General features: G+C 59.3%; 35 protein-coding genes and 3 pseudogenes. 22 read left to right on the forward strand and 16 right to left on the reverse strand.

The genetic code is table 11. From position 1 onward, the window contains the following. Positions 1 to 174: 174 nt before the first annotated feature. On the forward strand, positions 175 to 375 hold the full coding sequence (locus AC1DH9_RS08850) for a hypothetical protein (RefSeq protein ID WP_019692194.1): 201 nt from the start codon (positions 175 to 177) through the stop codon (positions 373 to 375). Positions 376 to 751: 376 nt separating this feature from the next. Then, positions 752 to 2,227: an inorganic phosphate transporter gene (locus tag AC1DH9_RS08855; protein ID WP_427536853.1), complete on the forward strand. Its 1,476-nt coding sequence runs from the start codon at positions 752 to 754 to the stop codon at positions 2,225 to 2,227. Positions 2,228 to 2,891: 664 nt separating this feature from the next. On the opposite strand, the gene ccoM is transcribed toward AC1DH9_RS08855, so the two are convergent. The 3 genes from ccoM to AC1DH9_RS08870 form a co-directional block, all read right to left on the reverse strand. After that, positions 2,892 to 3,008, reverse strand: a complete 117-nt coding sequence (gene ccoM, locus AC1DH9_RS08860; protein ID WP_007926603.1) for a cytochrome c oxidase subunit CcoM — start codon at positions 3,006 to 3,008, stop codon at positions 2,892 to 2,894. Between the two features lie 145 nt (positions 3,009 to 3,153). Further along, on the reverse strand, positions 3,154 to 3,315 hold the full coding sequence (locus AC1DH9_RS08865) for a hypothetical protein (RefSeq protein WP_007906621.1): 162 nt from the start codon (positions 3,313 to 3,315) through the stop codon (positions 3,154 to 3,156). 146 nt (positions 3,316 to 3,461) lie between these two features. Beyond that, positions 3,462 to 3,803, reverse strand: a complete 342-nt coding sequence (locus tag AC1DH9_RS08870; RefSeq protein ID WP_427536856.1) for an aspartate-semialdehyde dehydrogenase — start codon at positions 3,801 to 3,803, stop codon at positions 3,462 to 3,464. A 245-nt stretch (positions 3,804 to 4,048) separates the two neighbouring features. On the opposite strand from AC1DH9_RS08870, the gene rapA reads away from it, so the two are divergent. Next, positions 4,049 to 6,895 (forward strand): RNA polymerase-associated protein RapA, encoded by a 2,847-nt coding sequence (gene rapA / locus AC1DH9_RS08875; RefSeq protein WP_019692190.1) that lies wholly within the window; start codon positions 4,049 to 4,051, stop codon positions 6,893 to 6,895. 203 nt (positions 6,896 to 7,098) lie between these two features. Here the strand turns inward: rapA and AC1DH9_RS08880 are convergent, their stop codons facing one another. Further along, a complete protein-coding gene (locus AC1DH9_RS08880) occupies positions 7,099 to 8,448 on the reverse strand; it encodes a spinster family MFS transporter (RefSeq protein ID WP_427536858.1) in 1,350 nt (449 codons plus the stop codon). A 295-nt stretch (positions 8,449 to 8,743) separates the two neighbouring features. Here AC1DH9_RS08880 and AC1DH9_RS08885 point away from each other — a divergent pair, with 295 nt between their 5' ends. Next, a complete protein-coding gene (locus AC1DH9_RS08885) occupies positions 8,744 to 11,029 on the forward strand; it encodes a putative bifunctional diguanylate cyclase/phosphodiesterase (protein ID WP_427536860.1) in 2,286 nt (761 codons plus the stop codon). Here AC1DH9_RS08885 and AC1DH9_RS08890 read toward each other — a convergent pair. Further along, positions 10,920 to 11,604 (reverse strand): annotated as a pseudogene (locus AC1DH9_RS08890) (NAD(P)-dependent oxidoreductase). The gene AC1DH9_RS08885 and the pseudogene AC1DH9_RS08890 sit on opposite strands and share 110 nt — an antisense overlap. A gap of 195 nt (positions 11,605 to 11,799) precedes the next feature. Here AC1DH9_RS08890 and AC1DH9_RS08895 point away from each other — a divergent pair. Then, entirely contained in the window at positions 11,800 to 13,977 is a 2,178-nt protein-coding gene (locus tag AC1DH9_RS08895; protein ID WP_427530159.1) for a hypothetical protein, read from the forward strand. Positions 13,978 to 14,270: 293 nt separating this feature from the next. On the opposite strand, the gene AC1DH9_RS08900 is transcribed toward AC1DH9_RS08895, so the two are convergent. Continuing rightward, the gene (locus AC1DH9_RS08900) at positions 14,271 to 14,576 is read right to left on the reverse strand and encodes a DUF2288 domain-containing protein (protein ID WP_427536864.1); all 306 of its coding nucleotides are present in this window, start codon (positions 14,574 to 14,576) and stop codon (positions 14,271 to 14,273) included. A 347-nt stretch (positions 14,577 to 14,923) separates the two neighbouring features. Here AC1DH9_RS08900 and AC1DH9_RS08905 point away from each other — a divergent pair. The 9 genes and pseudogenes from AC1DH9_RS08905 to AC1DH9_RS08945 form a co-directional block, all read left to right on the forward strand. Beyond that, positions 14,924 to 15,775, forward strand: a pseudogene (locus tag AC1DH9_RS08905) (high-affinity branched-chain amino acid ABC transporter substrate-binding protein); the annotation flags it as partial. Positions 15,776 to 16,058: 283 nt separating this feature from the next. Continuing rightward, positions 16,059 to 16,982 (forward strand): high-affinity branched-chain amino acid ABC transporter permease LivH, encoded by a 924-nt coding sequence (gene livH / locus AC1DH9_RS08910; RefSeq protein ID WP_427533551.1) that lies wholly within the window; start codon positions 16,059 to 16,061, stop codon positions 16,980 to 16,982. Further along, entirely contained in the window at positions 16,979 to 18,010 is a 1,032-nt protein-coding gene (gene livM / locus AC1DH9_RS08915) for a high-affinity branched-chain amino acid ABC transporter permease LivM (RefSeq protein ID WP_477808058.1), read from the forward strand. Before livH ends, livM begins: the two co-directional genes overlap by 4 nt. Continuing rightward, on the forward strand, positions 18,007 to 18,774 hold the full coding sequence (gene livG / locus AC1DH9_RS08920; RefSeq protein ID WP_054596017.1) for a high-affinity branched-chain amino acid ABC transporter ATP-binding protein LivG: 768 nt from the start codon (positions 18,007 to 18,009) through the stop codon (positions 18,772 to 18,774). Before livM ends, livG begins: the two co-directional genes overlap by 4 nt. Beyond that, positions 18,775 to 19,476 carry an ABC transporter ATP-binding protein gene (locus AC1DH9_RS08925; protein ID WP_477808059.1) on the forward strand — a complete coding sequence of 234 codons (702 nt, stop codon included), beginning with the start codon at positions 18,775 to 18,777 and terminating at the stop codon, positions 19,474 to 19,476. A gap of 235 nt (positions 19,477 to 19,711) precedes the next feature. Beyond that, on the forward strand, positions 19,712 to 20,020 hold the full coding sequence (locus tag AC1DH9_RS08930) for a BufA1 family periplasmic bufferin-type metallophore (RefSeq protein ID WP_427536868.1): 309 nt from the start codon (positions 19,712 to 19,714) through the stop codon (positions 20,018 to 20,020). 22 nt (positions 20,021 to 20,042) lie between these two features. Beyond that, a complete protein-coding gene (gene bufB, locus AC1DH9_RS08935; RefSeq protein WP_477808060.1) occupies positions 20,043 to 20,936 on the forward strand; it encodes an MNIO family bufferin maturase in 894 nt (297 codons plus the stop codon). Further along, positions 20,933 to 21,706 carry an HvfC/BufC family peptide modification chaperone gene (locus tag AC1DH9_RS08940; RefSeq protein WP_427536872.1) on the forward strand — a complete coding sequence of 258 codons (774 nt, stop codon included), beginning with the start codon at positions 20,933 to 20,935 and terminating at the stop codon, positions 21,704 to 21,706. The genes bufB and AC1DH9_RS08940 overlap by 4 nt, the downstream gene beginning before the upstream one ends. Beyond that, the gene (locus tag AC1DH9_RS08945) at positions 21,703 to 22,200 is read left to right on the forward strand and encodes a DoxX family protein (protein ID WP_427536874.1); all 498 of its coding nucleotides are present in this window, start codon (positions 21,703 to 21,705) and stop codon (positions 22,198 to 22,200) included. The genes AC1DH9_RS08940 and AC1DH9_RS08945 overlap by 4 nt, the downstream gene beginning before the upstream one ends. A gap of 16 nt (positions 22,201 to 22,216) precedes the next feature. Here AC1DH9_RS08945 and AC1DH9_RS08950 read toward each other — a convergent pair whose 3' ends face one another. Next, complete coding sequence (locus tag AC1DH9_RS08950; protein WP_427536876.1) at positions 22,217 to 23,125, reverse strand: LysR family transcriptional regulator; 909 nt, start codon at positions 23,123 to 23,125, stop codon at positions 22,217 to 22,219. 104 nt (positions 23,126 to 23,229) lie between these two features. On the opposite strand from AC1DH9_RS08950, the gene AC1DH9_RS08955 reads away from it, so the two are divergent. The 3 genes from AC1DH9_RS08955 (at position 23,230) to AC1DH9_RS08965 (ending at position 26,323) form a co-directional block, all read left to right on the forward strand. Then, complete coding sequence (locus tag AC1DH9_RS08955; RefSeq protein WP_427536878.1) at positions 23,230 to 23,829, forward strand: short chain dehydrogenase; 600 nt, start codon at positions 23,230 to 23,232, stop codon at positions 23,827 to 23,829. A 94-nt stretch (positions 23,830 to 23,923) separates the two neighbouring features. Further along, a complete protein-coding gene (locus AC1DH9_RS08960) occupies positions 23,924 to 24,598 on the forward strand; it encodes a COG3650 family protein (protein WP_427533540.1) in 675 nt (224 codons plus the stop codon). Between the two features lie 111 nt (positions 24,599 to 24,709). Next, complete coding sequence (locus tag AC1DH9_RS08965) at positions 24,710 to 26,323, forward strand: NAD(P)/FAD-dependent oxidoreductase (protein ID WP_477808061.1); 1,614 nt, start codon at positions 24,710 to 24,712, stop codon at positions 26,321 to 26,323. A 131-nt stretch (positions 26,324 to 26,454) separates the two neighbouring features. On the opposite strand, the gene AC1DH9_RS08970 is transcribed toward AC1DH9_RS08965, so the two are convergent. Then, positions 26,455 to 27,549 carry a PLP-dependent cysteine synthase family protein gene (locus tag AC1DH9_RS08970; protein ID WP_427536882.1) on the reverse strand — a complete coding sequence of 365 codons (1,095 nt, stop codon included), beginning with the start codon at positions 27,547 to 27,549 and terminating at the stop codon, positions 26,455 to 26,457. A gap of 283 nt (positions 27,550 to 27,832) precedes the next feature. Between AC1DH9_RS08970 and AC1DH9_RS08975 the strand changes: the two are divergent. Further along, positions 27,833 to 28,740: pseudogene (locus tag AC1DH9_RS08975) on the forward strand (Na+/H+ antiporter NhaA). 126 nt (positions 28,741 to 28,866) lie between these two features. Here the strand turns inward: AC1DH9_RS08975 and AC1DH9_RS08980 are convergent. Next, on the reverse strand, positions 28,867 to 29,331 hold the full coding sequence (locus AC1DH9_RS08980) for an outer membrane lipoprotein (RefSeq protein ID WP_427533534.1): 465 nt from the start codon (positions 29,329 to 29,331) through the stop codon (positions 28,867 to 28,869). Positions 29,332 to 29,499: 168 nt separating this feature from the next. Between AC1DH9_RS08980 and AC1DH9_RS08985 the strand changes: the two genes are divergently transcribed. Beyond that, positions 29,500 to 29,736, forward strand: coding sequence for a hypothetical protein (locus AC1DH9_RS08985; protein WP_427536886.1), 237 nt, complete (start codon positions 29,500 to 29,502; stop codon positions 29,734 to 29,736). 5 nt (positions 29,737 to 29,741) lie between these two features. Here the strand turns inward: AC1DH9_RS08985 and pdxH are convergent, their stop codons facing one another. The 5 genes from pdxH to dinG all read right to left on the reverse strand — a co-directional run bounded on the left by pdxH (position 29,742) and on the right by dinG (position 37,519). Next, positions 29,742 to 30,389, reverse strand: a complete 648-nt coding sequence (gene pdxH, locus AC1DH9_RS08990) for a pyridoxamine 5'-phosphate oxidase (RefSeq protein ID WP_427536888.1) — start codon at positions 30,387 to 30,389, stop codon at positions 29,742 to 29,744. A gap of 39 nt (positions 30,390 to 30,428) precedes the next feature. Next, positions 30,429 to 31,463, reverse strand: coding sequence for an OmpA family protein (locus AC1DH9_RS08995; protein WP_427536890.1), 1,035 nt, complete (start codon positions 31,461 to 31,463; stop codon positions 30,429 to 30,431). 143 nt (positions 31,464 to 31,606) lie between these two features. Continuing rightward, the gene (locus AC1DH9_RS09000) at positions 31,607 to 32,752 is read right to left on the reverse strand and encodes a serine hydrolase domain-containing protein (protein ID WP_429539816.1); all 1,146 of its coding nucleotides are present in this window, start codon (positions 32,750 to 32,752) and stop codon (positions 31,607 to 31,609) included. A gap of 139 nt (positions 32,753 to 32,891) precedes the next feature. After that, positions 32,892 to 35,279 (reverse strand): beta-galactosidase, encoded by a 2,388-nt coding sequence (locus AC1DH9_RS09005; RefSeq protein WP_427536892.1) that lies wholly within the window; start codon positions 35,277 to 35,279, stop codon positions 32,892 to 32,894. 95 nt (positions 35,280 to 35,374) lie between these two features. Continuing rightward, complete coding sequence (gene dinG / locus AC1DH9_RS09010) at positions 35,375 to 37,519, reverse strand: ATP-dependent DNA helicase DinG (protein ID WP_477808062.1); 2,145 nt, start codon at positions 37,517 to 37,519, stop codon at positions 35,375 to 35,377. A gap of 99 nt (positions 37,520 to 37,618) precedes the next feature. Here dinG and AC1DH9_RS09015 point away from each other — a divergent pair, with 99 nt between their 5' ends. Further along, positions 37,619 to 38,083, forward strand: a complete 465-nt coding sequence (locus tag AC1DH9_RS09015) for a CopD family protein (RefSeq protein WP_477808063.1) — start codon at positions 37,619 to 37,621, stop codon at positions 38,081 to 38,083. A gap of 186 nt (positions 38,084 to 38,269) precedes the next feature. Here the strand turns inward: AC1DH9_RS09015 and AC1DH9_RS09020 are convergent, their stop codons facing one another. Both AC1DH9_RS09020 and AC1DH9_RS09025 read right to left on the reverse strand, forming a co-directional pair. Continuing rightward, on the reverse strand, positions 38,270 to 39,028 hold the full coding sequence (locus tag AC1DH9_RS09020; protein ID WP_427536898.1) for a collagen-like protein: 759 nt from the start codon (positions 39,026 to 39,028) through the stop codon (positions 38,270 to 38,272). After that, positions 39,021 to 39,299, reverse strand: a complete 279-nt coding sequence (locus AC1DH9_RS09025) for a DUF1145 domain-containing protein (protein ID WP_427533524.1) — start codon at positions 39,297 to 39,299, stop codon at positions 39,021 to 39,023. The genes AC1DH9_RS09020 and AC1DH9_RS09025 overlap by 8 nt, the downstream gene beginning before the upstream one ends. A gap of 253 nt (positions 39,300 to 39,552) precedes the next feature. Here AC1DH9_RS09025 and AC1DH9_RS09030 point away from each other — a divergent pair, with 253 nt between their 5' ends. Both AC1DH9_RS09030 and AC1DH9_RS09035 read left to right on the forward strand, forming a co-directional pair. Next, complete coding sequence (locus tag AC1DH9_RS09030) at positions 39,553 to 40,050, forward strand: DUF6231 family protein (protein ID WP_427533522.1); 498 nt, start codon at positions 39,553 to 39,555, stop codon at positions 40,048 to 40,050. A gap of 4 nt (positions 40,051 to 40,054) precedes the next feature. Further along, a complete protein-coding gene (locus tag AC1DH9_RS09035) occupies positions 40,055 to 40,531 on the forward strand; it encodes a YchJ family protein (protein WP_054595996.1) in 477 nt (158 codons plus the stop codon). Positions 40,532 to 40,624: the final 93 nt, after the last annotated feature.

Genomic DNA, 40,624 nt, shown 5'->3' on the forward strand with positions numbered 1-40,624 from the left:
TGCTACGTCAGTGGTTCTACTCTGGTGCCGTGGCCGCCTGCACGAAGGACGCTGTCAAGCACAACGCTGTCGCAATGGGTGTCTTCCCGGACACTCTGCACGGACTGCGTGTGACCGACACAACGAATGCAGTGCGTATCACCAGAATTTATCTCAACTCAATTAGGTAACACTGTGACGAAAGAAGAACTGCGCGCGGAACTTGAGCGCCAGGAACAACGTTACAAGGAAGTTTACGGCGGGGAAGTCACCACCTACGCCGCTCAGCCCGACCCGGAACGCAAACCTTGGCGTAAACGCGCCAGCATCCTCGATCAGGCCTTTACCCAGGAACTGCAGAAGATGGAAAAGGAACTCAAAGCCGAAGAGCCATAATCGCGAAGGTTTGAGTTTTCAGGGCCTGCGTCGCGTTCAGCCACACGCTGAATGAATTGGCGTCCCATATCGCGCCTGCTAAAAGCCGGCGATTGCCACCTCACTCCTACCGGATGAGGTTATTGGCGCTTGGCTGGCCCTCCTTATAGATATTTCACACACCCCGTTCAGCCTCCCATCGAAGTCGCTGAAATGCCGGCGCGCGCCACAACACCCAATGAAATCAAAGGTTTGAAAAACCTACGGCAACGCTGGGATTTAGGGCCTTGTTACACACTAAATCGTTGAAGAATGTAACCGATGAGCAGCAAGTGCATTGATTAGCAGGGTTTTCTGGCATAATCGCGCCCCCTTACGACCGGGTCAGAAAACCTTCATGATCGATTTATTCAGCGGACTGGATGCTTGGGTGCTTGTGAGCCTCTTGCTCGCCCTGGCCTTTGTCCTCGCCTTCGAGTTCATCAACGGCTTTCATGACACCGCTAACGCGGTTGCCACTGTTATCTACACCAAAGCCATGCCGCCTCATCTGGCAGTGTTCTTTTCCGGTGTGTTCAATTTCCTCGGCGTGTTGCTGGGCGGCGTTGGCGTGGCGTATGCCATTGTCCACCTGCTGCCGGTAGAGCTGCTGATCAATGTGAATACCGGCCACGGGCTGGCGATGGTGTTCTCGTTGCTCGCTGCGGCCATCGCCTGGAACCTGGGAACCTGGTACTTCGGTATCCCGGCCTCCAGCTCCCATACCCTGATCGGTTCGATCCTCGGTGTGGGTCTGGCGAACGCCCTGATCAACGACATTCCATTGGCTGACGGTGTCAACTGGCAGAAAGCGATCGATATCGGCGCCTCGCTGGTGTTCTCGCCATTAGCCGGCTTCCTGGTAGCCGCGCTGGTGCTGATTGGCCTGAAATGGTGGCGCCCCCTGTCCAAGATGCACAAGACACCGGACCAACGCCGCAAGCTTGATGACAAGAAACACCCGCCGTTCTGGAACCGTCTGGTTCTGGTGATCTCGGCAATGGCTGTCAGCTTTGTTCACGGCTCCAACGATGGCCAGAAAGGCATCGGCCTGATCATGCTGGTATTGATCGGTATCGTGCCGGCACAGTTCGTACTCGACCTGAGCAGCACCACCTATCAGATCGAACGGACTCGCGATGCGACCCTGCACCTGAGCCAGTTCTATAAGCGCAATGCCGATACTTTGGGTGAGTTCCTGGCCTTGGGCAAAAGCCTGGATGGCGATTTGCCGGAGAAATTCCGTTGCAACCCGCAACAGACCGAGCCGACCATCACCGCCCTGCTCGGCACCCTCAAGGGTGTAGCGGACTATCACTCGCTGTCGCAAGAAAGCCGTATTGAAGTGCGTCGCTACCTGCTCTGCCTGGACGATACGGCGAAAAAGGTCGGCAAATTGCCTGGCCTCGATGCCCGCGAAAAGGCTGACCTGGACAAACTGCGCAAAGACCTGACCACCACCACCGAATATGCCCCGTTCTGGGTAATTCTGGCGGTCGCCCTGGCACTCGGCCTGGGTACGATGGTTGGCTGGAAACGCGTGGTACTGACCATTGGCGAGAAAATCGGCAAGCAAGGCATGACTTATGCTCAAGGCATGTCGGCACAAATCACCACGGCGGGCATGATCGGTCTGGCGAACATCTTCAGCCTCCCGGTATCGACCACCCACGTGCTGTCTTCGGGCGTGGCCGGGACCATGATCGCCAACAAAAGCGGCCTGCAAGGCGGCACCGTGAAAAACATCCTGCTGGCCTGGGTCCTGACCCTGCCGGCGACGATGGCCCTGTCGGCCGGCCTGTTCTGGCTGGCCTCGAAGGCACTCGGCAGCTGATTCACACGCTGTACAAAAAAAGCGCGTCCTCCCGGAGGTCGCGCTTTTTTTATGCCTGCAGGATTTGCAAGGATTTGATGATCGTTTCCATGTCCGTGAAGGGACGCGGAGCATCCCGGGCGGCATTCCTTTGCTGCGCGTGGGAACGAGATCTAAGCCGTACGCGCTCTTACCACTCAGGCCGGCCGGCAGATCGCCGTGCTGTTGCTGTTGATCTTGATCCACCCGCCCCTATCGGGAGGCCGAGTGGAGGTGTTCATCAGGGGGTGGGCGCGCAGCGCCGTACGGCGCAGCCGGACACATCGAGAGGAGGTCGTCGCGAAGCAGACCGTAGGCGATGCCCCCTGATGGACACCGGAGCGAGCAACTGTGTTTATCGTCAAGCCGATTTCAGCTCAAATGGCTTTTGATCCCTGAGCATCGCGTTCAGAATTGTCAGCAGCTTTCTCATGCAGGCCGCCATCGCGAGCAGGCTCGCTCCCACATTGGATTGGTGTACATCTGCGGGAGATGGGTCGGCTGTCCGGCCGCCTTCGCGATCAAGCCCGCGCCCACAGTGGATCGAGTACACCTGCAAACGCTGACCCGACAAGAAACCGCAGGCAAAAAAAAGGGCGACCGAAGTCGCCCAAAATGCCTTGCGTGCTCATGCTTCCAGAAAGACCTAAGGCTTTTTACGCTTATGTGCGTCTTTCCAGATAAAAAATCCAAACCCGGCAAAAAACAGAACCATGAGGCCGACAGTCAGCACTCCGGCAATCACTACATTATCGAAAAACATGACTGGCCTCCTGCACTTGCCCTGTTGCGATGGGGCTAAGTTACCCAATCGGGCGCAGAAGAAAATTGACCGGGATCAATGCCGCCCAAGACCGGGCGTAAAAGGAAGGGAAATAACTGACCTGCATCAATGGAAACAGGGAGGATCAACGCTTTTTCGGTTTGTTTTTCGGCTTTTTCTTCGCTTTACCCAACGGCATGGCCTGCTCGAAAGCCTGGCGTACTTCGTTCAGGCGCTTTTCATTGAGGTCATGCACGCGCTTGGCACGCTCGGTGTTGAGGTCGATCAGCTTGTCGTCTTGGCTCATGGCGGGATTACATCTTCAAGGTCAATACAGGCGTAGCAAAGTGACTACTGTCACCCTGCCCGCTCAAGGTTTGCCAATAATGCGGCCAATGGCCGGCGCTGACCAGTCGCCAGCAGCATCACAGCGCAACAAAAAGTGTGCGAGCGTCAAACCTCGATATCGACCCACAACCCCTGGCGCGGCTGATCGTCAATCAGCGGAACCACGGGCACCGTGTTGTCGGCGTTCAACTCGTCACCCGGCACGGCCAGGTGCTCTTCAGGATCATTTTCGGCTTCGCGGCGTCGCTTGTCGCGTTCTTGCCGACGCCGCTGCTCTTCGCGCAACAACTGCGCCGACTCTTCGGCATGGCGCTTGTGCAGGTCGATCGTACTTTCACTGGAGCTCGCCTCCACCGGCACCACCGGCGGAATATCCGGCCGCTGGCGGACCGGATCCTGCTGGGAAGTAATCGGCACGGCACTCAAGGGGAGCATCGGTGGCAGCATGGTTATTAGTCTCCTGACGGCAGGCTGTCGGCTGCTGGGGCGGCGACTTGAGCCACTGGTCGCAAACTTGCGAGCCAACGCACACATAGGCGCTACCCAAGGCTGCGATCTTTTCAGGCCTCGAAGATCAAAAGATCGTCCGAACGCGGCCCGGACCTTCGCCAGCTCCTGCGTGAGTAATCCTTTGGCCCCGAAGGTTCATTCCGTTAAGATAGCCCGCTTTTTCAAGGTGGGAGTCAGGCAGCATGGCGCAGCAGTATCAACCGGGGCAACGCTGGATTAGTGACAGCGAAGCCGAGCTAGGTTTAGGCACCGTTCTGGCACAGGACGGTCGCTTGCTGACCGTGCTCTATCCGGCCACTGGCGACACTCGCCAGTACGCGCTACGGAATGCGCCCCTCACTCGCGTGAGATTTTCGCCGGGTGACATGATCACTCACTTCGAAGGCTGGAAAATGACCGTGCGCGAAGTCGACGACGTCGACGGCCTGCTGGTCTACCACGGGCTCAACGCGCAGAACGAAGTGGTAACCCTGCCTGAGACCCAGCTGTCGAACTTCATCCAGTTCCGTCTGGCCAGCGACCGTTTGTTCGCCGGGCAGATCGACCCACTGGCCTGGTTCTCCCTGCGTTACCACACCCTGGAACACACCAGCCGCCAGTTGCAATCCTCGCTCTGGGGCCTGGGTGGCGTGCGTGCGCAGCCAATTGCCCACCAATTGCACATCGCCCGTGAAGTCGCTGACCGTATCGCGCCGCGGGTTTTGTTGGCGGACGAAGTAGGTCTGGGTAAAACCATTGAGGCCGGTCTGGTGATCCATCGCCAGCTGCTCTCGGGCCGCGCCAACCGCGTGCTGATCCTGGTGCCGGAAAACCTCCAGCACCAATGGCTGGTGGAAATGCGCCGTCGTTTCAACCTGCAAGTCGCACTGTTCGACGAAGAACGCTTCATCGAAAGCGATGCCGGCAACCCGTTCGAAGACACCCAGCTCGCACTGGTCGCTCTGGAATGGCTGGTGGACGACGAAAAGGCCCAGGACGCATTGTTCGCTGCCGGCTGGGACCTGCTGGTGGTCGACGAAGCGCACCATCTGGTGTGGCACGAAGATCAGGTCAGCCCTGAGTACTCGCTGGTCGAGCAACTCGCGGAAACCATTCCCGGTGTGCTGCTGCTGACCGCGACCCCGGAGCAACTGGGTCAGGACAGCCACTTCGCACGCCTGCGCCTACTGGATCCAAACCGTTTCCACGACCTGAAAGCCTTCCGCGCCGAGAGTGAAAACTATCGCCCGGTGGCCGAAGCCGTTCAGGAGTTGATGGACCAGGGGCGCTTGTCCCCGGCCGCACACAAAACCATCCAGGGTTTCCTCGGTGATGAAGGCGAAGCGCTGCTGACTGCCGTCAACGCTGGCGACGCCGAGGCCAGCGCCCGTCTGGTCCGCGAATTGCTGGACCGCCACGGCACCGGCCGCGTGCTGTTCCGTAACACCCGCGCTGCGGTGCAAGGCTTCCCGGAACGCAAACTGCACCCGTACCCGCTGCCGTGCCCGGACGAATACCTCGAACTGCCGCTGGGCGAACACGCCGAGCTGTACCCGGAAGTCAGCTTCCAGGCGCAACCGGATATCGATGAAGAACAACGCTGGTGGCGTTTCGACCCAAGGGTCGAGTGGCTGATCGACCAGTTGAAAATGCTCAAGCGCACCAAAGTGCTGGTGATCTGTGCCCACGCCGAAACCGCGATGGACCTGGAAGACGCCCTGCGCGTACGTTCCGGCATTCCGGCCACGGTGTTCCACGAAGGCATGAACATCCTCGAGCGTGACCGCGCGGCGGCTTACTTCGCCGACGAAGAATTCGGTGCCCAGGTGCTGATCTGTTCGGAAATCGGCAGTGAAGGTCGCAACTTCCAGTTCTCCCACCACCTGGTGCTGTTCGACCTGCCATCGCACCCTGACCTGCTGGAACAGCGGATCGGGCGTCTCGACCGGATCGGTCAGAAGCACGTTATCGAACTGCACGTGCCGTACCTGGAAACCAGCCCGCAAGAGCGCCTGTTCCAGTGGTATCACGAAGCGTTGAACGCGTTCCTCAACACCTGCCCGACCGGTAACGCCTTACAGCATCAGTTCGGCCCACGCCTGCTGCCGCTGCTGGAAAACGCCGATGACGGCGAGTGGCAAGCGCTGATYGACGAAGCCCGTACCACCCGTGAAAACCTCGAAGCCGAGTTGCACAGCGGCCGTGACCGTCTGCTGGAGCTCAACTCCGGCGGCGCTGGCGAAGGTGACGCGCTGGTTGAAGCGATCCTTGAGCAAGACGATCAGTTCGCCCTGCCGATCTACATGGAAACCCTGTTTGACGCGTTCGGTATCGACAGCGAAGACCATTCGGAAAACGCGCTGATCCTCAAACCGAGCGAAAAAATGCTCGACGCCAGCTTCCCGCTGGGCGACGACGAAGGCGTGACCATCACCTACGACCGCAACCAGGCGCTGTCTCGCGAAGACATGCAATTCATCACCTGGGAGCACCCGATGGTTCAGGGCGGCATGGACCTGGTGCTGTCCGGTTCGATGGGCAACACCGCCGTGGCACTGATCAAGAACAAGGCACTCAAGCCTGGCACCGTGTTGCTGGAACTGCTCTATGTCAGCGAAGTGGTTGCCCCGCGCTCGCTGCAACTGGGCCGTTACCTGCCGCCGGCCGCGCTGCGCTGCCTGCTCGATGCCAACGGCAACGACCTGTCGAGCCGCGTCTCGTTCGAAACCCTCAACGACCAGCTCGAAAGCGTGCCACGCGCCAGCGCCAACAAGTTCGTCCAGGCCCAGCGTGATCAGCTGACACCGCGCATCAATGCCGGTGAAGAGAAGATCACCCCGCGCCACGCCGAACGTGTAGCCGAAGCACAACGCCGCCTGGCCGCCGACACCGAAGAAGAACTGGCGCGCCTGACCGCCCTGCAAGCGGTCAACCCGACGGTACGCGACAGCGAACTGGTTGCCCTGCGCCAGCAGCGCGAGCAAGGCCTGGCCATGCTCGACAAAGCGGCATTGCGACTGGAAGCGATCCGGGTGCTGGTGGCGGGTTAAGCCCTCCTCTACCCCGCTAAAATAAAGAAGGCCCGCAGCGATGCGGGCCTTTTTTTGTCTGTTTGATTGCTGCGGTGTTGCTGATGACCTCATCGCGAGCAGGCTCGCTCCCACATTTGATTGGTAGTGTTCACAAATGTCGTGTTCACAGGTGATCCCGGGTGGGAGCGAGCCGGCTCCGGGCGGCGATCCGACGATGGCGATCATGCAGTCGCCGCAGAAACACCAGGCTCAACCACCGCTACCAAGCCCTCCTTCATCCGCTTCGCATCCCGTACGAAACACCGCGAAGCCAGGAACAGAAACACCATGGTCGAAAACAACGCCACCGGAATCAGGTACATCGCGTCATGCAACCCTGCCGCCTTGAAGGCCTCGCTCATTTGCTCGGCCCCGGCCGCCAGCATTGCACTATGGGCAAAGTGATCAGACAAAGCGCCAACCACCACCGGCCCCAAGCCACCGCCCAACAGGTAGAGTCCGGCGAAAAACAACGCCATCGCTGTGGCGCGCAAACGCGGTTCGACCACATCCTGAATCGCCGTGTAAACGCAGGTATAGAAGTTATAGGCAAACAACCAGCCGGCGCTGAACACGGCGACGAACACGCCGATTTCAATCCGTCCGGCGTGCAGTGCCCACGCGGTGCACAGGGTCGAGACGATCAGGCTGAACGCGGCAAACAGCAGCCGACCGTTGGCCACCCGCTGGTGAATCTTGTCGGCCACCCAGCCGCCCAGCGTCAGGCCGAACAAGCCGGTCACACCAACGATCACCCCGGTCGCCACCGCCGCTTGCTGCAATGGCATCTGAAAGTAGCGCTGCAGCATCGGCACCAGAAACGAATTACACGCATAGGTGGCAAAGTTGAAACACAGCCCCGCCATCACCAGCCAGAGGAACGTTGGAATCGCCAGCACCCGGCGAATCGGCCGATCCACCCGCTCCTGGGACACGCGCACGGTTTCCGCCGCGCCGCGCTGGGGTTCCTTGATGAAGAACATGAAGATCGCCAGGATCAAACCCGGGATCGCCGCGATAAAAAACGGTGCACGCCAGCTGTCGAACGCCTTGACCATCGCACCGATGGTGAAGAACGCCAGCAACAGGCCCAGCGGCAAACCGAGCATGAAGATCCCCATGGCCCGTGCCCGACGGTGTGCCGGGAACAAATCACCGATCAGCGAATTGGCGGCCGGCGCATAACTGGCTTCACCGATGCCAATGCCCATGCGCACGATCAGGAAACTCCAGAAACTCCCCACCAGGCCGTTGACTGCGGTCAACCCGCTCCAGACCGCCAAGCCCCAGCCCATCAGCCTGCTGCGCGAACCGGTGTCAGCCAGCCGCCCTAACGGCAGACCGGCAATGGCATAAACGATCGTGAATGCAGTACCGATGATCCCCAGTTGAAAGTCGCTGAGGTGCCATTCCATGCGGATTGGCTCGATGATGATCGCCGGGATCGTACGATCGAAGAAGTTGAACAGATTGGCCAGAAACAGCAGGAACAGAATGCGCCAGGCATTCGCCGCTTGGGTCGAGTTCTGCATGGGTCCGTCTCTTTTATTGTTATGAGGGCTTCACTGCCGACAACACTCCAGCCCGGTACCCGCAATCTAGTCAGCGCCATGGATGCTGTCTGTCATTATTCGTCAGGCTGATACCCGCTCATGACAACCAAAGCCGCGCGCGTGACAATTTATGTCTAAGCGCTCCCCGGCTTATTGCAAAATCATTAGTGCCAATGTGCCACTATTTCTTGCGCTCTGTGCACGGTCTCTATACTCCAGGCATTCGCCAGCGTTCATGGCGCCGGCAGAGAATGACTCAAAGACGGGGCATGCTATGGAGTGGCCTGGTTTGCATTTTATTACCGAGCTGCCAGAGAGCAGCGGGCAAGTCGTCCTCAATTGCACTCATAACCCCTTTCTGGTGCTACTGGCCTATCTGGTTGCCTGTGCAGCCAGCTTCGCCACGCTGGACATGGCCGAACGCGTCGGTCACGCAGAGAATCCTGCGTCTCAACGGCTCTGGCGCTGGGTCGGTGCCTGCTGCCTGTCGGGCGGCATCTGGGCCATGCACTTCATCAGCATGCTGGCGTTCCAGGCCCCCATCGACATCCATTACGACTTGCCGGCCACCCTGCTTTCCCTGCTGATCGCCTTTATCGCAGCCTTTGTGGCGATGAATACCCTGAGCAATGCTCATCTGAACGTGCGGCAATATGTGCAAACCTCGATCTGCATCGGACTGGGCATCGCCACCATGCATTACGTGGGCATGACAGCCATGCGTTCGAACGCTGTGGCCCACTACCAGCCAATCGTGTTCGGCCTGTCGATCCTGATCGCCATCGGTGCCAGCGCCATTGCCTTGCTGCTGTCGCATGGCCTGCGCAACGGCGGCGGCATCGCTCATCAGGTACTTAAATACACGGCCAGCCTGGTACTCGGCGCCGGCATCGTGAGCATGCACTTCACCGGCATGCAGTCCATGAGCCTGGTGTTGCCGACCGGCGTCCCCATGCAACTGTCGGTCGACAACGACCACCTGCAACTGGCGCTGACGATTGCGCTGATCGCGCTGCTGGTCATCGGCAGCAGCATCAGCGCCGCCCTGGCCGACAAAAAACTGCAGCACAAGGACCATGACCTGCGCCGGGTCAACGCGCTGCTCAGTCAACTGGATCAGGCGCGCATGTCACTGCAACAAGTGGCGCACTACGACCCCCTGACCAACTTGATCAACCGCCGCGGCTTCAATCAGATCTTCGCCGAAAAGCTCATCGAGAAAAGCACCCATGGCGGCATGCTGGCGGTGATGTTTCTGGACATCGATCACTTCAAGCGGATCAACGACAGCCTCGGTCATGACGCCGGTGACGAGCTGTTGAAAGTGCTCGCCAGCCACATCAAAAGCTCGACCCGCAGTCACGACGATGTGGTCGCGCGGTTTGGCGGCGATGAATTCTGCATTCTGATCAACCTGCGTGAGCGCGACGAAGCACGGCACATGGCCCAGCGCATCATGCAAAAGATGAAAGAGCCGATCGAGTTGGCCGGCAGGCGCATGGTCATGACCACCAGCATCGGTATCAGTGTGTTCCCTGACGACGGCGAAACCTGCGAGGAACTGCTGAAACACGCCGACCTGGCGCTGTACCAATCCAAGGGCAACGGCCGAAACGGCCTGCACTTCTTCAGCTCCAACCTGAAAACCAAAGCGACAATGGCGCTGCAGCTCGAAGAAGAACTGCGTAATGCCTTACGCGACGAAGACGGGTTGATGCTCTATTACCAGCCGATCTATGACCTCAAAAGCGGCCAGGTCACCAAACTGGAAGCGCTGATTCGCTGGCAGCACCCGGTGCACGGCTTGCTCGCACCTGACCGTTTCATCGCGATTGCCGAAGCCAATGGCTTGATCGCGCAACTCGACAACTGGGTGCTGCGCAGAGCCTGCGAAGACCTGAGTGAGCTGTCCAGGCATGGCTGTGAGTCGTTGAAAATTACCGTGAACTGCTCACCGCTCAACCTGATGCGTGAAGAGCTTGCCGAAGAAATCGAATGTGCGCTGCGCTCGGCCGGCATAGCGCCACAAAGACTGGAGCTGGAGGTCACGGAAAACGCACTGATGGGCAACCTTGCCAATACGCTGGTGCTACTGCGCAAGATTCGGGCGCTCGGTGTTTCGCTGTCGATCGACGACTTCGGCACCGGCTATTCGTCGCTGGCCTACCTCAAGCGTCTGCCGCTGAACACCCTGAAAATCGACCGGTCGTTTATCCAGGACATCCCCAAGGCCACTCAGGACATGGAGATCGTCCAGGCCATTATCGTCATGGCCCACACCCTGCATTTGCAGGTGGTCACCGAAGGGGTCGAAACTTTGGAGCAGTACCAGTTTCTCGAATGTTTCGGTTGCGACTTTGTTCAAGGTTATCTGTTGAGCCGCCCGGTGCCGCTGGCTGAATTACGTCCGGTACTGAACGAAATCAACCAGCGCAAGCACGCACACGCCATCAATCCTTTGAGTCTGGCTCGCGGTACAGATGGATTAGTGTCGCGGGATCTTTTTCCAGATAGCCCTGACCACCATGCAGGCGCATCAATTGTGCGGCCAGTCCACTGATCGGTGTCGCCGAGCCCTGCTCGCGGGAAAATTTCACGGCGCCATCCAGGTCCTTGAGCAGCGTTCGAACATGCCACTTTATGGGTTCGAAACGGCTCTCGGCCATTTGCGGGGCAAGTATCTGCAAGGGTTTAGAGTCGGCAAACCCGCCGCTCAACGCTTCGGCCAGCAGACTCGCATCCACGCCCGAACGTTCGGCCAACGCCACCACTTCAGCGATCACCAACGCATTGCAGGCAACAATCATCTGATTGCAGGCCTTGGTCACTTGCCCTGCGCCAACCGCGCCCATGTGCGTGACCCGTTGGCCAAGACTCGACAACACCGGGCGCACGCGTTCGACATCGGCTGGCTCGCCACCGACCATGATCGCCAGGCTAGCGGCCTCGGCCCCCGCCACACCACCGGACAGGCGTGGCCACTTGTCGCGCTCCGGCCTCGACCAAAGGCGCGCACTTGCCGGGATTGCGGTTCCAGACGGTCAGTGGATAGCCCGCAGCCAACAAGCGTCGGCACATCGGTAAACCCATCAAGCCAATACCGGCAAACGCCAAAGAAGGTAACGCTGCCATCAAATTGCCTCCGCTCGATTAAAGATCGCCAAATATTGGCCGATTCATCATGACTCAGGAAGGGATTCCCCCTGGCGATACTCAGGTAAAGCCCTATCGCTGGGGACAATATCGCGCTGTAAAGTCGCGAGCTCCTTATTCGTGATGGCTTGATGACATCTCGCCGCCGAACCAACCAGTCCAGGCACATGGCGCACAATGACTTCTAAAAATAATCCTGCCCCTGCGGTATCCGAACTGACGCTCACCGCCGCCACGGATAAACCCTCAGTCCCGAAGCCATTGACCAACTCGCGCCCGCTTGCGACCCAGCAGTACCTGTACTTTACCGAGACCAACACCGATCGCATTCTCGACAACCTCGACGGCCTGCGCGATCTGGTGTTCCCCAAGCCGCCGCACCTGGAAGACACCCACGAACTGCATCAGCAGGAGTTTCCCTCGGTATGCCTGATCGGTCTGGGTCGCTGCGGTTCGAACATTGCGCTGGACGTCGCAGAGCTGGTGTACAACGCTCGCAAGTTCTACCTCAACGAGTTCAACAACGAAGACAAGCCCTATGCTGAAAAGGGCTACAGCCCTGCGCAATGGATTCGTAACAACCTGAAACTGGGTGTCGGCAAGGCCACCAAACCGGTGTTTCTGGTCGAGCCTCTGGTGATGCTCGGCGACCTCGACAAAGACATCGCCGGACGTATCCGCTTCTCGCGCAAGGGCGAAAAAAGCGGCTTCCTGCGCGATTACAGCAAAATGAAGATCATGGACCTCTCGGAAGTCCACGCCGGTGGCGCCGGTAACGCGCCGATCCTCGGCCAGTACCTGGCGAAGATCATCCTGAACAAAGACACCCAGCGTTTCTCCAGCCCTGACTGGAAGATGATCCACTCGTACCTGATCGACAGCTGCGGCATCAAGGCCAACCAGTCGCGCCTGTATTTCTCGATCTTCAGCGCCGGTGGCGGTACCGGTTCGGGCATGGCCTCGGAGTTCGGGCTGGCCCAGCAACACTCGTACATGAACAAGACATTCGACACCAAACCGGTGGACGAACACGACAGCAAGAGCGGCCACTCCTTCGTCTTCGAGCCGATCTTCACCAGCGGCATTTGCGTACTGCCGAACATTTCCGATCACCGCAGTGAAATGTCTGAAGCGCTGCACATCAACGCCGGCCGCCTGTTGTGCAAGTACCTGTCGGAAGAATGGGATTTCTCGTACAACTTCGCCAACGAAGACAGCAGTGAAGCCAGCGTCATGGGCCGTATCCGTCCATGGAACGCGATGATGCTGATCTCCAACGACATCATGCGTTACGCCGAAGAGAACGATGACGGCAATATCCAGAACATTGATGTCAATGCCATGGAAAAGCACGCCAACCAGTACATCTCGCAGCAGATCTTCAACATTCTGACGGCCCAGGCGGTCACCACTGACTACGACCAGAACTACTTCCGTCGGGCCGGTATCGATATCGGCGAAACCATTCGCCTGGACGCCAACGACCTGTTCATGAGTCTGGCCGGGCCAGTGGCGATTGCCTACGCCGAGTCTGTGGTGCCAGAACAACCGGCGCCGAGCAGCGACAAGTTCAAGGTGTTCGACAAAGAGCCACAGCGCCTGAACATCGACGACCTGTTCTTCCGCTCCATCGACTTGCCGCACTTCAACAAAGTGACCCAGGCCATCGAAGGCATCAGTCTGTTGCCGATCGAGTCCAAGCGCTATCGTGCGTCGCTGGAGCAATACAAGAACTCGGGTTACGACGCTGCCGCGCTGCATGACCTGCACTTCTTCAAGAATTGCTCGTCGGTGGTGTCGATCGTGTCGCTGCCCAAGGATTACAAGTTGTCCTACATGGACCTGAACCGGTTGAAGACCCACCTCAACAGCCTGTTCCCCAACACCACGCTCAAGCGTTATGCGCTGGTGATCGGCGCCTCGGCCAACCTTTCGCTGACCACCCTGATCGCCAAGAGCCCGTGCCTGTCAGACGATTTCCTGACCTTGATCGTGGCGTTCATCAAGCGCTGCTTTGCGCGCAATCCGTACCGTTTCGATGAAACCCTGGACAACTCGATCCTTGACTTCATCATTCATGAAGACTTCGACGAGGCCAAAATCGACGAGCTGCTCAACGAATTCGAAAACCCGGCGAAGATCCTCGACACCAACTGGTACGCGATCAAGCCGATGTACGAGAAGAAGTACCGCGAGCTGATCAACGACAAAGACAAGTTTGTCTCGATTAACGACATCCGCCTGTCGCGCGATTGCGTGAAAAAGGCCATCAAGTACCTGCGCGAGATCTACCGTCACCGCATCGGCAAGACCAAGGTGATCTCGCTGAATAACCATACGGGCAAGACGGCCTGACCGCGTCACGGCCAATCGCGAGCAGGCTCGCTCCCACATTTGACCGCATTCTTTTGAAGAACTCTGTCACCTGTGGGAGCGAGCCTGCTCGCGATGGCGTCCTCACATCCAGCAAACCTCCAACATCCAGAAACAATTAAGCAGCCATTCGGCTGCTTATTAAACTGTTCCCRTTACGTTTACGTAACCTTCCCCCCGCCTGCCTGTGGCGTTTCTCTACGGCAACCTGCCATCACGCTACTCGGCTACACACTTTTACCCGAACGCCACCAGCACCAAATCAGTGCGCAATTTCAAGACTGCGCCCTTTCCTGGATCAGAATCCACGGTGAAACGACCACTGCCCACAACTCCGGATCACGCTCGAAAAGATCCAGCGCCCGCGTTTCAGAGAGCTTGGCGAGTTTGTCGGCGGCCAGCCAGGCAGCCACTTTCTCGCCTTCGTCCTGGGCAACTGCCTCGGCGGCAGCGATCAAATCCAGGTCGGGATCGACCCACAATAGGGCACCCTTGGCGAAGAACGGTTCGAGTTCCTTCCAGGTAATAGATGCGGTTTCACCAAGCAGCTTGGCATAGAGGGTGCTAGGTTCTTGAGTCATGGGCCCTGTCCGGAATTGAAATCGGCGCAATCATAACGTCGGCGCTCTGGCAGAAAAACCCGGATGCAATAGAGTCATTGATCGRGAACTGCAGGAAAGCAAGGATAGCCGCTGAATCGGGTTACTACGCAGCCAAAATCCCGCCGCAATTCTGTCTTTTTCTTTCAAAAATGCGACACCCTCAGGAATTGCCCCTGAGCGCCAGCTTTCCAAGCGAACAACCGGCGCTCTACACTGTACCGGTACAGTTGCCGGGGGCATTTCCGGGGGATATCCAAGATATCGATCCGGTTCTGTGGCTCAGGCTGCCAGGACTATAAAAAATACAACAGTAAGAGTGGAGCACTATGAATAAGGCTACTAAGCAGATTTCCAAACTGTTTGCCGCTATGGTTCTGGCCGGGGTTGCCAGCCATTCGTTCGCAGCTGACACCATCAAGATCGGCATCGCCGGCCCTAAAACCGGTCCAGTGACCCAGTACGGTGACATGCAGTTCATCGGCGCTAAAATGGCCATCGAGCAGATCAACGCCAAGGGCGGTGTCGACGGCAAGATGCTCGAAGCCAAGGAATACGATGATGCCTGCGACCCTAAACAGGCCGTTGCCGTTGCCAACAAAGTGGTCAACGACGGCGTCAAGTTCGTGGTCGGTCACCTCTGCTCCAGCTCCACTCAGCCAGCGTCCGACATCTATGAAGACGAAGGCGTGATCATGATCACCCCGGCCGCCACCAGCCCGGACATCACTAACCGTGGCTACAAAATGGTGTTCCGCACCATCGGCCTGGACAGCGCCCAGGGCCCTGCCGCCGGTAACTACATCGCCGATCACGTAAAGCCGAAAATCGTTGCCGTTCTGCACGACAAACAGCAATACGGTGAAGGCATCGCCACCGCCGTGAAGAAAACCCTCGAAGGCAAAGGCGTCAAGGTTGCCGTGTTCGAAGGCCTGAACGCCGGCGACAAGGATTTCTCCTCGATCATCCAGAAACTCAAGCAAGCCAACGTCGACTTCGTCTACTACGGCGGCTACCACCCGGAACTGGGCCTGATCCTGCGTCAAGCCAAGGAAAAAGGCCTGAACGCCAAGTTCATGGGGCCAGAAGGCGTCGGCAACGAATCCATCTCGCAGATCGCCCAGGACGCTTCCGAAGGCCTGCTGGTAACCCTGCCGAAGTCTTTCGACCAGGACCCGGCTGGTTTACCAGTGGCACTTTGGCAAACCTAAAACCGAAGTTTCGCCTCAGTAAGGCGTTGCCTGACTGACTGCCAATAAAGCCCACGGCGTGCCGTGGGCTTTGTTTTACGAGGTAATGGGCCGTGCCTCCGTGATCCGGAAGCCTCCCCACCTGAAAATCTCAAAACCGTCATCAGCGGTTCGCTGGCAAACCTCATGTTCGAAGTGGATGCAGATCCACGGGACCTGAGCGGGAAAATGACTCCACCAGTGAAATGCGTATCAGGTTTTTAGGAGCGCAGTAATGCCTGAGATCTATCACTTTTTCCAACAGCTGGTTAATGGTCTGACCATTGGCAGCACGTATGCCCTGATCGCCATCGGCTATACGATGGTTTACGGCATCATTGGAATGATCAACTTCGCCCACGGCGAGGTCTACATGATCGGTTCCTACGTGGCCTTCATCGTCCTTGCCGGACTGGCCATGCTGGGTATCCACTCTCTACCGTTGTTGATGACCGCCGCATTCCTGGCGACCATCGTTGTCACCAGTGCCTACGGCTACAGTATCGAACGGATCGCCTACCGCCCTCTGCGGGGCAGTAACCGCCTGATCCCGCTGATCTCGGCCATCGGCATGTCGATCTTCCTGCAAAACACCGTACTGCTCTCGCAGGACTCCAAGGACAAATCAATTCCCAACCTGATTCCGGGCAGCTTCAGCTTCGGTCCAGGCGGGGCACAGGAAGTGCTGATCTCCTACATGCAGATCCTGGTATTCGTAGTGACCCTGGTGGTGATGCTCTGCCTGACCACGTTCATTTCGCGTTCACGTCTGGGACGTGCCTGCCGGGCCTGTGCCGAAGACATCAGGATGGCCAACCTGCTGGGCATCAACACCAACAACATCATCGCCCTGACCTTCGTCATCGGTGCTGCCCTGGCAGCCGTGGCGGCTGTACTGCTGAGCATGCAGTACGGCGTGATCAACCCGAACGCCGGATTCCTGGTGGGCCTCAAGGCCTTTACCGCGGCAGTTCTGGGCGGCATCGGCAGCATCCCGGGCGCCATGCTCGGTGGCCTGGTGCTGGGGGTGGCCGAAGCATTCGGCGCCGATGTATTCGGTGACCAGTACAAGGACGTGGTGGCTTTCGGCCTTCTGGTTCTGGTGTTGTTATTCCGGCCAACCGGCCTGTTGGGCCGTCCGGAGGTTGAGAAAGTATGATCAGGAATCTTAAACAGGCGCTTTTCAGCGCGCTATTGGTTTGGGCCGTGGCGTACCCGGTACTCGGCCTGAAACTGTCCATCGCCGGCATCAACCTCGAAGTACAGGGTGCCACGACCTCCACGCTGCTTATCATCGCTACCTGCTCGGTGCTGATGTTCCTGCGCGTGCTGTTCGACCGCGAATACACGGCGGCCATGCGCTCCGTGCCCAAAGGTAAATTGATCCCGGCCAGTGCAAGCAATTTCCTGACCCTGCCCAGCACCCAGCGCTGGGTCATCATGGGGTTGATCGTCATCGCGCTGGTCTGGCCGTTCTTCGGCTCGCGCGGTGCGGTGGATATCGCCACGCTGATTCTGATCTATGTGCTACTAGGCCTGGGCCTGAACATCGTGGTTGGTCTGGCGGGTCTGCTCGACCTGGGCTGTGGACCGAACGGTATCAGCAACATTCCCAAACCGTCGCTGTTCGGCCTGAGCTTCGAGAGAACGGCCGCCGAAGGCATGCAGACCTTCCACGAGTTCTTCGGCCTGACGTACAACCCGGTCAGCAAGGTGGTTTTCCTCTACCTGGTCGCGCTGCTGCTGGCGCTGTTCGCGCTGTTCGTGATCAACCGTCTGCTGCGCATGCCGATCGGCCGTGCCTGGGAAGCGTTGCGTGAAGACGAAATCGCCTGCCGTGCCCTGGGCCTGAACCCGACCGTGATCAAGCTGTCGGCCTTCACCCTGGGTGCCTGCTTCGCCGGTTTTGCCGGTAGCTTCTTTGCCGCGCGCCAGGGTCTGGTCACGCCGGAGTCGTTCACCTTCATCGAGTCGGCCACCATCCTCGCCATCGTGGTGCTGGGCGGCATGGGCTCGCAACTGGGCGTGGTCCTCGCGGCTGTCGTGATGATCCTGTTGCCCGAGCTGATGCGTGACTTCAGCGAATACCGCATGTTGATGTTCGGCGCCTTGATGGTRCTGATGATGATCTGGCGTCCTCAAGGTCTGCTGCCCATGCAACGTCCTCACATGGAGCTGCGTAAATGAGCAGAGAGATCCTGAAAGTAGAAGGCCTGAGCATGCGCTTTGGCGGCTTGCTCGCGGTCAATAGCGTTGCCCTGAGCGTGAAAGAGAAACAGGTGGTGTCGATGATCGGCCCTAACGGCGCCGGCAAGACCACCGTGTTCAACTGCCTGACCGGTTTCTACAAGCCCACCGCTGGCACTATCCAGCTCAACGGTGAAGCGATCGAAGGCCTGCCCGGCCACAAGATCGCCGGTAAAGGCGTGGTGCGGACGTTCCAGAACGTGCGGTTGTTCAAGGAAATGACCGCCGTGGAAAACCTGCTGATTGCTCAGCACCGGCACCTGAATACCAACTTCCTGGCGGGTCTGTTCAAGACGCCGGCGTTTCGCCGCAGCGAACGCGAGGCCATGGAATACGCCGAGTTCTGGCTCGACAAGGTCAACCTCAAGGAGTTTGCCAACCGTCCGGCCGGCACCCTGGCCTATGGTCAACAGCGCCGCCTGGAAATCGCCCGTTGCATGATGACCCGTCCAAGCATCCTGATGCTCGACGAACCGGCTGCCGGCCTCAACCCGCGGGAAACCGACGACCTCAAGGCGCTGATTGGCACCCTGCGTGAAGAGCATAACGTCACCGTGCTGCTGATCGAACACGACATGAAACTGGTCATGAGCATCTCCGACCATATCTTCGTGATCAACCAGGGCACGCCTCTGGCCAACGGTACGCCGGAACAGATCCGCGACAATCCTGAAGTGATCAAAGCCTACCTGGGGGAAGCGTAAATGCTGCAGTTCGAAAACGTTTCCACCTTCTACGGCAAGATCCAGGCCCTGCACAGCGTCAACGTCGAAGTCCGTCAGGGCGAGATCGTCACGCTGATCGGGGCCAACGGCGCCGGCAAATCCACCCTGCTGATGACCCTGTGCGGTTCGCCGCAAGCCCATAGCGGCAGCATTCGCTACATGGGCGAAGAACTGGTCGGCCAGGACTCCTCGCAAATCATGCGTAAAAGCATCGCCGTGGTCCCGGAAGGTCGTCGGGTGTTTGCCCGTCTGACCGTGGAAGAAAACCTCGCCATGGGTGGCTTCTTCACCGAGAAGGGCGATTACCAGGAGCAAATGGACAAGGTCCTGGGGTTGTTCCCGCGACTCAAGGAACGCTTCAACCAGCGCGGCGGCACCATGTCGGGTGGCGAGCAGCAGATGCTTGCCATCGGCCGGGCGCTGATGAGCAAACCCAAGCTGCTGCTKCTCGACGAGCCGTCGCTGGGGTTGGCGCCGATCATCATCCAGCAGATCTTCGACATCATCGAACAGCTGCGCAAGGATGGTGTGACGGTGTTCCTGGTTGAACAGAATGCTAACCAGGCGTTGAAGGTTGCCGACCGTGCCTATGTGCTGGAAAACGGCCGGGTGGTGATGCAAGGCACCGGTGCAGYCCTGCTGAGCGACCCTAAAGTGCGCGACGCCTACCTGGGCGGCTAAGCACTGCTGCAACAAAAAACGGCCCGTGTGGGAGCGAGCTTGCTCGCGATGTGGGGCTGACAGTCAACGTTGATGTTGCCTGACAGTCCGCTATCGCGAGCAGGCTCGCTCCCACATTTTTTTGTGTGAACCGATTTTTTTTTGTCGCGCTGTAACGAACTCGAATGACCTTTCTCTAGAGGGGTAAGCAAGCACCAACGCTTACTTGAACCCACCCCTTGTTTGGAGAAACACCATGACTGCTACCACTCGCACCCTGTCCGCTGCCGCCCTCGCCCTGGCCTTGGGTTCCGCCCTGAGCATCGCGGCTCTGCCAACCACTGCCCACGCCGCCGCCACTGACATGGAAAAATGCTTTGGCGTCGCCATGAAAGGCAAGAACGATTGCGCCGCAGGTGCAGGTACTACCTGCGCGGGCACCTCGAAAGTCGACTACGAGAGCAACCACTTCAAACTGGTGCCAAAAGGCACTTGCGAGAAGACTGCCAGCCCGACCTCACCGACCGGCTTCGGTCAAATGGCCGCCTACAAAACCAAGTCGTAATCCCTCCTCCGCCTGAGTGTTGATGATGACCACTTCAGCGCTGCACACCGTACATCCTCACACTCAGGCGTTGGCGTCCGAGCTCCCGCCCCGCGCGGGGCTGGGGCTCAAGACCGAGCACTTTGGCGCAGTACTCGATACTCGCCCGGACATCGGCTTCTTCGAAGTCCACGCCGAAAACTACATGGTGGCCGGCGGCCCGTTTCAGCATTTCCTGGGTTTGATTCGCGAGCAGTATCCGCTGTCGCTGCATGGCGTCGGTCTGTCGATCGGCGGCGAAGGACCGCTGAACACCGAGCACCTTGCCCGACTCGCCGATCTGATCGAACGCTATCAACCCCAGTCCTTTTCCGAACACCTGGCCTGGTCGAGCCACGGCCCGGTGTTTCTCAATGACCTGCTTCCATTGGTCTATAACAAGTCAACACTGCTGCGTGTCTGCGAGCATATCGACCAGGTCCAGCAGCATCTGAAACGCCCCATGCTGCTGGAAAACCCGGCGACTTATGTGCAGTTCCAGCACTCCAGCATGGAAGAAGCCTGCTTCATCACTGACGTCATTCGCCGCACCGGCTGTGGTTTGCTGCTGGATGTGAATAACGTCTATGTGTCTTRCATCAATCATCAGCGCGATCCGCTGGAGTACCTCGACGCATTGCCGTTGCATGCCGTGGGCGAGATCCATCTGGCCGGATTTGCCGAAGACACTGACAGCCTCGGCGATCGCCTGCTGATCGACGATCACGGCGCCCCCATCGATAACGCCGTGTGGGCGCTGTACACACGTGTTCTTGAGCGCGTCGGGCCGGTGGCCACGCTGATTGAGCGCGACAATCAGGTGCCGGCATTTTCCGTGCTGCAGGCCGAAGCCCGTCAAGCCGATGAATTGCTGGGTTACACCGGGGTTCGCCGATGAGCACTCAAGCCGATTTCGCCGCCGCCCTGCTTGATCCTCGACGGCCCTGCCCTGACGGTTTGTTCAGCGCTAACGGCGCGGACCCGGTTAGCCGCTTCACGGTGTACCGCAACAACGTGCAGAGCTCGTTGATCAACGCCTTGGCCGACAGTTATCCGGTGGTTTCGCAGTTGGTCGGAGAAGAGTTTTTTCGGGCCATGGCCCAATTCTATGTACGGGATTTCCCACCGAGCAGTGCGCTGATCAATGACTACGGCTGTGACTTCGCCAGTTTCATCGAGCACTTTGCACCGGCCACTTCAGTGCCGTATCTCGCGGACGTCGCACGCCTGGAACGCTTGCGGGTGATGGCCTATCACGCGGCAGATGCCAACGCCGTCGAGCCTGCGCAGATTGCTGCGGCATTGGCGGCTCCCGAAGCGCTCGCCCAGCTACACATTCATCTGCATCCCTCAACGTTCACGCTGAGTTCGCCGTACGCCACCGTTGCGCTATGGGCCGCCCACCAAGCTGACACACCGCCCCGGGACCTTGAGCCGTATCGCCCGCAAAGCGCGCTGGTGCTGCGCAATGGCCTGGAGGTTGAGGTCTTTGCGATTGACGTCGGCACTGCAACCTTCATCCACAGCCTGCAAAACAACCGCCCTTTGGGGCAAGCGGTAGCCGACGCCCTGGACGCCACCCCGGCGTTTGACCTGAGCCAGTGCCTGGCGCTGCTGATCGGCCATAACGCCATCATCCACCTGCAACACGACAAGGTATCGCCATGACCACCCGCACCGAACACCCGAACGCCATCACCCACCTGATCGAACGGATCATCGAACTGTTCGAGAGGATCCCCCACAGCCTGATCGCCTTCGTTGCACGCTTCTCCATTGCCGCGGTGTTCTGGAAGTCTGGTCAGACCAAGGTCGAGGGACTGGCCATCGATCTGTTCGACGGCACCTTCCAGCTCGGTATTCCGCGCCTCGCGGACTCGACCATTCCGTTGTTCCAAAGCGAATACCACGTGCCGCTGCTGTCCCCGGAACTGGCGGCGCACATGGCGGCCTTCGCCGAGCATTTCTTCCCGATCCTGATTCTCGTCGGCTTCGCTACACGCTTCTCGGCCCTGGCGTTACTGGGCATGACGCTGACCATTCAGACTTTTGTCTACCCGGACGCCTACCCGACTCACGGCACCTGGGCGGCGATTCTGCTGTACCTGATGGCCAGAGGTCCGGGCGTGCTGTCGATCGATCACCTGATCGCCAAACGCTAAGCCCTTGTAGCAGCTGCTACAGCCGATCCAGTGCTTCGCCGCTGCGCTTGAACCACCTCATCAGGTAATCGGCCAATACCTGCGTGCGCTTGGGCAAGCCGCCCTGATACGGGTGCACCAGATACATCGGCATGCTGCGGGTCTGATAGTCGCGCAGCAGCCAGCGCAAACGGCCATCGGCCAGTTCAGCCTGCAACAAGTAAGAAGGCAGGCGCGCAATCCCCGCATGGGCAAGCGCAGCCTTCTTCAACAGGTTGTAGTGGTTGCTGGCGAACGGCCCCGAGACCCGCACCCGCAACAGTTCATGTTGCTGGTGATACAGCCACTCTTCCCGGCCGCTGTAATGGCTATTGAGCAAGCAACGATGATCGACCAGCTCCGCCGGCGTCTGCGGCTCACCAAACTGCTCAAGATAAGCCGGGCTGGCGCAGGTCATCTCGTGCCAGGCCAGCAGCGGTTTGGCGACCATTCGCTCGTCGTTGGCCACCTCTGAACGAATCGCCAGATCGAACCCGTCTCGTGACAAGTCGCGGTAACTGTTGTTCAGTTCAAGTTCGATCTGTACGTCGGGGTACTCTCGGGAAAACTCCAGCAGCAACCCATCGAAAAAGGTCTCCCCCAGCGACACCGGGACCGTCATCCGAATCGGCCCTGCCATATCGTCCTTCAACCGTGCCAGGGCCTGTCGCGCCCGCTCTACCTGAATCACCAGTGCCTGCGCTTGCGGCAACAACGCCGCACCGGCCGCCGTCAGGCTCAAACGCCGTGTGGTTCGCTGCAACAGCACTACGCTGAAACGTGCCTCCAACTGACTGATGCGCTTGGACAACTGCCCCTTGCTACACCCCAGTTGCTGCGCTGCCAGCGTGAAACTGCCGGCCTCGATCAACACGGCAAACGCCGCCAGATCATCCATTTCGCTCATGGATTGTTTCCATTTGAAAACCAAAGGTTGCCCATTAGCACGCTTATCAATAAAAAAAACCACACTAAACTGAAACCACATTCACCCACTTGAGGATTCGCACGATGAAAATTCTTCTGATTGGAGCCTCCGGCACTGTCGGCTCGGCCATTGAYCGGGAACTGTCCCAGCGCCACAAAATCATTCGTATCGGTCGCAAGAGTGGTGACTTCCAGGTCGATATCAGTGACAGCGCCTCGATCCACAAGCTGTTCGAACAGACCGGCAAATTCGATGCGCTGATCTGCGCCGCCGGCAGCGTCAACTTCGTGCCGCTGGCAAACATGACCGAAAAAGACTTCGAACTGGGCTTGCGAGACAAGCTGATGGGCCAGGTCAATCTGCTGTTGATCGGCCGGGATTTTGCCAATGACGGTGCGTCGTTCACCTTCACCACCGGCATTCTCAGCCACGATCCGATTCGTACCGGCAGCTCGGCATCCATGGTCAACGGCGCCCTGGACAGTTTCGTTAAAGCGGCGGCTATCGAATTGCCACGCGGTCTGCGGATAAACGCGGTCAGCCCTAACGTATTGGTTGAAGCCATGGGCAGCTACGCACCGTACTTCCGCGGATTCAAACCGGTCCCAGCCGCCGATGTGGCGCTGGCCTACGCGAAAAGTGTGGAAGGCCTGCAGACTGGCCAGATCTACAACGTCGGCTGAGAGCAAGGCGTTTTACAGGAGGGCAGGTGCACTGCAGGGTTGTGATGAGCGGTCAGCCTGAGTAACGTGGCGGCACTTGTCTGGAGACCCAACGATGCGTGCTGCCCGTTCCCTGATGTTTGTCGCCCTGCTTCCTGTATTCGCCGGTTGCCAGTTGCTGCAGAGCCAGCCTGAGAAACCGTCCATGGCGGGCCTGACCCGCATGCAGGGCGAACTCAGCATGAACAATGGCAAGCTGATGTTTCAGCCGTGCCAGGAAAACAAGCTGTATGTCGTCAATGACGCCGGCAGCACCAGCATCCTGCAGGAAGCCGCAACACTGGCAGGCCCGCAGCACAAGGTTTTCGCTGACGTGCGCGGCCGGGTTGCCACCGGCAAATCAGCGGATGCGGGCGCCCAGTTCGACGTGCAGCAGCTATACCGCGTCGAGCGCTCGAGCGCGGCCTGTGAAGACCCCAACTTCCAGCGACTGATCCTGCGTGCCAGCGGCAACACGCCCGACTGGAACGTCAAGGTCAACACCAAGGGCATGGTGGTCGAGCGCGCCGGCCAGCCAGCGTTGGCCTTGCCGTTTCTGGAAGAACAACTCGGTGACGGGCGTTTCAGCCTCAGTAGCGAAGCCAATGACCAACACGTTGAACTCTGGATCGCACCACAACGCTGCGTCGACAGCACCCGTGGCAGCGTTCAATTCATGAGCGCCGAGTTGCGGGTCAACGGCCAGGTACAACGTGGCTGCGCGTATTTCGGCGGCTCGCGTAACGACTGATTCGACAGGATGCTGTTTTAGCCTCACCGGAACGGGCCGTTGAGGCTTATAATCGCCGGTTTGTGAAACGCCTTTGGCGCAGTTGTGCGCCCCCGCGAACCGGACCCCGTCATGTTACGAATCACCGAACTCAAGTTGCCGATCGACCATCCCGAAGAAGACCTGCGGCCTGCCATCGTGCAACGCCTGGGCATCGCCAGTGATGACCTGCTCGATTTCACCTTGTTCAAGCGCAGCTACGACGCGCGCAAAAAATCTTCCGAATTGTGCTTCATCTACACCATCGACCTTAGCGTGCGCGATGAGGCGAAGTTGCTGCACAAGTTCGCCGATGACCGTAACGTCAATGCGGCGCCGGATGTCAGCTACAAGGTCGTTGGCCAGGCTCCGCAGGATCTGAGCCAACGGCCGGTCGTGGTCGGTTTCGGCCCGTGCGGGATTTTCGCCGGGCTGCTGCTGGCGCAGATGGGCTTCAAGCCGATCATTCTCGAGCGCGGCACGGAAGTGCGTCAGCGCACCAAGGACACTTGGGGTCTGTGGCGCAAAAGCGTGCTGAATCCTGAGTCCAACGTGCAATTCGGTGAAGGCGGCGCGGGGACATTCTCTGACGGCAAGCTGTACAGCCAGATCAAGGATCCCAAGCATCACGGCCGCAAAGTCCTGCACGAATTCGTCAAGGCCGGCGCGCCGGAAGAGATCCTCTACGTCAGCAAACCGCACATCGGTACGTTCCGTCTGACGGGCGTCGTCGAAAACATGCGTGAGCAGATTCGCGCGCTGGGCGGTGAAGTACGCTTCCAGCAAAAAGTCACTGACGTGCTGATCGAAGACGGCCAGTTGACCGGTATCGAGCTTGCCAGCGGCGAACAGATCCACTCGAAACACGTGATTCTTGCCCTCGGCCACAGCGCCCGCGACACCTTCCGCATGCTCCACGGCCGTGGCGTGTTCATGGAAGCCAAGCCGTTTTCGGTAGGTTTCCGTATCGAACACCCGCAATCGCTGATCGACAGCGCGCGCCTGGGCAAATACGCCGGTCACCCGAAACTCGGTGCCGCCGACTACAAACTGGTGCACCACGCCAAGAACGGACGCTCGGTCTACAGCTTCTGCATGTGCCCGGGCGGTACTGTGGTGGCGGCGACTTCCGAACCGAACCGTGTGGTAACCAACGGCATGAGCCAGTATTCGCGTAACGAACGTAACGCGAACTCCGGGATTGTTGTGGGCATCACCCCGGAAGTCGACTATCCGGGCGGCCCATTGGCCGGGATCGAGTTGCAGGAGCGTCTGGAGTCCCACGCCTTTGTGCTGGGTGGCAGCAACTACGAAGCACCGGCGCAACTGGTCGGCGATTTCATCGCAGGCAAGCCGTCGACGGCGCTGGGCAGCGTCGAACCCTCCTACAAACCCGGGGTTGCACTGGGCGATCTGGCGCTGGCCTTGCCGGCGTTTGCCATCGACGCCATTCGTGAAGCCTTACCGGCCTTCGAGAAGCAGATTCGCGGCTACTCGCTGCACGACGCGGTGCTGACCGGGATCGAAACCCGCACCTCTTCGCCGCTGCGGATTACCCGTAACGAGTCGATGCAGAGCCTGAACGTCAAAGGCCTGTTCCCGGCCGGTGAAGGCGCCGGTTATGCCGGTGGGATCCTGTCGGCGGGTGTCGACGGGATTCGCATTGCCGAAGCGGTAGCGCGGGATATTCTCGRTATCGAAGCCTGACACACAACACAAAACCCTGTGGGAGCGAGCCTGCTCGCGATAGCGGCGGATCAGTCAACATCTCTGTTGAATGTTAATCCGTCATCGCGAGCAGGCTCGCTCCCACAGGAATGTTCAGCGTCTGAGCGATCTCAGATGTTTGCGCGCAACACACTGCTCGGCAGCGGCTCACCGCGCTCGGCACTGGCCGCAACGGCCGCGATCAGGCTACTCAACTCATAACCCTGGGCCTTCAGCCAGTCCTGATTGTAATAGGTGGTCGCGTAACGTTCGCCGCTATCACACAGAATCGCCACGATCGAGCCACTCTCCCCCGCTGCCACCATCTGCTGCGCCGCCATCAAGGCGCCGATCAGGTTGGTCCCGCTCGAGCCCCCCACATGCCGGCCCAGACGCTGCGCCAAATAATGCATGGCCGCCAGCGACAACGCATCCGGCACCTTGACCATCGCATCGATGACCTTCGGCAAGAACGACGCCTCGACCCGCGGCCGGCCAATGCCTTCGATCCGCGAACCACAATCCAGGCGCAAGCTCGCGTCGCCGGTCTGGTAGTACTCGAAGAACACCGAACGCTCGGCATCGGCGCACAACACGCGGGTGCAATGCTGGCGATAACGCACGTAGCGCCCCAAGGTCGCGGTGGTGCCGCCCGTTCCAGGGCTGGAAATCAGCCAGCTCGGTTCAGGATGACGTTCGAAACGCATTTGCTGAAAAATCGACTCGGCAATGTTGTTGTTGGCTCGCCAGTCGGTGGCGCGTTCGGCATAGGTGAACTGGTCGATGAAATGGCCATCGTGCTCCCGGGCCAGACGCTCGGACTCGGCGTAGATCTGTGTCGGGTCCTGCACCAGATGGCTTTTGCCGCCATAAAAGGCGATCTGCGCGATCTTTTCCTGAGACGTGGTGGCCGGCATCACGGCAATGAACGGCAAACCGAGCAAGCGCGCGAAATACGCCTCGGAGATCGCCGTCGAACCGCTGGACGCCTCGATCACCGGTGCTCCCGGCTTGAGCCAGCCATTACACAGCGCATAAAGGAACAGTGAGCGCGCCAACCGATGTTTGAGGCTACCGGTGGGGTGACTGGATTCATCCTTGAAGTACAACTCGATACCCGGCAATCCCGGCAGTGGCAAAGGGATCAGGTGCGTATCGGCGCTGCGCTGGAAGTCGGCTTCGATGATCCGGATGGCTTCGCGAGCCCACTGACGGTTGTCGCTCATGGTCTTTTTCTCATTGAATCGAATAGGCGTAGGAAAACCTGGCGGTGACAACAGGCAATGGATTGACCTTGTCGAAAGGCTCAATCAACAAGCTTAGGAAAAAACCTGCATAACGCACAGGTACAGCTGAGGCCCAATACGCCAGCCAACTGCTAGGCTCAGGCCGGGTCCGGGAGTCCTCGTTGTAACGGTATATAACAAAAAAGAATATAACTTTTGTTTTAACAACTAACCGTACGGGTTAGGGTGGTCCACCTTTTGAATCGATAGATGGAGAGCGACCTTGCCTCTGCGTAGCACTTTCACGCGTTTCTTTCAGTTGGAAGCTGCCAGCGGTCTGTTATTGATTGCCGCCGCCGCCCTTGCCCTGATCATCAACAACTCACCGCTGTCCTGGCTCTACAACGRCCTGCTGGACACTCCCGTGGTCGCCCAGATCGGCGCCCTGAAAATCGCCAAACCGCTGTTGTTATGGATCAACGACGGCCTGATGGCGATGTTCTTCCTGTTGATCGGCCTTGAGGTCAAACGCGAAATCCTTGAAGGCCACCTGTCCAAACCGTCGCAGATCGTCCTGCTCTGGTGGCGTTGGTGGCGATGAATCGGCTAGGCGTGGTCAAGCTCGGTCCCTACATGATCATTGGCCTGATTCTATGGGTGTGCGTACTCAAGAGCGGCGTCCACGCCACGCTGGCCGGTGTGACCCTGGCGTTCTGCATTCCGCTACGCACGAAAAACGCCGAGCCTTCTCCATTGCTAAGCCTGGAGCACGCGCTGCACCCTTGGGTGGCCTTTGGCATCCTGCCGTTGTTCGCTTTCGCCAATGCCGGCGTTTCACTGGCTGGCGTTAACCTTGAGAGCTTCACCCACCACGTACCGATGGGCATTGCTGCCGGTTTGCTGCTGGGCAAAACCGTTGGCGTCTTCGGCCTGACCTGGCTCGCCGTGAAGATAGGCATTGCAGCCCTCCCCGCTGGCGCCAATTGGGGCCAGGTACTCGGCGTGGCAATCCTTTGCGGTATCGGTTTCACCATGAGTCTGTTTGTCGGCTCCCTGGCCTTTGTGCCGGGCAGCAGCGAATACGCCGGCATGGACCGCATGGGCATTCTCACTGGCTCGATCCTCGCCGCATTGATCGGTTACGTAGTAACCGCAGCGGCCAGTCGCAAGAGCATCAATAGTGCGCCCTGAATAGCCGGATTTATTACTGAGTTCACACAGCCAAGGTGTGCTGTAGTGGTCTAACAAAACAATCAGCCAAAAACACAAAACCCCGACCAGTTACCTGATCGGGGTTTTGTTTTAACCGCGTAAAACTTAGTGCGAAACGCGGCTGGTGCCACCGACGGTGGAAATGCGCACACGCTCGCCAACACGGAATACTTCGTTTGGCTGAACTTCCTGAACGTAGGCGCGCATGCTGCCGTCGTCTTCGCGAACGGTGATTTCCACGCCTTGGGTACGGGTCACGCCTTCTTCGATGGCAGAACCTGCCAGGCCGCCGGCCACTGCACCGATCACTGCTGCGACGATACTGCCTTTGCCGCCACCCACGGAGCTGCCGGCAACGCCGCCAACGGCCGCACCAGCTACACCGCCGATCGGGGTTTTGGTGCCTTCGATTTTCACCGGACGCAGGGATTCGATGGTACCCATACGGATCGTCTGCACCCGACGTGCTTCGTCACGGGAGTAGGAGTCACCGGTCAGGTTCGATTGGCAACCGGTGAGCAACATCGCCATCGTAGAAAAAGAAGCAACCAGCAAAACAGACTTACGCATAGCATCAACTCCAAAGGACAGGTATTCATTAAACTCCGCAGCTTGACGCCTGTCACGGCACCGCCCGGATAAAATTGGTTTCATTCAGGTGCAGTACAGTCGCACTTGAGAACTCATCACACAGTAGCGCCAAATTCCAGAATCTGCGCCATTGCATCAAGGATTTCCATGGATTACTTCATCATTGTCGCCACCACCGTTGCCGGGCTGTACTTCCATTGGTGGCTGTACGTGAGGATCAAACGCTGGATGGACCGTGATCTGGCGCTGGCACTTGCCGGCAATGACGAGCGGAAAAAGGCGTTCATGCTGCAACAATTGGCCATTGCCCGGCAGCAGAATATCAAACGTCAGGACCTGCCACAGTGGCTGGAGGCGGCGGCTGCCACCTACCCCACTGTGTAGCCGGTTTACGGTGCCAGGCGCTCGCGAGTCCAGTCCGCGCCTTGCAGACGATAGTTCAGACGGTCATGCAAACGACTCGCCCGACCTTGCCAGAACTCGATGCGTTCTGGCAACAAACGATAGCCGCCCCAATGTTCCGGGCAATGCGGCTGGCTATCGCTGAAGCGCGCTTCAGTGACTTTGAGCAGCCCTTCCAACTCGGCACGATCGGCAATCACCTGACTCTGCGGAGACGCCCAGGCCCCCAGGCGACTGCCCAGCGGCCGTACCTGGAAATAGGCATCGGATTCCTGCGGCGTGACCTTCACCACCCGACCCTCGATTCGCACCTGGCGCTCAAGGGTCGGCCAGAAGAAGGTCATGGCAGCAAACGGATTGCCCGCCAGCTGCTGACCCTTGGCACTGTCGTAGTTGGTGAAGAAGGTAAAACCCTGATCATCAAGCCCCTTGAGCAACAGGATCCGGCAATGCGGGCGACCGTCCTGATCAACCGTGGCCAGGGTCATGGCATTCGCCTCGACCGGAGGTTGTTCGGTATTCACCGCCTCGGCAAACCACTGATGAAACAGCGCGAATGGCTCGGCCGGGGCCTGAGCCTCGGTCAAACCATCGCGAGTGTAGTCACGACGCATATCAGCCAGAGTCCGGGGCATAGCGTTTTCCTTGTGCTTGATCAGTCAGTTGCTGGCCGATTACTGGCCGCTGGTGCTTTTTTCTGCAGTGTCCGCTTTGGCTGCAGCTGGCTTCTTGGCTGGCTGTTTTTTGGCCGGAGCTTTCTTCGCCGGAGCCTTTTTCGAGACAGCGCCTTTCTTCTTCGACGTTGCTTTTTTCGCGGCCACAGCTGGTGCTGCGGGCTTGGCGGGCTGCGCTGCAACCATTTCCACCGGTGGTGGGGTCGGCTGGCTGTACTTGTTCAGCAATGCCAGCATGGTGGTGCGCTGGGTCAGCATGATTTCCACGCGACGGTTCAAGGCACGGCCCTGGGCGCTGTCATTGGCGGCGCGCGGCATCAAGCTGCCCATGCCACGCAACATCAGACGATCACGCTTCAAACCACTGAGGCTGAAGATCGACGCAACGGAAGTCGCACGGTCCTTGCTCAGTTGTTGAGCGTCGGAAGTTGTGCCCACAGCGTCGCCGTGGCCAAGTACCAGGACGGCAGCCTGGTTGTCGGGCTCGACCAGCTTGGCGATCTTGGTGAACTGCCCAAGGGACGATGGCAGCAGCATGGCTGGACGTTTCGGGTTAAAAGAGTCATCCACTGGCACTACGACCACCAGCACGTTCTCACGACGTTCAACCTGCATGTGGCCGTCCTGGACCGCAGACCGCAAGCGTGGCTCGTAGCTGTCCAGCCAGGCCTGGGTGATTTTCGGATCAGGCATTGGCACATCTTTGATGTCGGCCTTGGTGATAGCCTTTGGCTGGTCGCCGAACGGCCACCACCATTTGCTTTCGCTATCGGCTTTGGCTGCTGCGGCAGCTGAAGAACCTGGAACTGTAGCCGGGGTGGTTGGCGCAGCAGCACTTGCGGTCGATTTGGCCTTCGCGGCTGCAGCGTCTTCAGCGGCCTTCGCGTCCGGTTTGGCAGCGGCTTTGTCCGTAACCTTGTCCGAACCGGAACCGAATGACCACCAGTGGCCCCCGTCTGCATCATTTTGTGGGGTTTGCGCGCAACCGGTAATGCTGAGACACAGTGCCAAGGCTAGAGATTTGTTCAGTGACATGGGGATATCCACAAAATGAGATAAGAAGCTGTGGGCCGCTACGACCCGTATAAAACAGACGCTTTGAAACTATAGAAGCCACAGGGTTCCGTCCTGCGACCATTGGGCAAGTTTTTTTCAAAAAAATGCCTTGAAGCTACCCTTTACAGACAGGCGGCCAAAACCCGCACAAGCTTCTGCGCGCGTGGATCCATCAACACGTAGGGTCCAAGGGTGTTGGTCACAAAACCGAAGGCCACATCACGTTCCGGGTCAGCGAAACCGACGGAGCCACCAGCACCCGGATGACCAAACGCTCGAGGGCCGAGGCCAAAGGTCGCGTTGGGTACATCCGGTTGATCGAGCATACAACCCAGACCGAAACGGGTCCGGGTCAGTAAAGTTTTGTCTTCGCCCAGGCTGTGCTCGCGAGTCAGTTCCTGGAGCATCTCGCTTTCCAGCAGGCTGCCATCGAGCAGACCGCTATAGAACCCGGCCAGGCTGCGGGCATTGCCGTGGCCATTCGCTGCCGGTTGTTGCATACGACGCCATTCCGGCTTGTTGGTACTGGTCATGATCGATGGCGGGTTGGTAAACGCCAGAGTGGTCATGGCCTTCGGCTCACGCATCGTCACTTGCAGCAAGCGCTGGGCCGCCGCATCGCCGACATTGCCCTTGCCACGTGCGATGTGCGCCACGCGATGGAACTCTTCATCTGCGAGGCCGACATGGAAATCCAGCCCCAATGGTCGTGCAACACGTGCCACGATCGACTCGCCCGGACTACGGCCATCGGCGCGGCGCAGCAATTCCCCGACCAGCCAGCCATAAGTGATCGCCGCATAACCATGGCCTTCACCAGGCGTCCACCAAGGGGCTTCGGCGGCCAGCGCGTCGACCATGGTTTGCCAGTTGTAGAGTGCCTCTGGTGGAAGCAATTCGCGCAAGGCCGGCAGGCCGGCCTGATGGCAGAGCAACTGACGCAAGGTGATCGCTTCCTTGCCGGCAGCGGCGAACTCCGGCCAATACCTGGCGACCGGGGCATCGAGCTGCAACTTGCCTTCGGCGACCAGTTGCAGGGCGGTCACCGCGGTAAAGGTCTTGGTGCAGGAGAACAGGTTGGCAATGGTGTCGCTGTGCCAAGCCTCGTGACCGTCCTTGTCGGCAGTACCGGCCCAGAGGTCGACGACGGTTTCACCGCCAATTTGAATGCACAGTGCCGCGCCACGTTCCTGGGGATCGTCGAAGAGTGCTGCGAAAGCTTCACGCACCGCTTCAAATTTAAGCTCGTAATGACCTTGAATCAGCACCCGTAACTCTCCGAAAAAACGTTTCGACACAATGACCTGCATTGTTCCAGCCCTTGAGCGATTTGGGAACAGGGGCGGGCTGGGTGGTTGCTGTTATCGTTGATCGGTCAACGATCAAAAGCTCAAAAGATCGCTGGCTTTAATGACCATTGGCCGAATGCCCACCTGCATGGCCTGCCCCCTGCCCTGCGCCCTTGCTGTCGCGACCTTTTTTCCCACCTGCGTCGTCATGACTGGCACTGTCGGCTTTATCCGCCGCAGCCTTGGCCTTCTCGGCTTCTTTGCCGAGCTGATCGACAGCCTGCAAGTTGGCCTTGCGTACACTCTCGACAAAGCCCTGGAACGGCAGGTCAGTGATTCCGACCAGACCGAAATGGCCGTTTTCACCGTCCAGCAGACGACCGCTCACCGGCTGATCGAGGTACTGGAACCAATGCACACCGACAATCGACGGTTCACTCACCGCGTGCTTGACGAAATTGGCGTAGGCCGGCCCACGGTCTTCTTCCTTCGCCAGCTCCGTCACACCGCCCCAGAACGGACCGCGATCACGCGAGCCGAAGTTGAATTCGGTGATCAGCACCGGTTTGTCCAGCGCCTGTAGCTTGGCGAAGTCATAACCGTCCTGAGGTTTGAGCGTGTACATGTTGAAGCTCAGGACGTCGCAGTACTGCGCGCAAGACTCGACAGCCTCAGGTGTGCTGATGGCAAACCGACCACCGAGCAGCAGGTGGTTGGGTGCGTGCCATTTCAGCGAATCGGCGATGGTCTTGAAGTAAGTGTCGGCGAAGACTTTCTGGAAATATTTGAAGTCGGCTTCGATTTCCGGGTGCTCTGCACTTGGCAGCGGCGGCACGAAACCCGGGTCTTCCATCAATTCCCAAGCTGGCAGATCAATGCCCCAGGCTTTCGACAGGCCCGCCTGGTTACGGTATTTGTCCCGCAGTTGCTTGAGGAACGCCCGTTTGGCCGGCACGTCGGTAGTCATTTTCAATGTCCCGTACGCCAAGGCATAACGGGCCTTCGGGTCATCGCCGGGACCGGCCCAGGCCAGTTCGTTATCGGCGAAGTAACCGATCAGCCATGGGTCGTCGCGGTGATCGCGTGCAGCAATGGCCACAGCGCGCTCGGTGGCCATGGCGAAACGCGGGTCGAACGGATCGGGCATGCCGCCCCACCAGTCGGTGCCGGTGCTGATACTGGCGTAATCGCCGACGATGGACAGCGGCAAGGTGTACGGCACACGGTCATTCAAGCCCAGCGCCGGAGCGCTCCAGTCGCCGATGGTGTTGAAACCCCAGGCTTGCAGGCGGTCAAGCGTATGGTGGGCCCAGCGCTTTTCGTCGAACGAGTGGGGAGCGCACGGGGTTGTGGCGGCGTCGGCCTTGGCTTCTTCGGCCTTGGTTTCACCCGCAACCGCACACGGCTGGCCATAAGTGCGCTGCAGGTTGGCACCGTAGAAGTCATACCAGCGACCGGCATTGAACCCACGCCCCTGATCGGAACCATTGCCAGTGCGATTGTCGCCTTCACCGTAATGGCCGGCCAATGGCTCGTCGTTAGCGGGCAACGACTCGAACATGGCTTCGCGCCCGGCGACGTAGGTCTGGCTGGTATCGGCGGCGACCGTATTGACCCCCAGGGAATAGAACGGGTGACCTTCCGGGGTCACCAGATACCAGCGACCATCACGCTTTTCCGTACGAAAGAAGCCGCTGGCCTTGAACGCCGGGCCTTTGCTCCAGCCGCCGAACGTGTCCAGGGACGAACGCTCACGCTCGGCCAGCCAGGTTTTCAGTTGCTGCTGTTCTTTGTTTGCCGCCGCTTTGAGCTGCTCGTCGCTGGTGACTTTTTCCGGCCATTTCGCTCGCGTGGACTGACCATAAGCATCCACTAACGAACCGTAGGCCGCTTTGACCACCGCCTCGCCGTCCTGCACGCCAAAGCGCTCAAGCATGATGCTCTGGGCGACTTTTGGCTGATCCATCGACAGCGTCACCGACACCACCTGGCTGCGATCCAGTTCACCCGTGCTGCTGGCCAGCAACACCCGCTGGCCTTCGACAGTGATCGGCATTGGCGGCCCGGCTTTCAGGCCCCGGCTCAACGGCGAACTCGGTGTCAGCGGCACCAGCAGGGTTTGCGCAGGTCCGGCCGGCAAATCGATGCGGCTGACCAGGGTCTTGCCGTCGTTACTCTGGATTTTCACGTAGAGCGTTACAGGCCAGTTCATTGCACTCTGGATACGCAAGCTCATGACGCCAGACTGTGACCAGTCCCAAGCGCCGCTTTGCGGAGTCAGGCGCAGGTTCGGTTGAGCCGCCGGATTGAAAGTCACCCTGCGCAGCACTTCACCTTCGGCCGTTTGCTCCGCATTGGACTGCGGCAGGCTGGCGTCCTGGGTCGCCACCTGGACCACATCGGCGGGCCGGACAAAATTGAACAGCGTCTGTTGTCCGGCTGGAGCCGCCAGCAGTGGCGCAGCGAACATCAGGGCAAAAACAGCGGGTAACGAACGGCGAATCATATGAACCAGGTTCTCCCTAACGACCAGTGAACGGCCTGTGTGGAATCGGTAGTGGGGGGATAGACAACGAAGTGGGCGATTTCGCCCACCGTGTCTCAAGATATTTCGCGGCGAAACGGCGGCAGCGCGTTGAGGATAGCTTTGCCGTAGCGTTGCGTGACCAGACGCCGGTCAAGCAAAGTGATGGTGCCACGGTCTTCTTCGGTGCGCAGCAGGCGCCCGCAAGCCTGAACCAGCTTGAGCGAGGCGTCGGGCACCGAGATTTCCATGAACGGATTACCACCTCGGGCTTCAATCCATTCGGCCAGCGCGGCTTCGACCGGATCGTCCGGGACCGAGAACGGGATCTTGGCGATCACCACGTGCTCACAGTAAGCACCCGGCAAGTCGACACCCTCGGCGAAACTCGCCAGGCCGAACAGCACACTGGAGTCACCGCCATCGACCCGCGCCTTGTGCTTGTTCAGGGTTTCCTGCTTCGACAGGTTGCCTTGAATGAACACTTGCTTGCGCCAGTCGCGGTCCAGGCCGTCGAACACGTCCTGCATCTGTTTGCGCGAAGAGAACAGCACCAGCGTGCCGCGCGAGCCTTCGACCAGTTCCGGCAGGTCACGAATGATCGCCGCAGTGTGGGCCGCCGCGTCCCGTGGGTCGGCGCGCAGGTCCGGCACCCGCAGCACGCCTRCATCAGCATGATGGAACGGGCTCGGCACCACCGCCGTCACGGCTTTTTTCGGCAGACCGGCACGCATGCGGAAACGGTCGAAGGTGCCCAGTGCGGTCAAGGTGGCCGAGGTCACCAGCGCACCATAAGCCACATTCCACAGGTTGCGTCGGAGCATTTCCGCCGCCAGGATCGGGCTGGCGTTGACCTCGATATCGAACAGCGAACCGCTTTCGGCCAGGGTTAGCCAGCGCGCCATCGGAGGATTGTCTTCCGGGTCTTCGGCGGTGAATGCGGTCCACAGCTCCCAGTTGCCCTGGGAACGGGACAGCAGGCTGCCAAACAGCGGATACCACTCTTCCGCCTGATTGCTGGCGATACCGATGTTGACCTCGCCATCCATACCTTCCTTGAGCAGCTCGGTAAGCCGGGTAAAGACATCGGTCAGGCGTGCGAAGCCTTTCTTCAGCTCGATGCCCATCTCGCGCATATGCTCGGGAATCACCCCGCCGACGAAACGATGACGCGGCCGTTCACGGCCCTCGACGTCTTCGCCGGGCTTGAATTCGGCAACCTGTTCGCAGGCGGTGAACATGAACTGCTGTTGGGTCTTGATCTCTCGCGCCAGCTCCGGCACTTGTTCGATCAGTTTGCCCAGATCGCCCGGCAGTGGATGCTGGGCCAGCAACTTGGTGAGGTTCTTGGCGGTCGTTTCCAGCCAGTCGGCGGTGGATCGCAAACGCGTGTAATGGGCGAAGTGGCCGATCGCCTTGTCTGGCAGGTGATGGCCTTCGTCGAACACATAGATGGTGTCGCGCGGGTCGGGCAGGACGGCACCGCCGCCCAAGGCCAGGTCGGCGAGGACCATGTCGTGGTTGGTGACGATCACGTCCACCTTGCCCATGCCTTCGCGCGCCTTGTAGAAGGCGCACTGACCGAAGTTGGGGCAATGACGGTTGGTGCACTGGCTGTGATCGGTGGTCAGRCGCGCCCAATCCGCATCTTCAAGGGCGGTGGACCAACTGTCGCGATCGCCGTCCCATTTATTGCCGGCAAGCTTTTCGATCATGCTGGTGAACAGCTTCTGACTGGCTTCATCGACCTCGATCTTGAAGCCTTCTTCTTCGAACAGCTGCGCGGTAGCGGTTTGCGCGTGGCCTTCCTGCAACAACATGTCGAGCTTGGACAGGCACATGTAGCGGCCACGGCCCTTGGCCAGCGCAAAGCTGAAGTTCAGCCCGCTGTTGCGCATCAGGTCCGGCAGGTCCTTGTAGACGATCTGTTCTTGCAGGGCGACGGTCGCCGTAGCGATCACCAGGCGTTTGCCAGCGGCCTTGGCAGTCGGAATCGCCGCCAGGCTGTAGGCCACGGTTTTCCCGGTACCGGTGCCGGCTTCCACCGCGACAATCGCGGGGTCGCCACTGCGCCGGCCTTCGTCGTCGGTGTCGATGTCACCGAGGACCTTGGCTATTTCGGCGATCATCAGGCGCTGGCCGTAACGCGGCTTGAGGCTCTTGGCTTCGAGAAAACGCGAGTAGGCGCCCTGGATCGTGGTTTTGAGTTCTGTGCTGATCATGGATTGTCGGGCGCAAAAAACGCTGGATAAATTTTCAGTGGTTCGGATCGGCGGCTATCATACCCCGCTAATTAATCCCGCGCAGAACGGAGTACCCCAATGACACCTTTCGCCCTCATTTATACCCTGCATGTACTGGCGGCCCTGGTCTGGGTCGGCGGCATGTTTTTCGCCTGGATGGTCCTGCGCCCCGCCGCCATGAAGGCACTTGACGGGCCTGCGCGACTGAAGCTGTGGGTAGAAGTGTTTCAACGTTTTTTTGTCTGGGTCTGGGTCGCGGTGGTGATCTTGCCGATCAGTGGTGTCGGGCTGATTCATCTGCGCTTCAGTGGCTTTGAAACCRCGCCGCGTTACGTGCAGATCATGATGGGGCTGTACCTGGTGATGACCGCGCTGTTTATCCGCATTCAGGCGCTGAATCTGCCGGAGTTGCGCAAAGCCGTGCTGGCTGAGGATTGGCCGGCGGGTGCGGCGATGCTGGGCAAGATTCGGCGTCTGGTGGGGATCAATCTGTCGCTGGGGTTGCTGCTGGTAGCGGTGGCTTCGGCTCGGCCGATGTTCTAGGAATTCCCCCCCGTAGCAGCTGGCGAAGCCTGCGTTCGGCTACGCAGTGGCCGTAAATCCTGTCTCCACGGTTAACCTGAAAAAACGTGGCGGCTGATTTTACGACTGCTTCGCCCGAACGCGGACCGAGCCGAACGCAGGCTTCGCCAGCTGTTACGGATCGTGTCGCGCCCCCCTTGCCAATCGTTACAACCGCTGTACCGTCACGGCACCTGCCGCGCCGGCAGGACCTGGCTGACCTGGCGCACCTGCGCGACCGCTTTTGCCGCCGTCGGCACGGTAGACGAAACACCCCTTGGCCTTTCCGCCTGCGCCTGGCTTGCCACCGGCACCGGCCACGCCGCCGGCGCCACCGTCGACCAGCACCTTGATCTGCTGGGCCGGGTAATCACGCGGCAATTCCACCCGGACCTGCGCGCCCGGCGCCCCGGCATGACCATCGCCACCATTATCGCCATCCGCCCCATGCCCGGCCTGGCCCCACGTGCAGCCCGGCTCCTGGCCGTTGCCGCCATCGAGCCCCACGTAACCCGGCGCACCGGCGCCGCCACGGGCATCCACCGACAACTCGGGCGCGTTCAGCGAGACAATCCGCAGATTCAGGTTGCGCCCGGCGCGGGCGGCTTTGAGGTAGGTGCCCGGTGCGCCTCGCGAGGTGATCTGGCTGCCACTGGCAAGCTGCGCACGACTGATATTGAGTTGCAGAGGCTGTTCGCTGGGGACAATCGCAATCCGTGCCTCACGACCCAGACGCAACTCGCCAACGCTCAATTCGGTTACGTTGGAGGGGATCAGCAGCGTGCCATTATCGGCGACTTCCAGGCGTTCCAGCTGCAAAGTGCTGGTGGTATTGGGCAAACGCAGCAGCGAGTTGGTCTCGACCGTGACCACTTGAGCCATCGCCATCGGGCTGATCAAGGCGGCGAGCAGGCAGAGCTTACGCATGACGAACCTCCCCGGCGGCAGGGGCTGCAAGTGTTTGCACATGGAAAATACCGACAATGAGGATCTGCAAGCGATCACGCCACGGATGAGCCCGCTCTTTAAGGTTGCGGTTAAAGAGCACCAGCTCCACAACATGAGTCATCAGCAACAGACAGCCGATCAGATTGATCATCAGATGAAACGGACCGATCAACGGGCTGATCAGATTGACCAGCGCTACCAGCCAGAACAACAGGGTCAAACCCTTCCCCAAGCCCCAAAGCACCTTCATGTACGCCCCCCGCAGATCATTATTCTTTGCACGCACAGTACCGACTTCCGCAACGGATAAGCCAGAGGCCAACGAAAATTCTTCTGAACGGGCGGTTTAGAGCGTCGCAACTGTCGATCAGCGGTCCATGACCCGTTCGACTCTACGGCTTTTCGCCGCGTATTTACGGCAGGCCTCGCCATTGTCTGCAAACCGCCTCTAGGCCCGCACGTTCGGGCAGGCTAGTCTTCGCACATCTGATTGAGGATCTTCGATGACCGCAGGTATTTCTTCGCGCACGCCCCAGCAGGCACTCGCCGCCTTGCTCGACCGCTATGCGCCACAACGTCTGTTGCTGATTGGCGCCAGCGACTTCCCCGCGCTTGAAGCTTTCAAGCTCGCACACCCGGATGCCTGCGTCGCACAAGTCGCGCCCGGCCCTTTGCCACCTGAGCTTGCCGCACAACGCTTCGACCTGGCGCTGGCACTCGACTGCCTTGAGCATCTACCCAAACGCGATGGCCTGAACCTGCTCGGCGGGATTCGCAATCTCAACGCCAGCCGCATCGCGGTGCTGGCGGACCTGAAAGCCTGCGGTTGGCAAGAAACCGACTTTTTTTCCCTGGCACTGCAGGCCAGCGAACGCTTCCAGCGTGACGAACAGGTCCTGACACTCTTTACCTACGATTTGCTTGACTACAAACAAGTGCCTGACTGGCTCAATTCACGGTTCTGGGCCAATCCGGAAAACTTCGGAAAATATTGGTGGTAACACGATGAGTACGTCCATTTGCCCGTGCGGCAGTGGCACCCTGCTGGATGCCTGCTGCGGCCACTACCACGCCGGCCACCCCGCGCCGTGCGCCGAAGCCTTGATGCGTTCGCGCTACAGCGCCTATGTGCTGGGCCTGATCGACTATCTGGTGGCCACCACCCTGCCCGCCCAACAGGCAGGCCTGGATCGTCAGTCGATCAGCGAATGGAGCGCGCAAAGCACCTGGCTTGGCCTTGAGGTGGAAAGCTCCGAGGTCTTCGGCGGCCAGCCTGAACATGCATTCGTCACCTTCACCGCACGCTGGCACGACAGCACCGGCGAGCACAGCCACCGCGAACGCTCATCCTTTGTGCAAAATGCCGGGCGCTGGTACTTCATCGACCCGACTGTACAGCTCAAGGCCGGGCGCAATGATGCATGCCCCTGCGCCAGCGGGCAGAAATTCAAGAAGTGTTGTGCGAGTTATTTCACCGTTTGAGGCGATCTTTTGGGGCTAGACTGGGGTTCAAGGAGAAATACCGCCATGACCCATCAGCAACGCGCCTTACGAATTGTCACCCTGTTCATGTTC

This window comes from Pseudomonas sp. 05T35 (assembly GCF_056396605.1).

Excerpts from the sequence above, each read along its gene's own strand:
- livG (WP_054596017.1), top strand. The coding sequence starts at position 18,007 with ATGAGCAGAGAGATCCTGAAAGTAGAAGGCCTGAGCATGCGCTTTGGC.
- AC1DH9_RS08870 (WP_427536856.1), bottom strand. The coding sequence starts at position 3,803 with ATGCTGCCACCGATGCTCCCCTTGAGTGCCGTGCCGATTACTTCCCAG.
- pdxH (WP_427536888.1), bottom strand. The coding sequence starts at position 30,389 with ATGCCCCGGACTCTGGCTGATATGCGTCGTGACTACACTCGCGATGGT.
- ccoM (WP_007926603.1), bottom strand. The coding sequence starts at position 3,008 with ATGTTTTTCGATAATGTAGTGATTGCCGGAGTGCTGACTGTCGGCCTC.
- AC1DH9_RS08970 (WP_427536882.1), bottom strand. The coding sequence starts at position 27,549 with ATGAGCGACAACCGTCAGTGGGCTCGCGAAGCCATCCGGATCATCGAA.
- AC1DH9_RS08995 (WP_427536890.1), bottom strand. The coding sequence starts at position 31,463 with ATGTCACTGAACAAATCTCTAGCCTTGGCACTGTGTCTCAGCATTACC.
- AC1DH9_RS09030 (WP_427533522.1), top strand. The coding sequence starts at position 39,553 with ATGACCGCAGGTATTTCTTCGCGCACGCCCCAGCAGGCACTCGCCGCC.
- AC1DH9_RS08930 (WP_427536868.1), top strand. The coding sequence starts at position 19,712 with ATGACTGCTACCACTCGCACCCTGTCCGCTGCCGCCCTCGCCCTGGCC.
- AC1DH9_RS09005 (WP_427536892.1), bottom strand. The coding sequence starts at position 35,279 with ATGATTCGCCGTTCGTTACCCGCTGTTTTTGCCCTGATGTTCGCTGCG.
- AC1DH9_RS08885 (WP_427536860.1), top strand. The coding sequence starts at position 8,744 with ATGGAGTGGCCTGGTTTGCATTTTATTACCGAGCTGCCAGAGAGCAGC.
- AC1DH9_RS08900 (WP_427536864.1), bottom strand. The coding sequence starts at position 14,576 with ATGACTCAAGAACCTAGCACCCTCTATGCCAAGCTGCTTGGTGAAACC.
- AC1DH9_RS08940 (WP_427536872.1), top strand. The coding sequence starts at position 20,933 with ATGAGCACTCAAGCCGATTTCGCCGCCGCCCTGCTTGATCCTCGACGG.
- AC1DH9_RS08865 (WP_007906621.1), bottom strand. The coding sequence starts at position 3,315 with ATGAGCCAAGACGACAAGCTGATCGACCTCAACACCGAGCGTGCCAAG.
- AC1DH9_RS08985 (WP_427536886.1), top strand. The coding sequence starts at position 29,500 with ATGGATTACTTCATCATTGTCGCCACCACCGTTGCCGGGCTGTACTTC.
- AC1DH9_RS08960 (WP_427533540.1), top strand. The coding sequence starts at position 23,924 with ATGCGTGCTGCCCGTTCCCTGATGTTTGTCGCCCTGCTTCCTGTATTC.
- AC1DH9_RS08880 (WP_427536858.1), bottom strand. The coding sequence starts at position 8,448 with ATGCAGAACTCGACCCAAGCGGCGAATGCCTGGCGCATTCTGTTCCTG.
- AC1DH9_RS09020 (WP_427536898.1), bottom strand. The coding sequence starts at position 39,028 with ATGCGTAAGCTCTGCCTGCTCGCCGCCTTGATCAGCCCGATGGCGATG.
- AC1DH9_RS09025 (WP_427533524.1), bottom strand. The coding sequence starts at position 39,299 with ATGAAGGTGCTTTGGGGCTTGGGGAAGGGTTTGACCCTGTTGTTCTGG.
- AC1DH9_RS08950 (WP_427536876.1), bottom strand. The coding sequence starts at position 23,125 with ATGAGCGAAATGGATGATCTGGCGGCGTTTGCCGTGTTGATCGAGGCC.
- AC1DH9_RS08945 (WP_427536874.1), top strand. The coding sequence starts at position 21,703 with ATGACCACCCGCACCGAACACCCGAACGCCATCACCCACCTGATCGAA.
- livH (WP_427533551.1), top strand. The coding sequence starts at position 16,059 with ATGCCTGAGATCTATCACTTTTTCCAACAGCTGGTTAATGGTCTGACC.
- AC1DH9_RS08895 (WP_427530159.1), top strand. The coding sequence starts at position 11,800 with ATGACTTCTAAAAATAATCCTGCCCCTGCGGTATCCGAACTGACGCTC.
- AC1DH9_RS09035 (WP_054595996.1), top strand. The coding sequence starts at position 40,055 with ATGAGTACGTCCATTTGCCCGTGCGGCAGTGGCACCCTGCTGGATGCC.
- AC1DH9_RS08980 (WP_427533534.1), bottom strand. The coding sequence starts at position 29,331 with ATGCGTAAGTCTGTTTTGCTGGTTGCTTCTTTTTCTACGATGGCGATG.
- AC1DH9_RS08855 (WP_427536853.1), top strand. The coding sequence starts at position 752 with ATGATCGATTTATTCAGCGGACTGGATGCTTGGGTGCTTGTGAGCCTC.